The 40657-nt window shown below is 61.8% G+C and carries 37 protein-coding genes and 1 tRNA gene; 9 read left to right on the forward strand and 29 right to left on the reverse strand.

From position 1 onward, the window contains the following. Positions 1-155: 155 nt before the first annotated feature. The 9 genes from ppdK to rpsP all read right to left on the reverse strand — a co-directional run bounded on the left by ppdK (position 156) and on the right by rpsP (position 9675). A complete protein-coding gene (gene ppdK, locus PMX70_RS08990; protein ID WP_271743394.1) occupies positions 156-2906 on the reverse strand; it encodes a pyruvate, phosphate dikinase in 2751 nt (916 codons plus the stop codon). A gap of 297 nt (positions 2907-3203) precedes the next feature. Beyond that, positions 3204-4079, reverse strand: coding sequence for a pyruvate, water dikinase regulatory protein (locus tag PMX70_RS08995; RefSeq protein WP_117803146.1), 876 nt, complete (start codon positions 4077-4079; stop codon positions 3204-3206). A gap of 34 nt (positions 4080-4113) precedes the next feature. Further along, positions 4114-6210 (reverse strand): glycine--tRNA ligase subunit beta, encoded by a 2097-nt coding sequence (glyS, locus tag PMX70_RS09000; RefSeq protein WP_271743395.1) that lies wholly within the window; start codon positions 6208-6210, stop codon positions 4114-4116. 3 nt (positions 6211-6213) lie between these two features. Further along, positions 6214-7125 (reverse strand): glycine--tRNA ligase subunit alpha, encoded by a 912-nt coding sequence (locus PMX70_RS09005; protein WP_006236091.1) that lies wholly within the window; start codon positions 7123-7125, stop codon positions 6214-6216. Between the two features lie 59 nt (positions 7126-7184). After that, positions 7185-7748 (reverse strand): signal peptidase I, encoded by a 564-nt coding sequence (lepB, locus tag PMX70_RS09010; RefSeq protein ID WP_271743396.1) that lies wholly within the window; start codon positions 7746-7748, stop codon positions 7185-7187. A 2-nt stretch (positions 7749-7750) separates the two neighbouring features. Further along, positions 7751-8509: a tRNA (guanosine(37)-N1)-methyltransferase TrmD gene (gene trmD, locus PMX70_RS09015; protein WP_055285126.1), complete on the reverse strand. Its 759-nt coding sequence runs from the start codon at positions 8507-8509 to the stop codon at positions 7751-7753. A 10-nt stretch (positions 8510-8519) separates the two neighbouring features. Beyond that, entirely contained in the window at positions 8520-9041 is a 522-nt protein-coding gene (rimM, locus tag PMX70_RS09020; protein ID WP_118405508.1) for a ribosome maturation factor RimM, read from the reverse strand. Positions 9042-9045: 4 nt separating this feature from the next. Then, positions 9046-9291, reverse strand: a complete 246-nt coding sequence (locus PMX70_RS09025; RefSeq protein ID WP_171021534.1) for a KH domain-containing protein — start codon at positions 9289-9291, stop codon at positions 9046-9048. A 42-nt stretch (positions 9292-9333) separates the two neighbouring features. Continuing rightward, a complete protein-coding gene (gene rpsP, locus PMX70_RS09030) occupies positions 9334-9675 on the reverse strand; it encodes a 30S ribosomal protein S16 (RefSeq protein ID WP_022094749.1) in 342 nt (113 codons plus the stop codon). A 201-nt stretch (positions 9676-9876) separates the two neighbouring features. On the opposite strand from rpsP, the gene dinB reads away from it, so the two are divergent. Then, entirely contained in the window at positions 9877-11130 is a 1254-nt protein-coding gene (dinB, locus tag PMX70_RS09035; protein WP_416378139.1) for a DNA polymerase IV, read from the forward strand. Positions 11131-11228: 98 nt separating this feature from the next. On the opposite strand, the gene rsfS is transcribed toward dinB, so the two are convergent. The 19 genes from rsfS to PMX70_RS09130 form a co-directional block, all read right to left on the reverse strand. After that, positions 11229-11684, reverse strand: coding sequence for a ribosome silencing factor (rsfS, locus tag PMX70_RS09040; protein WP_271743398.1), 456 nt, complete (start codon positions 11682-11684; stop codon positions 11229-11231). 28 nt (positions 11685-11712) lie between these two features. Beyond that, a complete protein-coding gene (yqeK, locus tag PMX70_RS09045; protein ID WP_199410567.1) occupies positions 11713-12246 on the reverse strand; it encodes a bis(5'-nucleosyl)-tetraphosphatase (symmetrical) YqeK in 534 nt (177 codons plus the stop codon). 86 nt (positions 12247-12332) lie between these two features. Continuing rightward, complete coding sequence (gene nadD / locus PMX70_RS09050; protein WP_117637231.1) at positions 12333-13010, reverse strand: nicotinate-nucleotide adenylyltransferase; 678 nt, start codon at positions 13008-13010, stop codon at positions 12333-12335. A 3-nt stretch (positions 13011-13013) separates the two neighbouring features. After that, positions 13014-14480 carry a GTPase ObgE gene (gene obgE / locus PMX70_RS09055; RefSeq protein WP_199410562.1) on the reverse strand — a complete coding sequence of 489 codons (1467 nt, stop codon included), beginning with the start codon at positions 14478-14480 and terminating at the stop codon, positions 13014-13016. Between the two features lie 84 nt (positions 14481-14564). Continuing rightward, positions 14565-14822 carry a 50S ribosomal protein L27 gene (rpmA, locus tag PMX70_RS09060; RefSeq protein ID WP_006236075.1) on the reverse strand — a complete coding sequence of 86 codons (258 nt, stop codon included), beginning with the start codon at positions 14820-14822 and terminating at the stop codon, positions 14565-14567. A 33-nt stretch (positions 14823-14855) separates the two neighbouring features. Beyond that, a complete protein-coding gene (gene rplU / locus PMX70_RS09065) occupies positions 14856-15230 on the reverse strand; it encodes a 50S ribosomal protein L21 (RefSeq protein ID WP_035138585.1) in 375 nt (124 codons plus the stop codon). A gap of 67 nt (positions 15231-15297) precedes the next feature. Continuing rightward, positions 15298-16110, reverse strand: coding sequence for a TIGR03936 family radical SAM-associated protein (locus PMX70_RS09070; protein WP_271743399.1), 813 nt, complete (start codon positions 16108-16110; stop codon positions 15298-15300). Then, the gene (locus PMX70_RS09075) at positions 16107-17984 is read right to left on the reverse strand and encodes a TIGR03960 family B12-binding radical SAM protein (RefSeq protein ID WP_117637229.1); all 1878 of its coding nucleotides are present in this window, start codon (positions 17982-17984) and stop codon (positions 16107-16109) included. The genes PMX70_RS09070 and PMX70_RS09075 overlap by 4 nt, the downstream gene beginning before the upstream one ends. A 10-nt stretch (positions 17985-17994) precedes the next feature. Continuing rightward, a complete protein-coding gene (locus PMX70_RS09080) occupies positions 17995-18924 on the reverse strand; it encodes a YcjF family protein (protein WP_117800147.1) in 930 nt (309 codons plus the stop codon). Between the two features lie 18 nt (positions 18925-18942). Continuing rightward, positions 18943-20169 carry an FtsW/RodA/SpoVE family cell cycle protein gene (locus tag PMX70_RS09085; protein WP_055249988.1) on the reverse strand — a complete coding sequence of 409 codons (1227 nt, stop codon included), beginning with the start codon at positions 20167-20169 and terminating at the stop codon, positions 18943-18945. A 9-nt stretch (positions 20170-20178) separates the two neighbouring features. Further along, the gene (gene mrdA / locus PMX70_RS09090) at positions 20179-22248 is read right to left on the reverse strand and encodes a penicillin-binding protein 2 (protein WP_271743400.1); all 2070 of its coding nucleotides are present in this window, start codon (positions 22246-22248) and stop codon (positions 20179-20181) included. Between the two features lie 13 nt (positions 22249-22261). Beyond that, positions 22262-22828: a rod shape-determining protein MreD gene (locus PMX70_RS09095; protein ID WP_055249984.1), complete on the reverse strand. Its 567-nt coding sequence runs from the start codon at positions 22826-22828 to the stop codon at positions 22262-22264. An 11-nt stretch (positions 22829-22839) separates the two neighbouring features. Then, complete coding sequence (mreC, locus tag PMX70_RS09100; protein WP_118328692.1) at positions 22840-23781, reverse strand: rod shape-determining protein MreC; 942 nt, start codon at positions 23779-23781, stop codon at positions 22840-22842. A 78-nt stretch (positions 23782-23859) separates the two neighbouring features. Beyond that, positions 23860-24891: a rod shape-determining protein gene (gene mreB / locus PMX70_RS09105; protein ID WP_006236061.1), complete on the reverse strand. Its 1032-nt coding sequence runs from the start codon at positions 24889-24891 to the stop codon at positions 23860-23862. Between the two features lie 127 nt (positions 24892-25018). Continuing rightward, positions 25019-26323: a tetratricopeptide repeat protein gene (locus PMX70_RS09110; RefSeq protein ID WP_271743401.1), complete on the reverse strand. Its 1305-nt coding sequence runs from the start codon at positions 26321-26323 to the stop codon at positions 25019-25021. Positions 26324-26334: 11 nt separating this feature from the next. After that, complete coding sequence (locus PMX70_RS09115; RefSeq protein WP_055249980.1) at positions 26335-26877, reverse strand: peptidylprolyl isomerase; 543 nt, start codon at positions 26875-26877, stop codon at positions 26335-26337. A 107-nt stretch (positions 26878-26984) separates the two neighbouring features. Beyond that, positions 26985-28127 carry a zinc ribbon domain-containing protein gene (locus PMX70_RS09120; protein WP_158571743.1) on the reverse strand — a complete coding sequence of 381 codons (1143 nt, stop codon included), beginning with the start codon at positions 28125-28127 and terminating at the stop codon, positions 26985-26987. A 103-nt stretch (positions 28128-28230) separates the two neighbouring features. Then, a complete protein-coding gene (locus PMX70_RS09125) occupies positions 28231-30948 on the reverse strand; it encodes an HAD-IC family P-type ATPase (protein WP_271743402.1) in 2718 nt (905 codons plus the stop codon). A gap of 76 nt (positions 30949-31024) precedes the next feature. Beyond that, positions 31025-31101: transfer RNA gene (locus tag PMX70_RS09130), tRNA-Arg, on the reverse strand. Between the two features lie 204 nt (positions 31102-31305). On the opposite strand from PMX70_RS09130, the gene aroF reads away from it, so the two are divergent. From aroF to aroQ, 8 genes are all read left to right on the forward strand, one after another. Further along, positions 31306-32331, forward strand: a complete 1026-nt coding sequence (gene aroF / locus PMX70_RS09135; protein WP_271743403.1) for a 3-deoxy-7-phosphoheptulonate synthase — start codon at positions 31306-31308, stop codon at positions 32329-32331. A 3-nt stretch (positions 32332-32334) separates the two neighbouring features. Next, the gene (locus PMX70_RS09140; RefSeq protein ID WP_271743404.1) at positions 32335-33249 is read left to right on the forward strand and encodes a prephenate dehydrogenase; all 915 of its coding nucleotides are present in this window, start codon (positions 32335-32337) and stop codon (positions 33247-33249) included. A gap of 36 nt (positions 33250-33285) precedes the next feature. Next, positions 33286-34392 (forward strand): 3-dehydroquinate synthase, encoded by a 1107-nt coding sequence (aroB, locus tag PMX70_RS09145; protein ID WP_271743405.1) that lies wholly within the window; start codon positions 33286-33288, stop codon positions 34390-34392. Continuing rightward, positions 34386-35705: a 3-phosphoshikimate 1-carboxyvinyltransferase gene (aroA, locus tag PMX70_RS09150; RefSeq protein WP_271743406.1), complete on the forward strand. Its 1320-nt coding sequence runs from the start codon at positions 34386-34388 to the stop codon at positions 35703-35705. Before aroB ends, aroA begins: the two co-directional genes overlap by 7 nt. A 1-nt stretch (position 35706) precedes the next feature. After that, complete coding sequence (gene aroC, locus PMX70_RS09155; protein WP_271743407.1) at positions 35707-36804, forward strand: chorismate synthase; 1098 nt, start codon at positions 35707-35709, stop codon at positions 36802-36804. Between the two features lie 54 nt (positions 36805-36858). Continuing rightward, positions 36859-38004 carry a prephenate dehydratase gene (gene pheA / locus PMX70_RS09160; RefSeq protein WP_271743408.1) on the forward strand — a complete coding sequence of 382 codons (1146 nt, stop codon included), beginning with the start codon at positions 36859-36861 and terminating at the stop codon, positions 38002-38004. Continuing rightward, a complete protein-coding gene (locus PMX70_RS09165; protein ID WP_271743409.1) occupies positions 38005-39255 on the forward strand; it encodes a shikimate kinase in 1251 nt (416 codons plus the stop codon). An 85-nt stretch (positions 39256-39340) separates the two neighbouring features. Beyond that, a complete protein-coding gene (gene aroQ / locus PMX70_RS09170; protein WP_271743410.1) occupies positions 39341-39778 on the forward strand; it encodes a type II 3-dehydroquinate dehydratase in 438 nt (145 codons plus the stop codon). A gap of 62 nt (positions 39779-39840) precedes the next feature. On the opposite strand, the gene PMX70_RS09175 is transcribed toward aroQ, so the two are convergent. Continuing rightward, positions 39841-40590 carry an acyltransferase family protein gene (locus tag PMX70_RS09175; RefSeq protein ID WP_271743411.1) on the reverse strand — a complete coding sequence of 250 codons (750 nt, stop codon included), beginning with the start codon at positions 40588-40590 and terminating at the stop codon, positions 39841-39843. Positions 40591-40657: the final 67 nt, after the last annotated feature.

Raw genomic sequence — 40657 nt, forward strand, 5'->3', positions numbered from 1 at the left:
GGAGCTAGTTCCGCGTTGCGCTAGCTGCGGAAACGCGGGGTCCGTTCAAGCTGTTGCGTTGAGATTGAAAATCAACCCGCACATGATAACCGCCCGCCTCACGAATGAGACGGGCGGCATGAAGGGGGCTACACTAGGCGTCTACACCCAAAACGTTAGGCGGAACGCTTGGCCTCGAGCTTGGCCTGAGCGGCAGCCAGGCGTGCGAGGGGCACGCGGTAGGGCGAGCAGGACACGTAGTCCACGTCGGCCACGTTAAACAGGTCCTTGATGGACTTGGGGTCGCCGCCGTGCTCACCGCACACGCCAAAGTGCATGCCGGGATTGGTGGCGCGGCCCTTCTCGACGGCCAAGCGCACGAGCTCCAGCACAGCCGTGTCGATGGTCTCGAAGGGATTGTCCTTCAGGATCTTCTTGTGCAGGTACAGCGGAATGAACTTGGCCTCGGCATCGTCGCGGGAGAAGCCGAAGGTCGTCTGGGTGAGGTCGTTGGTGCCAAAGCAGAAGAAATCTGCGTGATGGGCGATTTCGTCGGCGACCATGCAGGCGCGCGGCAGCTCGAGCATGGTACCCACGGGAATGTTGAGTTCGACGCCCTCCTCGGCGGAAACCTCGGCGATCACGCGCTCGATGACCTCGCGGGTCTGGACATGCTCGGCCGTGATGGAGACGAGCGGCACCATGATCTCGGGGCGTGGGTCGACGCCCTCCTTGATAAGGCGAGCAGCAGCCGTGGCAACGGCGCGAACCTGCATGAGAGGCAGATCGCTAAAGACGACGGACAGGCGCACACCACGCAGGCCCAGCATGGGGTTGGACTCGACCATGCTGTCAATGCGACGCAGGCGGGCGCGCAGGGCAGCGAGCTCCTCCTCGGGAGCGCCGGCGGCCTCCTTCTTGGTGATGGCGACCTCGAGCTCGCGAGGATTATCCAGGAACTCATGAAGCGGCGGATCGAGCAGGCGGACGACCACATCGCGACCGGACATGGTCTTGAACATCGCCAGGAAGTCCTCGGTCTGAACCTTGAGCAGGTCGGCCAGGGCCTGCTGCTTCACGGCCTCATCGTCAGACAGGATAAAGCTCTGGATGATGTTCTTGCGATCGCCCAGGAACATGTGCTCGGTGCGGCACAGACCGATGGCCTCGGCGCCAAACTCGAGCGCGAGTGCAGCATCCTCGGGGTTGTCGGCGTTAACGCGCACGTGGTTGGCGTGGCCGCAGGTCTCGTCCAAACGGATCTCATCAGCCCAAGACAGGATGGTGTCCAGGTCGCCGGTGAGCTCTGCAGAGACCAGGTCGACCGCGCCGTCGACGACGATACCCTGGGTGCCGTCGATGGAGATGACATCGCCCTCGCGCAGCACGCGGTCGCTGCCCTCGATGCGCACGACCTTCTCTGCCGCGTCAATGTGGAAGCGCTCAACGCCGCAAACGCAGGGCGTACCCATGCCGCGGGCGATAACGGCGGCATGGCTCGTCTTGCCACCGTGGCTGGTCAGGATGCCCTCGGCGGCGACCATGCCCTTCAGGTCGTCGGGGTTGGTCTCCCAGCGAACCAGAATGACCTTGTAGCCCTCGTTGGCGCGCGCGACGGCGTCATCACTCGAGAACACGACCTCGCCCACGGCGGCACCAGGGCTGGCGTTAAGGCCGCTGGCCAGGGCCTCGTACTTCTTGGAGGCGTCGAACTGCGGGTGCAGGAGCTGGTCGAGCTGCGCGGGATCGATGCGGCTCACAGCCTCCTCGCGGGTGATGAGGCCCTCCTCGACCATTTCGATAGCAATGCGCAGGGCGGCAGTGGCGGTGCGCTTGCCCACGCGGGTCTGGAGCATCCAGAGCTTGCCCTGCTCGATGGTAAACTCGATATCGCACATATCGCGGTAATGATCCTCGAGCGTCAGGAACACGCGCTCGAGCTCCTCGCCTGCGGACTCGAGGCCCGAGGTGGTCTTGAGGTCGGCGATGGGCTCGGTGTTTCGGATGCCGGCGACGACGTCCTCGCCCTGGGCATTCACCAAAAAGTCGCCATAGAACTCCTTGGTTCCGTCGGCCGGGTTGCGCGTAAAGGCGACGCCGGTCGCCGAGGTCTCGCCCTTGTTGCCAAAGGCCATGGCCTGGACGTTGACGGCGGTGCCGAGCTCATCGGAAATGCCATGCTGCTTGCGGTAGATGCAGGCGCGCTCGTTCATCCAGCTGCCAAAGACGGCCTGGATGGCAAGGCGCAGCTGAAGCTCCGGGTCGTGCGGGAAGACGGGCTTGCCGTCAGCGACCTCGAGCTCGGGATACAGGGCAGCCTCGACGTTCTCGGAGAAGATGCCCTTAAAGGTCTCGACGAGCTCCTGCAGGTCCTCGGCCGAAAGCTCGGAATCGACACGAACGCCGGCGACCAGGCGGGCCTGGGTCAGGGCGTTCTCGAATAGGTCGGCGTCGACGCCCATGACGACGTTGGAGAACATCTGGATAAAGCGACGGTAGCTGTCCCAGGCAAAGCGCGGGTTCTGCGTCTGCGCGATAAGACCCTGGACGGAATCGTCGTTGAGGCCCAGGTTGAGGACCGTGTCCATCATGCCGGGCATGGAGAACGGAGCGCCCGAGCGAACCGACACGAGCAGCGGATCGGAGGCATCGCCGAGTTTCTTGCCGCAACGGGCCTCGAGGTCCGCCTCGGCGGCAACGATCTCATCGAGTGCGCCTTCGGGCCAGACGTTGCCGGCACCGGAGTACTCGACACAGGTCTGGCAGGTAATGGTAAAGCCACCGGGAACCGGCAGGCCGATGCGGCTCATCTCGGCAAGGTTTGCGCCCTTGCCGCCAAGCACGAAGTTCATGGACTTGTCGCCCTCAGTGACACAGGTGCCCTGGGCGTCGGTTCCAAAACGGTAAACCCTCTTGCAATCGCTCACGATACTTCCCCTTCCATGCACTTACGCGCACGACCGTGGTAACGAATCGACCCGCCGAATGCGAGCCGTGAGGGTACTATACGGCGGGTTTTGGGCGGGATTGCGCAGAGGGCGCGGGGGTTGGTAAACGTGGTAAATTTGGCGGTAAACGGTAGGTAAAGTTGGTTACCTTATGAAGATACCAATGCAAGATGCTTGCAGGTCAAATGCTAGTTTATTGCTAAATCGCTTTACCAATATCGTGCATTATTTTTAGGTAGTCTTTTAGAGACGGGCATTTTTAGCTACCCCAATAAGCTAGCTTTGCTGGGCTCGGCGGGCGGCGCGGCGGGCACGGGCATCTTGGATTTCCTCCAAGTGGCTAATGATCTCGGCAGCGCTTTCCTCGATGGCCTTGCCATCGGTACGCACCACAAAGCAGCCTAGGCGCTTCATGAGGGCACGGGCTTCCTCAAGCTCGCTGCGCACACTCTCGGGCTCGGCATAGGAGCCGGCAACGGCACGGGCGTAGTCATCGCCCAAGCGGCTATCGCGAATTTCGGAAATCACATCGACGGTCGAGATCAGACCAAACAACCGCATCGGGTCAACCTCGTAAATCGACTTCGGCGGCTCCATGCCATGCGCCAGTGGGACATTGGCGACCTTGTAGCCCTGATAGGCTAAATACATCGACAGCGGCGTCTTGGATGTACGCGACACACCCAGCAGCACGATATCGGCACCCGACAGATCGTCGCAACCGCGCCCGTCATCGTGCTCAACGAAATACTCCATGGCCTCGATACGATGGAAATAGCGGTCATCGGTCTTGTGAATCACGCCCGCAACGCACTTGGGCGGCACACCGATGAGCGACGACAGCACGGCAAGCGTCGGGCCGATCAGGTCGACCGAACGGATATGCAGCATACCCAGGTAATCGAGCACGCGGGCGCGAAGCGCCGGATCGACAATGGTATGGAACACGGCGACATCGCGATGGTCGGCATCAACGCGCGGCCCCACAAATGACTTGACCTGCTCCACGGAGGTCACCTTGGGCAGGCGCAAAACGCGAAAAGCCCCTTCATCAAATTGCCCGGACGCCGCAAGCACCACCTCACAAGCGGTATCGCCGAGCGAGTCGGAGATAACGATAACGGTGGGACGAGCGGTGACCGGGCAATCCATGCGGGGCTCCTTTTGCGCTTATGCGCAGGCTGGCTTACTTTTTGCGGGCAAGCTCACCGATGTTGGCAATGCCGGAGAAAACGGCCTCGAAGCGGTTGAGCAGCTTAAGGCGATTATCGCGAAGCTGCTCGTCCTTGTCCATGACCATGACCTCATCGAAGAAACGGTCGATGGGCGCGCGCAGGGCGGCGAGGGCGGCAAATGCGGTCGGGTAGTCCTCGGCAGCAAGGGCGGCATCGACGGCGGTCTGAGCAGCCTCGGAGGCGTCGGCGAGCGCAAGCTCGACCTCGCCCATCAGGCTGCGGTCATACTCCGCACCCAGCTCGGGCTTGGAGATATGCGCGGCGCGGGCATAGGCGGTCGCCAGGTTGTCGAACGTCTCAGCGTCGTTCTTGCGGGCCTCGTCGAGGGCGGCGCAGCGGGCGAAGAAGACGGACGGGGCGATGATGTGCACCGCGGAGACGGCGGCGACGGTATCGGCCGGAATCTTTTCGTCGCGGGCCATGCTCACCAGGCGGCCATGGAAGAAGTCACGAACCTGCTGGGCGACCTCGGCGGCGTCGAACTCAATGCCCTGCTCACTGTAGAGTTCGAGGGCAAAGTCGATGAGCGACGTGGGGTCGATCGGCAGACGGTCGCGCTGGATGTTGATAATGCCGATAGCGGCACGACGCAGCGCGTAGGGGTCGGAGGAGCCGGTCGGGGGCTCGCCGATGGCAAAGATACCGGCGATGGTATCGAGCTTGTCGGCGCAGGCCACGATGCAGCCAGCGGTGCCCTCGGGCAGCTCGTCACCGGCAAAACGGGGACGATAGTGATCGCGAATAGCATGGGCGACCTCGTCGTTCTCCCCCATCGCGGTCGCGTAATAACCGCCCATCACGCCCTGCTGGCTCGTGAACTCGACGACGGCGTTGGACACCAGGTCGGCCTTGCACAGGTGTGCGGCGCGAGCAGCGTCGGCGGCAAGATGGGCGCCCAGGTGAGCCTCGCGGGCGATAGCGAGCGCGAGCTGCTCGATGCGCTCGGACTTGGCGAGCACGCTACCGAGCTTCTCCTGGAAGGCAACCTTGGACAGACGCTCACGGAACTCGTCGAGGGAGATCTTCAGGTCCTCCTCGTAGAAGAACTTAGCGTCGTCCAGACGGGCGCGCACGACGCGCTCGTTACCGTCGATCACTCGCTCGGCGTTCTCGGGCTTGCTGTTGGAGACGACCACGAACTCACGCGTCAGCTTGCCCTCGCCGTCATAGATCGGGAAGTAGCGCTGGTTGGTGAGCATGGACTCGCAGATAATCTCGTGCGGGACCTTGAGGAACTCCTCGTCGAAAGTACCGACGAGCACCGTCGGCCACTCGCAGAGGTTAATGACCTCCTCAAAGACCTTCTTGGGCGTATCGACATGGCAGCCGGGGCGAGCGGCCTCGACCTCGGAGATACCGGCAAGGATGGCCTCGCGACGGCGCTCGGTAGAAAGCACGCCGGCGTCCTCGAGTACCTGCTCGTAGGCGGCGGGGCTGGCGACAACGTGGTCACCGGGGCCGAGCACGCGATGGCCGCGCGTGGTGTTGCCGCTCGTCACGTCGGCAAATGACACGGGCACAACATCCTCGCCCAGAAGGCAGCAAATCCAGCGGACCGGGCGCACGAAGGTGGCGTGCTCGTGGCCCCAGCGCTGGGAGCGGTAGTTGGGCCACTGCAGGCCGGCAATGGTCTTCTCGCACAGGGCCGTCAGGATCGGGGTTGCCGGTGCGGAGGGAATGTTCTTCTCAGCAAAGACGTACTCACGGCCGTCGGTGTCCTCGCGACGGACCAGATCCTCGGCAGCCACACCGCACTTGCGAGCGAAGCCCTGGGCGGCCTTGGTGGCGTTACCGTCAGCGTCGAAGGCAATGTTGGCCGCGGGGCCACGCTTGACCTCGTGAACCTCATCGGTCGCGGTGGCGACGTCGGCAACGAGCACAGCCAGGCGACGCGGGCTCGAGATCACACGGACCTCGCCGTGGGCCAGGCCGGCATCGTCCAAACCCTTGACGATCATGGTGCCGAGCTGCTTGACGGCATTGTTCAGCGGCGCGGAGGGCATCTCCTCCGTACCGATCTCAAACAGGAAATCCTTAGCGTCTGCCATGGCTTACGCCACCTCGCCTTCCTGATCGGCATTCTCGTTGACTCCGGCGACCTCGGCCATGTAGGCCTCGCAGCACGCCTTGGCGACGGCGCGGACGCGCAGGATGTAGTTGGCACGCTCGACTGCGGACAGGGCGCCACGGGCATCGAGCAGGTTGAAGGCATGGCTGCACTTCATGACGCAGTCGTACGCCGGCAGCGGCAGTTTGCGCTCCAGGCAGGAGTGGCACTCGGCCTCGTAGTCGTCAAACTTCTGACGCATCATCTCGACGTTGGCGACCTCAAAGTTATAGGCACTGAACTCGCGCTCGTTCTCGAGGAACACGTCACCATAGGTCATGGGCGTGCCGTCGGGCAGATAGCTCCACACCAGGTCGTAGACGGAGTTGACACCCTGGGCGTACATGGCGATACGCTCCAGGCCATAGGTGATCTCGACGGGCACGGGATCGACCTCGATGCCGCCCACCTGCTGGAAGTACGTAAACTGCGTGACCTCCATGCCGTTGAGCCAGACCTCCCAGCCAAGGCCCCAGGCGCCCAGGGTCGGGCTCTCCCAGTCGTCCTCGACAAAACGGACGTCATGGTCGTTGGGGTCCAGACCGATAGCGGCAAGAGACCCCAGGTAGAGCTCCTGGGCGTTGACCGGCGAGGGCTTGATGAGCACCTGGAACTGATAGTAGTGCTGCATGCGGTTGGGGTTCTCGCCGTAGCGGCCGTCGGCGGGACGGCGGCAGGGCTGCGCATAGCAGGTGCGCCACTCGGCGGGACCGAGCGAGCGCAGCGTGGTCGCGGTATGGAAGGTACCGGCACCGACCTCGGAGTCATAGGGCTGCATAATGACGCAGCCCTGCTCGCCCCAGTACTGCTGGAGGCGCAGGATGATGTCTTGGAAGGAAAGCGATGAAGCGTTCATGCCTCTAATATCCCCTCGTCGAAACGATTACACGGTTAGGTACTGTACTATAGCGGTTTTTAGTCGATAGCGCCGATACGGTTGAGCGGCCAGTAGCGCACAAGCGCCACAGCGATCAAATCAGAGCGATCGACGGGACCAAAGTAGCGCGAGTCAGCAGAGTTCTCGCGGTTGTCGCCCATCACCCACACGCACCCGTCGGGAACGGTGTAGGGATAGCTCACCTGAGCGCCAGGGGCCTGGACCGAAAGCGGCCAGCTCATGCCGGTCGTATAGTCCTCATCGAGCGCCTGGCCGTCGACGACGACCTTGCCGTCCTGAAGGTCGACCGTCTGGCCGGCCGTGGCAATAACTCGCTTGACGAGAACATCGTGCTCGGAGGTGCCATCGGGGTTGTGGAATACCACAATATCGCCCTGTTTAACGGGCTGACCGAGCTCGAGGCTCACCTTTTGCGCCAGGATCTGATCGCCAATCTCGATCGTGGACTCCATGGAGCCGGTAGGCACCACAAAGGGTTCAACCACAAATGAGCGAATCAAGAAGGTGGCGACCAGTGCGATCGCGATGACCGCGATCCACTCAAAAGCGCCCCTCAACGCGGACTGTTGCGTAGGAACCATATTCACTCCTCGCTCTGCGAATACGAAGCGTCAAGGATCTCCTGAGCGTAAGCGCGCTCCTCGGGCGTAAGCCGCGCCGTCTCGATCAGGTCGGGGCGCCAGCGGCAGGTACGCTCGATGGCGTTCTTGCGACGCCAGGCATCGACCTTGGCGTGATCGCCGCTCACGAGCACTGGAGGCACGCCCTCGCCGTTGAACTCGGCAGGACGGGTGTACTGCGCGTACTCGAGCAGACCACCGTCCTCGGCAGTCGAGAATGACTCGTCCACGTTGCTCATCTCGTCACCAAGGGCGCCGGGAATGAGGCGTACGACGGCATCGGCAACGACCATAGCGGGAAGCTCGCCGCCCGTGAGCACGTAATCGCCGATCGACAGACGCTCGTCGGCATACGCATAGGCACGCTCGTCGACACCCTCGTAACGGCTGCAAACAAACAGCAGACGCTCACTTTTGAGCAGGCGCTCGGCCACATGCTGCGTAAAGGGTTCGCCGCAGGGAGTGAAGAACACCACCGTGGGCTTGGGGCCCTCCGCGCTAATGGCCTCGATGGCCTCGGCGATAGGCTCGACCTTCATGAGCATGCCCTGCCCGCCGCCGTACGGCTCGTCATCGACGGTACGATGGCGGTCGTGCGTCCAGTCACGCAGGTTATACGCCTTAAAATCAAAAAGACCGGCCTTGCGGGCGCGGCCCAAGATCGACGTGGACATAACGGGCTCAAACATCTCGGGAAAGACCGAAAGGGTCTCAATCAGCATGTTGTCCTCCCTACTTGTCCATATCGATCAAGCCATCCATCACGTGGACGGAAATTGTTCCTGCATCGGGAAGATCGAGCACGACCTGCTCGATCACGGGAATCAGTACCTCGCCGTACCGATCGCCTTCGACAACCCAAACATCGTTGGCAGGCGTCGACATGATCTCGACAATCGTGCCGAGCGAACCGAAGCGCTCGTCGACCACCTCGCGACCCATCAGGTCGGTATAGGCGGCGTCGAGCGAATCGAGCTCAAAGTCGTCACGATTTGCCAGCACATAGCATCCCGTGATGCCCTCGGCGGCCGTCAAGTCGTCAATGCCCTCAAACGAGACCAGATCGCCATCGCCCGTATCGGTGACGGACACGACCGTGCAAAAGCGGTCGCGCTTGAGCGCCGGCGGCGTCAGGGCGACGCGCATACCCGGCTCTAATACAGAAGGAAGCCCCCGCAGCGGCTGCGCGAGGACCTCCCCCTTCCTTCCGTGCGGCTTGACCACACGGGCGATGTTTTTGTACTGGGACCTCAAGGTCCTAGCCCAGAACCTCTACCTCGACAGCAGTGTCGAGGCGAGCGGCCAGTGCACGGGCGAGCGTGCGAATGGCCTTGATGGTACGGCCACGACGGCCGATGACCTTAGCGACGTCATCCTCGGCGACAGAAACCTCAATCGTAGAGGCGTCATCACCATCAATGACCTCAAGGCTCACGGAATCCGGGTCGTCGACGATCTGAACAACGAGATATTCGACGAGATCGGCGATGCGATCTGAGAGCATTGCCTCACCCTCGAGCTGTGCAGCGTCAACCTCAGGCACGATTTACTCCTCGGCGCCCTCAGCGGCCTCAGCGGCAGCCTTAGCGGCCTCGGCCTCTTTGGCGAGCTGCTTCTTGGACTTCTTGACGACGGTCTCGGTCTTCTCGCCCTCGTTGGCGGCCTTGACCAGAGCGGCGACGGCGTCGGTGAGCTGAGCGCCCTTGGACTGCCAGTCGGCGATCTTCTCGAGGTCGAGGTTGATGGTCTTGGGGGCGGTCATCGGGTTGTAGCGGCCAACCTCCTCGATGATACGACCGTCACGCGGGGCGCGGGAATCGGCGACGACGACACGGTAGTACGGACGCTTCTTAGCGCCGTGACGAGCAAGGCGAATCTTGACTGCCAAAGGAAACTCCTCCAACCAAGCAGCTTTAGGCTGCAACTACAAACAAACAGTTGAACATAATACGCCATCGACGCGGGCAGGTGAAGTCCGTGAGACCAACTTCTTCGGTGTAGTCGAGGGCAAATCCATATCTTAGACAAGAATTCGGGATTTGCAAGCACATACACGCACCCCACATGAGCTGCGCGGTATACTCATGACATGGAAAGACGCGAACATACATACGGTTATGAGGATGCCATGGGCGTCACGCCGCCGCCCTGGACGGGTCCGGCGGTGGGCCTCATGGACCTCGATGCGTTTTTTGCGAGCGTGGAGATGCTCGATCATCCCGAATGGCTCGGAAAGCCGCTCATCGTGGGCGGAGACGCCGATTCGCGTGGCGTCGTGTCCACGTGTTCGTATGAGGCACGTCGCTTTGGCGTGCACTCTGCCATGGCCTCGGCCGAGGCGCGGCGCTTGTGCCCGCAAGCCATTTGGACGCACGGGCACTTTGATCGCTACCGCGAGGTGAGCGCGCAGGTCATGGCGATTCTTGCCGAGGAGACGCCGCGCGTTGAGCGCGTATCCATCGACGAAGCCTTTATCGATATCACACCGGGTCGCTTTGCGCCCGAAGACCCGCTACTGGTTGCGCGGCGTATAAGCGACCGCGTGGCAGCGCTGGGAGTGACCTGCTCCATTGGCGTGGGCTGCAACAAGACGGTCGCAAAGATCGCAAGCGAGCGGGATAAGCCGTTTGGGCTGACCATCGTGCGCCCCGGAACCGAGCAGCGCTTTTTGGCCGCGCTGCCGGTATCTGCCATGAGCGGCATCGGGCGCTCGGCCGAGGAGCGACTGCGCCGCATGCGCATCTACACGCTCGGCGAGCTGTCACGTTCACCGGAATCAACCTTGGCCTCTATTTTTGGCGTCAACGGCGAACGCATGCGCCAGCGTGCGCTGGGACTCGAAATATCCGAAGTAACAAGCCTCGATGAGGAACGCGAGGTTAAATCCGTGAGCAATGAGCGCACCTTTGCGAAAGATTTGACTGAGCGTGGGGACATCGAAGCGGCGATTGCGCTGTTGGGAGAGTCGGTTGGACGCCGCCTGCGCCGTCAGGGACTGACGGGCGGCACGGTAACGCTCAAGCTTAAGTATTCGTATGGCAGCGGACGCACGGCGCAGCGGCGGCTTCCCCACCCCACCGACGATGAGAACATCTTTGTGGCGGTTGCGCTCGAACTGCTCGACAACATCTGGCAGGAAGGCATGCATGTGCGTCTGGCGGGTATCGGGATGAGCGACTTTGACCATCAGGGCGGCATCCAGACCGACCTGTTCTGCGAAGTCGACGACCGCGGAGCCCAATCAAGCGACCGTCGCGACCTCTCAGTCGCGATCGATGCCGTCCGAGACAAGTTCGGCGACACCGCCCTATCTTTCGGCCGCCAATCCCGCTTCAATGATTAACCGCCTTTGTAAAAATAGAAAGCCGGGCAGGTGCGGAAAACCGCAACTGCCCGGCGAAATGCGCGAGGCTAGCTAAAAGCCCCATATCAAATGAGCCACTAGAGGAGGTCGAGGGGGAGCTGGGGGGCGTCACCCCAGAGCTTTTCTAGGCGGTAAAAGTCGCGGGCTTCGGGAGTGAAGACGTGGACGACAACCGAGCCGTAGTCCATGAGCATCCAGGTCTTCTGCTCGCGGCCCTCGATGGAGAACGGATGCTCGCCGCAAGCCTCGGCAACCTTCTCCTCGATCTCTTCGACAATCGAATCGACCTGGCGGTTGTTGGTACCGGTGGCAAGCACAAAGTAGTCGCACACGTCGGAAAGCTCGGTCAGGTCGAGCACCTGCACGTCCTCGCCCTTCTTGTCGTAGGCGGCCTGCGCGGCGGCGCGGGCGACATCCTCGGCGGCGACACCGCTCGCGGACAGCGAGGCGGCGGTGCGGTCGGACGTGGCAACGAAACTCTTGTGCTCCACACCTTCAAGAATCTGCTCGTCAGTCATGGTCTCGTCGGCCATGGAATACCTCTTTCTAGACACACCCGAGCTAGCGCAGCTGGGCGTAATGGTTGTAAATCGTAATAGCCGTGGGATAAAGATAGCGCCCGGACTGGATCACAAAGACCAGACCCTGCGCAAAACAGGAGAAGAACAACTCATCGAGCGAGGACTTCCCCACCATCTTGCGCAGCGCATGGGCATAGTCGCCGTGACGGTTGGGCTCGATGGCATCTGCCACAAAGACCACCATATCGAGCGGCGTCATGTCGCAGGCACCCACGGTGTGACGGTCGACAGCCTGGAAAACGGCCGGTGACAGCTCGGGAAAAAGCTGCGGAAGCTCATAGGCGGCAACAGGGCCATGCAAAAGCGGCGTCGCAGCGGAAGGAGAGCCGGCAACCTTGATGCCATAGTGAAGCGCGCGGGCCACGAGCTCGTCATCGGAAAGAACCTTGTCCCAATCGTGAATTAAGCCGGCGGCAGCCGCATCAAAGCGGTCAACGCCGTAGACCTCGGCCAGATGAAGTGCGGTCTCGGCAACACCCAGCGAATGCACATAGCGCTTGCGCTTATCTTTCATGCGAACATCGAGCAGTTCTTGAATGCGCTTGAGCAGCGCGCGCTCATCGCCCTCAAACTGATCCTCTACCGACAACGTAGCCCCCATCACTCAAAATCTTCTTGGCCCAAATCGGCATATAGCCTGCGCTTGCGAATGTAGCCGAGCACGGACTCGCTCGTAAGATAGCGCACGCTCATGCCGCGGGCAACTCGCTTACGAATGTTCGTCGAGCTGATCGCCAGCGCCGGAATCTGAATATAGCGCACGTCGAACGGCAGCCCCGACTCTTTGATTCGGGCACGCGCCGTATCGATATCAAAGCCCGGTCGCGTCGCCGCAATAAAGGTAGCAAGCTCAGCGATTCGTTCGGCATCATGCCAGGTCACAATATCGATAATCGCATCGGCGCCCGTAATAAAGTAGAGCTTTACCTGCGGCGGGTAAAAATCGCGAAGGGCATGAAGCGTATCGGCCGTATAGGTTACACCCGGACGGTCAATCTCGAACCGGCTCGCCAAAAAGGCCGGGTTCGCGGCGGTGGCGAGGACCGTCATGGCATAACGGTCCTCGGCAGGCGTAACCGGCTTGTCAAGCTTAAAGGCGGGAGAGCCCGCCGGCATAAAGAGCACAGCGTCCAAGTCGAGCGACTCGCGCGCCTGCTCGGCAGTCACCAGGTGCCCGTAATGAATCGGGTCGAATGTGCCGCCCATAATGCCAAGCCGAAACTCCTTGCCCTCTTTTATGGGCAGCTCGGGCAAACCGATTCCACCGCGCAGCGACATGGCTTACTCGCCCTCCGAGGTCTCGGCATCGTCCGCGGCATCCGCCGCATCGACAACCTCGACGCCCTCATCCGCAGCATCGGCCACGTCAATGGCCTCAACGGCAACGTCCTCGCCAGCGTCCTCGAGCTCCTCGTACTCCGAGAAGTCCTCAGCGCCCTCAAAGTCAAAGGCACGCTGGCAAATGCGGACCTCGTCGCCCGCACGGCAACCGGCCTTCTCGAGCGCGTCGTCAACACCCATACGTGCAAACTTATGCTGCAGGTAAATGACGGCTTCCTCGTTTTCCCAGTCGGTCTGGATGACCATGCGCTCGATGGCACGACCAACCACACGGAAGGCACCGGGCTCCTCCTGGACAATGCGGAACCGCTTCTCGCGCTGCAGACGGCGGCGCTCCCACTCCTCGTCGCGAAGATCGACCGGCTCATCGGAAACCGCCAGCTCGGCGCGAAGCTTAGCCACCTGCTCGCCCACGGCAAGCATCAGCGTATTGAGCCCGGCGCCCGTCACGGCGGACACGGCAAAGAACATATGTCCATCGTCGAGCGCGGCGCGCTTGAGGTCGGCAATCTTGTCGGCCGTGCCCGGCGCATCGCACTTGTTGGCGACAACGATCTGCGGGCGCTCCGAGAGCTCTGCGCCATACTGCTCGAGCTCACGGTTGATGATACGGTAATCCTCAACCGGGTCGCGATCCTCAAAACCGCCCGTCATGTCGACGACATGCATGATAAGGGCCGTACGCTCAATGTGGCGCAGGAACTGGTGGCCTAGGCCCTTGCCCTCGCTCGCGCCCTCGATCAAACCAGGAACGTCGGCAACGACGTAAGAATACTCACCGGCACGCACCATGCCGAGGTTCGGCACGAGCGTTGTAAACGGATAGTCGGCGATCTTGGGACGGGCGGCACTCATGCGCGCGATAAGCGAGGACTTGCCCACCGAGGGGAAGCCCACGAGTGCGGCATCGGCCATAAGCTTCATCTCAAGCTCAATCCAGTGCTCCTCGGCCGGTTCGCCCAGCTGAGCGAACGCGGGCGCGCGGCGCACCGACGTCACAAAGTGCGTGTTGCCCAGGCCACCGGCACCGCCGGGCGCCACGACAACGCGCTCGCCATCGTGCACCAGATCGGCAATCTCGAACATCGGGGTCTGCGTCTCGGGGTCGAGCTCGCGCACCACGGTGCCCATGGGAACCTTCAGGATCAGGTCCTCGCCGCTCTTGCCGTTACGACGGGCACCCTGCCCGTGCGTGCCGCGTTCGGCGCGGAAGTGATGCTTAAAGCGGTAATCGATCAGCGAAGACAGCTGAGCATCAGCCTGGATGACGACATTGCCGCCACGACCGCCGTCGCCGCCATCGGGGCCGCCCTTGGGGACAAATGCCTCGCGCCTAAACGACATGCATCCGGCTCCGCCGTCGCCGCCGCACACGTTAATGCGGCTGATATCGGTGAACTGTGACAACAGAATCGCCTCCTACAAAAAGAGGGAGACCCTTGAATCCTAAAACTCAAGTGCCTCCCACATATGTGCTCTATGAAGGGTGAATTACGCGTTCGCGAGCGGGCGTACGCTGACCCTGTGCTTGATACCCTTGTGGAACTCAACGGTACCGTCGACCAGCGCGAACAGCGTATCGTCCTTGCCACGGCCAACGTTCTCACCCGGGTGGATGTGAGTGCCGTGCTGACGGACGAGAATCGTGCCCGTGGTTACCGTCTGGCCGGCATAGCGCTTCGTGCCAAGGCGCTGACCGCGGGAGTCACGGCCATTACGGGAGGAACCGAGTCCTTTTTTGTGTGCCATTGTGTATACCTACTCTTTCGTTACGAGTGTAATCTACTCGGCGACGGGAGCCTCGGCAACAGCCTCGGCCTCTGCCTTGACAGCCTTCTTGGCGCGGGACGTAGCCTGGACCTTCACGATCTTCAGCTTGGTGAGCTGCTGACGGTGACCCTTCAGACGACGATAGCGCTTACGCTTGTGGAACTTGAAGACCAGCTGCTTCTCGCCCTTGAACTGCTCAACGATCTGAGCGGTAACCTTGGCCTTGGCCAGCTTGTCGGGATCGGTGACGATCTTCTTACCATCGTTGAGGAAGATGACCGGCAGGGTGACCTTGTCGCCCTCATTGCCCTCGATCTTCTCGACGGTGATGACATCGTCGGTGGCGACCTTGTACTGCTTGCCGCCCGTGTTAACGATTGCGTACATGTTTACTTGCCCTTCATGCATCAGTTAGTGCAACAGCCGAATATAGTAGCAGGCGAAAATACCCCCGTCAACGAGTATGTGGAGCAAATCCACAAGTTCGCACAGGTATGGGGCTGACGAGTCGGCCCTCGTCGTCCTCGCATGCTTGATTCTGACGCTCGACATCGTAGGAGCAGATGGTCACGAGGTCTTGCATACCGGTGGAAACAATAGGTGCATCCACGCCCGGGGTCAAGCCCTGCAACAAAACATCAGCAGCGGAAAGCAAAATTTCCGGACGCATGGAGCCCTCGTTGTCGGCATGGGTGTCGAGCATGAGCACCAGATGGTCCGGACGCTCCCCAGCCGTGAGCTCATAGCCCACGAGCGTGTGATCCAAATCCAAGCGCTTGCTCTTTTTGCCGCGCGCGTAGTCGATGCCATGGTCGGCGCGCAGCGTGTCGATCGCACGACGCACCTCGTCGGCGCTTACGGGCGCCTCGGGATCCAAGTGCAGGTCGATGCGATACGACAGACGCGTGAGCTGCGCCGTCAACGCCGGCGTGCGCACGTCGATATACGCCGCCTCGATGGGCGCCAGATCGGCCGGTGACGCCGCAGCCAGGCGCCCAAACACCTCGTCGAGCGCCACGAACTCGGTCATAAACAGGTCATACCACTCGCAGGTCGACGACGTACCCACCGGTAGCGCCGAAGAGAAGCCCACGCGCATGTGCGGAGAGAAGCCCTGCGTGACGGCATAGGGAAGTCCCGCACGGCGCACGATGCGCTCAATGGTATGGATTACTTCGAGATGGCCCAGGTACTTAAGGCGATCGCGCTTGCCATAGCGAACACGAAGCCTAAAGAGCGTGGGGTTGTCGGTCAGGCGCTCACTCATGCGCGATCACCCATCAATACATTCTTGACGTGGAGCGTGGGGCAGATTCCGCAGCCGGTGCACGACGTGCGGGTGCAGTCGGGAGTCGTGACACCCTCGAGCGAGCGACGGTACTCGCGCTCGAGGAAGCCACGCGTGCAGCCGGGGCTCACATGCTCCCACGGCAGGCGCCAGTCCAACTCGTAGGGCAGGTGCACGAGCTCATTGAGGTCGATGCCGTTTTTGGCAGCAGCCTCCTTCCAGTTATCGAGCGAGAAATGCTCTACCCAGGCGTCAAAGCGAGAGCCCGAGCGCCAAGCGTCGATGATGACGGGCGTCATGTCACGACCGGCGCGGGACAGCGCGGCCTCGATGAGCGAGGTCTCGGCATCGTGGTAATGAACGCGGACGGCACGGTTGCGAACGCTCGTGATGAGCAGCTTCTGGCGACGCTTGACGTCGTCGTAGTCGAGCTGCGGGCACCACTGGAACGGCGTGGCAGCCTTGGGGATAAAGACCGAAACCGAGATCGACACCGAGATCGAGCCGCGACGAGCCTTGGGCACCACGGAACGACCGAGCTCCAGCACGTGATCGGCCAGATTGGCGATGGCCACGATGTCCTCGTCGCGCTCGCCGGGAAGGCCCATCATAAAGTAGAGCTTCATGCGGTTCCAGCCGGCCTCGAAGGCCGCCTTGGCCGCACGGTCCAGGTCCTCCTCGGTCACGTTCTTGTTAATGATGTCGCGCATGCGCTGGCTGCCGGCCTCGGGCGCGAACGTCAGGCCGCCCTTCTTTTCGCCGGCGACCGACTCGGCCATATCCACGCCAAACGAATCCAAGCGCTGCGACGGAATAGACACGCGAATACCCGTATCTTCCAGGCGACGGTTGAGCCTGTCAAGCACGTCACGAATGCAGGAGTGGTCGGTCGTGGAGAGCGAGGTCAGCGACACCTCGTCATAGCCGGTCTTTTCCAGACCCTGAATCACCGACGAGACGATCTGGTCGGCCGAACGCTCACGCACCGGGCGATACGTCATGCCGGCCTGGCAAAAACGACAGCCGCGAGCGCAGCCGCGCAGAATCTCGATAGACAGGCGGTCGTGAACCAGCTGCGCATAGGGCACGCACGACTGCGACAGCGGATTCGTGGCGCCGAAATCCTCGACGACGCGTTTGTAGACCACGGTCGGCGCATCCTTGCCCTCGCGCGGCACGGTGTAGCCGTGCGGCGAGCAGGGCTCGTCGTGACGAACCTCATAGAGCGACGGCACGTAGTTGCCGGCAATGGATGCAAGCTGCTCAACAATCTGCGCGCGCGGGACTCCTTCGTCGCGCAGGCGGCGATGCAGCTGGCAGGTCTCGAGCAGCGATTCCTCGCCCTCGCCGATGAGGATGGCATCGAAGAAGGCCGCGTACGGCTCGGGGTTGTACACCGAGGGGCCGCCGGCGATGATGATGGGGTCGTCTTCACCTCGGTCGGCCGCTAACAGCGGAATGCCAGCGAGATCGAGTGCCTCAAGGAAGTTCGTCACCGCCATCTCGTGCGGCACATGCAGGCCGACGATATCAAACGAAGCGACCGGCGCTGCACCCTCGAGCGAGAGCAGCGGAATGCCTGCCTCGCGCATAGCGTCACCCATATCGGGCCACGGCACATAGCCACGCTCGCAGGAGATGCCCTCGGCCTGGTTAAGGATGTTGTAGAGGATGGCGATACCCTGGTTGGGCAGACCAACCTCGTACACATCCGGGTAGATCAGGCAGCAACGGTAGTCGGCATCGGCCTTGGAAAGCGTGCCCCACTCGTGATCGATATAGCGGCTCGGCTTTTCGACCTTGGCGAGCAACGGCTCAATTAAATGAAAACAGTCTTGATACGGAACGCGCAACGGAAAACCCCTAAGCAGCGAGATCGGATGCGTCCTGATAGGACGCCATAGGACGGGTAGCGCCCGCGACCGTGGTCACCAGATCGCGAACGCGGGAGAACGTGGCAGTAACCACCTCGTTGGCACGGCTGTAGTCGACATCGCGCTCGTAGAGCGAAACGAGCGCACGGCCCATGCCATAGGTGCCCGCGGCAGCAGTGAGCGCCTTGACGGCAAACCCAATATGCGGCGTCTGCTTGACGAGCGCGCGGGTGACCGCGCGGATCACAAGACCGCCGACAAGCACGCCCGCGACCTCGTAGCCGCGCTCAGGCTTAATGCCGCGTCCAAAGACGGCAGCGAGCTCAAAGAGCATGCCCACCTGCGCCAGCGCCATAACGGGATAATCGGCGCCCGGCAAAAACACCAGCGCACCGGTCGCCATATTGGTGAGCGCGCACGAGGTGATGATACGATTGGCCGCCGCGATGCGCATGAAGGCAAAGTTCGCCGCAAAAGCCGTTTCCTTTTCGGTGCGATCGAGAATCCAGCGGGCAAGCGTCTCGAGCAGATACGTCTTATCGGTTGCCGCTACCACGCCGAGCACAGGCGTGGACTCCTCGATAAACGGCACCTCCACAGCAGACTCGGCAAGCACGCACACGGGGGCGCCGGCGATCACGAGCTCCTGCACGGCACTCTCCAAGCGGTCGGAGCCGCACGAGAGCACCAGCACCACATCGGTATCGGTCTTTGGAGCAATTCGCTCCTCCCCCAGACGCTCGACGCGCACAATGCCCGAGGTCGTCTGCGGTACAAAGGCGTCACGCACCGTCTCGGCCAGAAAGCGCGAGGCGGACGAATCCAAATAGACCGAGACGCGCACCGGCGTATCGGAATCCTTTTTAACGGACGCGCCCATCTTAAAAGCGCGCGTCAGCTTATCTACGGGAATTTTCATAGCAAACCCCTCCAGCGGTTACGCGGCGCCCGAACGATGCCGCCATATGGATTGTACGATACCCACCGTCAGCAGCTGAATCATCATCGAAGACGAACCGAAGCTAATAAACGGTAGCGGAATACCGGTAATCGGCATCATGCCGATGCACATGCCGATGTTTTCGAAGGTCTGGAACGCCCACATGCCAACGATGCCCACACACGATAGGCGCAAGAACAGCGACTCACACTTAAAGGCGACGCGAATCGTCGAAAAGATCAGCAGCACGTAGAGGCACAGGAGCAAAAAGGAACCGCAAAAGCCAAAGGTCTCGGACAGGAAGGCGAAGACGAAGTCGGTGTGGAACTCAGGCAGAAAGCCGCCGGCCGACTGCGTCGCATGGCCCAAACCCTTACCAAAGAAGCCACCCGAGCCAACGGCGATAAGCGACTGCTGCAGGTTGTAGGCATCGTCCGAATCGGCATTATCGGGGTCGATAAAGACCGTCAGGCGGTTCATCTGATACTGCTTGATGAGCACATCGTGGCCGAGCAACGAATCAAAGACCGAATCGAGCGCCAGGACGAGGGCCACCAGGCCCACGAGCAGGGCCAGGGTCGACAGCACCCATTCGCGGCGTGCACCGCTCATGCAGATGACGATGGCGCCCGAGACCAGCACGACCAGGCCCGAGCCCAGGTCGCCCATGGCGACGACGGCCAAAAACGGAATGGACAGCATGCCGCAGAGCTTGACGTAGTCGCGAACGGTATCGATGCGGCCGTTATACTGCGAGCCAAGCGTGGCGATAAAGAAGATGGTGATGAGCTTGGCAAGCTCAACCGGCTGGAATGTCAAGCCGATACCGGGAATCTTGATCCAGCCCGTCATGCCCAGACCGCCCGTATAGGACAGGCCCGGAATCTTGGGCGAGAAGATCACGATCAGGTCGATGACGAGCAGCGCCGTCGAGAAGTTAGAGATGCCGCGCAGATCGGTACGCCAGACGAGCACCGCAAGCACCGCGCCAATGCCAATGCCCAGCAGGTGGCGCGAGAATGAGGCGTCGGCCTTAAACTGTGACGCCGACCAAATAATGATGGCGCCATAGGCAACGAGCGCGACGGTAGCCAGCAGCACACCGATATGCACCTTTTGGCGAAACGTACCGCGCGAGGCCGAAAGTTGCTTGTTGACGCGGTCCAGGCTGCTGCGAGAGCCGGTCTTGGTTGAACGGAACAGATCCGCCGGAGAAAAATCCATCGCAACCTCCTATCGAACCGAAGAATCGCCCGAGGCCGAAGAGGTATCGGGCTCGTCATAAATCGCGCCGAGCACGTCGCGCACGACATGCATCGCGGTATCTGAGCCACCGCCGCCCTGCTCCAGGACAGTAGCGATGACATACTTGGGATCATCGGCCGGCGCATAGGCGCAGAACCACGCGTATTCGTCCTCGCCGCTTTTCTCGCCCGTGCCCGACTTGCCGTATACCTGCGGCGTCAGGGTGCCAAAGTGAGCCGCCAGGGACGTCGATGCCGTGTAAATCACGTCGTGCATGCCGTTGCGAACAAGAGCCAAATCCGAATCGCTGTTGATCTTGGCCTCCAAGCGCTTCTTCTTGCCTTTGCCGTTGTACTTATAGGCATCGCCGTCGCCATCGCGCGACACGGCAGACAAAAACACGTGAGGCACGTACTGCTTACCGCCGTTGGCAAGGCCCATGTAGGCGCATGCCATCTGCAGAGGCGTCACCAAAATGTCGCCCTGGCCGATGGCAATGTTGGTCATATCGCCGGCATTCCACTTGCGGTCCTCGGCAGAGGCGTCGGTAAAGTACGACTCTTTCCACTCGGCATCGGGAATACGGCCCGCCCCCTCACTCGGCAAATCGATACCGCAGGTCTTGCCTAGGCCCCAGCGACGAAAGACCTCCTGCAGGCCCTCGGAATGTTGCTCGTCATAAAAGAACGCCTTGCCCATATCGTAGAAGACGGGGTCGCACGAGTTGGCAATACCCGACTGCAGCGTCATGGTGCCGTGTCCAGACGTCAGCCAGCAGCGCTTGCCCCAAGCCTTGCCCAAGCCCGTCCAATAGCCCGTGCAGTTGGTTGTCTGCGTTGAAGTGTAGGTTCCAAACTCAAGACCGGCCAGTGCCGAGAGCGGCTTGATGGTCGAGGCCGACATGTACTGTCCGCTAATGGCGCGGTTGAGCAGCGGGTGCGAACCCTTGTCATCATTGAGCTCGGTCCACACGTCATTTGAGACGCCGCCGATAAAGACGGACGGATCGAACTTGGGCTCGCTCGCCATGCCCAGGATCTCGCCGTTGTTGGGATCGAGACACACCACAGCGCCGTTGCCGGCATTGCTGTAGCCAGTGGTCTTGGCAAGCTCGATGGCGCTCGCCAGCGCCGTCTCACAGGCCTGTTGGATCTTGAGGTCGAGCGTGAGCTTAATGTCGGAGCCGGCCTTGGCGGGCACGGCGCCGGCCTGACCGGTCACATTGCCCGAGGCATCGACCTTGACGGTCTGCTCGCCACGAATACCCTGCAGCAGGTTTTCGTAGTAGCTCTCAACACCCGCCTGGCCCACGATATCGCCCGACTGGTACGTAATCCGGCCAGCAGAAGCATCATCATCGCCAGAGGTTTTCTTATTCTGGGCCTCGAGCTGCTCGGAGGTAATGGTGCCGGTATAGCCCAAGATATGGCATGCCGTCTCGCCATATGGATACTGGCGCTCGGTACGCTCGGCAATCTTGACGCCCGGGAACTCGCCGGCGTGCTCCTGAATATAGGCAACCGTGGAGCGACGGACGTCCGTCGCGATGGTATGCAGGCTCTGGGCGCCCTCGGAATTGTCCTGAATATTGCGCAGAACCGCCACGTAGGGCATACCGAGCACGTTGGCAAGATGGCGAACCAGAACCTCATCCTCGGCAAGGTCGCGGTAGGCCACGACAGCAAGTGAGGGACGGTTCTGGACAAGCGCCACGCCATTGCGGTCGAGGATGCGGCCACGCACAGCGGGTGTGGTAACGGTGCGCGTCTGATTGCTATTAGCCTGCTTTTCGTAATAGTCCGACGAGACCATCTGCATGCCCCACAGCTTGACGGCAAGCGCCGCGAACATCGCGCCCACACCCGTGGTGAGGATGGAGAAGCGGCCCTTAAAGGCGGTCGCCGCGGTATTGCCCTCGCCCTCGGTGGCGCGCGGGGCCGTTCCATGCTGCGTATCGTAGGTAAAACGAGAATCGCCGCGACGCATGATGACCAGTGCGACCACGATGGCCACAACCAGCACGATACCGGCGATAATAACCGTCATCTGGGAAGACATCTACAGGCCTCCCCTATTTGAGCTTGCGGGTCTTGGGCTTAAAGCGCATGCCCGTCTGGCGTCCGCCACGTGCGGAGAATCCATAACCGGACTGCGGCACGACGCCGGACATCAAAAACGGAATGGCAACCAGACCCGTCAGGATCGAAGACGGCAGCGCATGGCCAAAGATCGCCACGACAAAGCTCGTCTCCAAACCCATAAACAGCAAGATGATGCTGTAGATCACATTAATAACGAGCGCGAAGGCGCCCACAGTGATGCCGCGCGCACTCGGGGTACCGCCCGTCTGACCGGCAGCGCTATGCACCAGGGCAAAAGAACCCACGGTCAGCAGGAGCGACATAACGCCCACCGGCACGGCAGCGGAAAGGTCATAGAACAAGCCGCTGCAAAAACCGCACACGACGGCACGGGTCGGGTCGCCCGAGAACACGCTTAGGCACACCAGGATAATCATAAAGTTGACGCGACCGCCCGCAATGGAGATCTGCGGTGCCAGGCCTGCCTGCAGCAGCACGCACACAATGGCGGCGATTACAAACGTGCGGGAGCTCATCCCCTGCTCGTGTAGATCCATGGACATGCCCCCTATTCGCTCGAGCCGGAATCGGTCGTCTCGGACGTGTCGGAACTGTCATCCGGGCTCTCGTCCTTCGTCTTGGTCGCAGCATCGCGCGACGTTCCCTGCGGCGTGCTGTTGGCCGTGTTCACGTCCTCATCCGAGGCCGACTGTTCGTCGGTCAGCGAGGTAATGACCAGCACTTCCTCGTTGTTCTCGGCCGTGGTCTGAGCGCGCACCACAATGGTGTAGTACACGTCGTTTGCCGATTTCTCAACCGACGAGACGGTGCCGAGCGGAAGGCCCTTGGGGAACACACCGCCAATGCCCGAGGTCACGATGATGTCGCCAACCTTAACGTCGGAGTCGACGCTCACGTACTCAAGACGCAGCGTGCCGTCAGCCTGACCCTGCAGCATGCCCTGGGCGCGCGTGTCCTGCACCATAGCGGACACGCCCGAGTTCTCGTCGCCAATCAGGCGCACGGTGGACGTCTTGGCCGAAACCTCAATAATCTGGCCTATGACACCGGCAGAACTCGTCACAGGCATGTTGATGGTAAGACCGTCGGCAGAACCCTTATCGATGGTGACGGTCGAGGTCCAGGCATCGCCGGAGGCACCAACGATACGAGCAGCGGTCGATTTGAGGTTATAGGTCGACTGCAGGCCGACCAGACCCTCCAGTCGCTCGGCGGTCTTTTGAGCCTCGGAGAGCTCGGCGACCTTAGAGGTCAGTTCCTCGTTTTGCTTCTTAAGCTCGTCAAGCGTGTCCTGCGACGCCGTAAGGTTAGAGAACACGTTGCCGATCGCATTGAAGGGAGCCGCCACAGCCGAGCCCACAAAACGTACCGGCGAGGTAATCGTCGTCACGCCCGAACGCACGGCATGAATCGGCCCCGTCTCGCCCTCACGAATATAAAACGTGAGCAGCAACACCGAAATCAGGCTGAAAACAATCAACGGGCGCATACCCGTTGATTGTCGCTTGGTATTCAGATTTGTGGAGAAACCCGAAGATCGTGCCAAATGGAATCCACCTTTTGGAAATTAAGCATTGGTCTGGACGAAGCCGCCATCAAACGCATTGGCCTCGAGCACGCGGGCACAGCCGTTAACAACGTTATCGAGCGCCGTGGGGCTGACGTTGACCGAAACGCCGGTCTCATCGCGCAGGCGCACGTCGAGACCACGCAGCAGCGCGCCGCCACCGGTCAGCAAAATGCCGTAGTACATAAGGTCCGAGGCAAGATCGGGAGGCGTAGCGTCGAGTGCGTCCTTGACGGCCTTGGCCATCTCGTCGAGCGGCTTGTTGAGCGCGCGACGAATCTCCTCGCTCTCGATGCGCACGGTCTTGGGCAGACCGGTAATCACGTCGCGGCCGTTGACCTCGACGTCGAGCTCGTCCTTAAGCGGCACGGCGGAGCCGACCTTGATCTTGATGTCCTCTGCCGTACGCTCGCCGATGGCCAGGTTGTAGGCATCACGAACGTGCGTGAGGATGGCCTGATCGAACTCGTCGCCGGCAATACGGATGGACTGCGAGACGACGATGCCGCCCATAGCGATAACGGCAACCTCGGTGGTACCGCCGCCGATGTCGATGACCATGGAGCCGGTGGGTTCCTCGACGGGCAGGTCGGCGCCGATAGCGGCTGCCATAGGCTCTTCGATCAGATAGGCCTGGCGGGCACCGGCCTGGATCGTGGCCTCAAAGACAGCGCGCTTCTCGACCGACGTGACACCGGAGGGAACGCAGACGACGACACGCGGACGCGGAGTCCACGGATAGCGCTTCTCGGACGCCTTGTCGATAAAGTAGCGAAGCATGGCCTCGGTAACATCGAAGTCGGCGATGACGCCGTCCTTCAGGGGACGAACGGCCACGATGTTGCCGGGCGTACGGCCGAGCATGCGCTTTGCCTCGATACCGACCGCCAGGATGCGCTCGTCGTTCTTGTCGATGGCGACAACAGAGGGCTCGCGAATGACGATGCCCTTACCGCGCACGGAGACAAGCGTATTTGCGGTGCCGAGGTCGATGGCAAGATCGCCCGCATAGCTACCGAAGAACATATCCATCAAAGAAAACAACGCAACTCCTGATGTGTTGGATGATTGCTGGAAAACTACTAGCTCATCATACTAGCGCAAGCCCGGCACCTCACTTGCGGTGAAGCGCCGGGCAAAGCTAAATCCCATAAGGTCACTACTGGTTGTCAGCAGCCGAGAAATCCATATCGAGCGAAGAAACGGCCCAGCCGATATGGTTGTCGGAGCGCACGAATTTGACGGTGTACTCCTGCTCGCCGCCCTTGGACAGCGATGCCTTCACCTTGGCGGTCGTCTCGGTCATGGACTGATCCATGCCCTCGACGGACACGGTGGCACCCTGCGGAATCGAGGAGATGATCATCGACTTAGCGTCCTCGGACAGGCTCGAGGCCAGGCAAGACTCGGCCTTTGCGGCGTCACCGTCGCCGGCAGCCTGGAACAGATCGGTAACGACAGACTCCTGAGACGGGAAGCCAAAGCCGCGCGTGTAGGCAAAGCCCAGACCGCCCGCGGCGATCAAAATAAGCAGAAGCAGCACGATGAAGACTTTGAGACCCATATGGCGATGGCGACGACGGACCTTGGCCTGCTTACGATCCTGACGGTCCTGCTGGACCATCTCAGACTCGGACAGCGTAAAGAAGCCGGTGTCCGAGGGATCAGGCATAAACTGACCGGTCGCGCCCGTAGGATCGAGCGGATCGACGGCAGGAGCGTCCATCGCGGGCGCCGGAGCCGTGGCCATAGCCGTCTGGGCAGACAGCGCGGCAAGCGAATCCTGCACGCGGGCAAGCTCATCGGCCTGCTCGGAGGTGAGCTGGTAGATGCCATCGGCAGTAGCGGCATTAAAGGCGTCGAGTGCGTCGGAGGGACGGCCGGCGGCAGAAAGCGCCTGACCCATGCCGGCGTTGAGCGCACGCGTGTCGTCGCGGGGGCCGGCAAAGTCGATAGCCGTGCGGTAAGTCTCCACGGCATCCGCCGGACGGCCGAGCTTAATGAAGCAACGACCGAGCTCGCCGAGTGCGGCGGCAGGAGCCGGATTGGCGCCGTCGATGGCAGCCTGACGGAAGGCGGTTCCCGCGTTGGCATAGTCGCCCGACTGGAACAGCGCATTGCCCAGGCCCAGATAGGCCTTGAACGGCGTGGCATAGGAAGCATCCTGCGTAGCGGCAGAGAAAGCCTGAGCGGCCGTCGTGTAGTCGCCCACGGCGGCGAGCGCCTTGCCGCGGTTGGTGAGCAGCGCGCCGCGCTTGCCGTAGGTACCGTCGTTGAGGGCGGCGGCATAGGCCTCGGCGGCCTCGGCATACATGCCCAGGTGCATCAAGGCGTTGCCACGAAGGTGATCGGCCTCGCCCATAATCTCATCGGGAGTCTTTGCCGCCCCAAGCATCTGGGCTGCAGCAGAAAAATCACCCGCGCGGTAAGCGGCGCGGCCCTGTTGGATCAGCTGGCTATTCAAGGAAGTCCCCTTTACTCGTGAACGATCTCGACATGGACGATCTCGTCGCCGGCACGCAGCTGCGAAATCACATCGAGACCCTCGACCGTGGTACCAAAGACGGTGTAACCGGAATCGAGGTTATGCTGGGCACCCAGACAGAAGTAGAACTGCGAACCCGCGGAATCGGGGTCCATGGAGCGTGCCATGGCAAGGGCGCCATCGACATGGCTGTTGCGCGGATTGGTGGCAAACTCGCCCTTGATGCAGTAGCCGGGGCCACCGGTACCGGGCATACCGTCGGGGCCCTCAAGACCGGCAGCGACGTCGGCGCCGGACATGTCGCGGGTATTGGGGTCGCCGCCCTGGATAACAAAACCGGGCACATAGCGATGGAACTTAAGGCCATCATAGAAGCCCATCGTGGAAAGCTCGCAGAAGTTCGCGACATGAATGGGAGCGCCCTCGCCGTCAAACTTGACCTTGATGGTACCCTTCGACGTCTCGATTACGGCGCACTCGTCGCCGACAAGCTGATACTCGGGCGTGTAGAGCTCTTTCTTAAAACCAAACATGTGGTTCCTTCCTCGTGCGTTTAAAGCATATTTGTACGAATTGTAGCAATAAGCACGGGCTTACATCAATTGCGCACGTAGGTTATGCCGACTATGGCGAACTAATTTTAGGAACGCTGCTGCGGCTTCCAGGAACCCACATTGGCGTCGTACTGGTTCAGCGCGCTGTTGCCGCCCTGCGCGATGGGCGCCAGGATCTCGCTTTGGTGGGAACTCATCGACTCGCCATCGGGAATGGCCAGCGAGATATCCCAGCTCTGGCAGATCACGTCGACGCGCTCATACATCCACTCGGCAAGCTGCTTTAAGTGGGCGATGTCATCCGCATAGACCGTATCGTCCTGTACTTTCAGGTTGTTAAGCTCATCTTGCGTCTTTTTTATCTGGTCACGCAGGGCGTAGGCACTCTGCGACAGCTCCTGACGAGTGGACAGCGGCGTTCGGAGATAGCCGTTGTTAAAGGAATCGATGACCTCGCCGATCTGATCCTCGTCAGCATAGGACACGATGGTCTGATACAGACCGTCGAGCCTGGTATAGAGCTGATCATCGGTGAGCACGGTTTCTTCCTGGACCACCTCGGCAGAATCGTCCTGCTTGGTATCGTCCTCAGTGGCCTCGCCCTTTTGACGCGTGGGGAAGGTCGTCTGCGCGGCCTGGCCAAACTGGTCGTAGAAGCCAGGCATGACACCCATAGGATCGGCCGTCACGAACCAATAGGCACCGCCGCAAACGACGGCAAGGACCGCGATGATAATGAGCGGCTTGGGGATATGACGCTTGTGCTTGTGATAGGCGTCCTCGTCGGGATGCACCTTGCGCTTGGGTTTTTGAGCATCGTCATGCAGGGAAACGGGCGTGGGAATATCGACCTTGGGGATACCGAAATCCTTATCGAAAGCCGGCAGCACGCAGGTCTCATTGGGGTCGGCGGCGTCCGAAAGCACCGCAGCGGCAGAGGCCGGCGCATGCGGCACCTCGGTATCGATCTGCTCTTGCGTTAGGCGCGGAAAGCCCGCCGTGCGGCCCGCTGCCAGGTCGGATGCGGCCGCGTCCTCGGAGAGGATACCCGGAGCGGGGCGTCCGCATTTGGGGCACGTGCGATCATGCGGAGAAAGACGGGCACCGCAGCCCTCACAGAACACGAACTCGGTGTGCTCCGGACCATCGCCCGGACCCACATAGGCGTTGCAGTAGGGACAGAACGAGGCGCCGTCCTCGATAGTCTTAAGGCAATGCGGGCAGATCACGGCATCCTCTTTTCGAAGCAATTCAAACAATCGAGGTTAGAGCATAACATCGCCACGGCCCCACAGGAGCAAGGCACCAATTCAACATCGCCAGGGCGCGTAGTTACTTCTTCTTTTTGCTTGGCATCGAGACTTTGATGCCTTGGGCGGACTTGGTCACGCGGGAGCGCTTGACTCCGGTACCCTTCTTTTTCTTGGGCTGGGCCTGGGCCACGCCCTCGAGTGCGCGGGCCTCGGCCTCACGAACGGTGCGAGCTTCGCGGCGCTGCGCCATGTCGGCGGCGACGCGCTTGGCAAAACGCTCGGCCGTCGAACCCGTCGAGCTCACCTTGCCGCCACCGCGACCCAAGCGGACGCGCACACCGCGGCCAAAACCAGTTGCGGCATGACGACGACGCGGCTTGAGCGAATCCATCATCGTGGCGAGCTTAAAGAACACCGAGCAGGTGATGACCACGATGACAGCCAAGATAACCATCTGGCCCATCGACAGGTTGGCAATAGACAGCAGCTTCGGGAATCCGATAACGCCCGTCAGGATGCCGGCAACTACAAACACAAAGAGCGCCACACGTAAGGGCGTGAGGGGCTGCGAGATACGCCAGATCAGGCTGACACTCGCCGCGCACGACGTAAGTAGGCACATCGTAGACAGCGTGAGCTGGTTAAAGCCAAACACGCGCGCCACAAAGATATCGAGCGCCGCGGCCAAAATGACCGCAAGCGACGCCGGCAGTGTCCGCTTGAGCACGTTCGTCAGGAACGACCCCTTCACGCGAGCATTGTTGGGCTCCAGGCCCAACACAAAGCCCGGCGCGCCAATGCAGAAGAAGTTGATGAGCGTCATCTGAATCGGCTCGAAAGGGTACGGCGGCAGTGCGATGCACAGCGCCGCCAGGCCCATCGAGAACAGCGTCTTGGTCAAGAACAGCGAAGCCGAACGCTGCAGGTTGTTGATGGAGCGACGGCCCTCGGCCACCACAGCAGGCATCGAGGCAAAGTCGTTGTCGACGAGCACGATCTCGGCCACGTTGCGCGCGGCATCGGAGCCGGCCGCCATGGCGACGGAGCAGTCGGCCTCCTTGAGCGCCAGCACGTCGTTGACGCCGTCGCCCGTCATGGCCACGGTGTGCTCGCGGCGCTTGAGTGCCTGCACGAGCTCGCGCTTCTGCTGCGGGGTCACACGACCAAAAACATGGTAGCGGTCCACTGCGGCATCGAGCTTGGCCGGCGTATCGAGCGTCGTGGCGTCCACATAAGCGTCCGCCCCCGGCACGCCCACCACGCGCGCGATCGACGACACCGTACGCGGGTCGTCGCCACTGATCACGTTAAGGGTCACGCCCTGCTCGTTAAAGTAGCCGATGGTCTCGGCCGCCGAGGTACGAATCTCGTCGCGGATGGTCACAAAGCCCACGGGCTCGGCCTCGCCCACCATATCGCCATCGGGCGTAAAGCCGTCCACGCGCGCCACCACGAGCACGCGGCAGGTATCGGCAAGCTCGGCGACACGGTTCTCGACCTGGGCAAACGCACGATCAGAGAGCACAAACTGCGCCGCACCCATCACATAGGAGCCCTGCGCAAACGAGGCACCACTCCACTTTTTGGAGGACGAGAACGGAATGACCGACAGCGGCTCAGACACCTCGACCGGGCGATCGGCGTAATAGTTGAGCAGCGCCTGGCAGGTCTCGTTGGCATCGGCCGAGGTCGCACGCGCCACGTTAGCCAGCGCAAAATCGAGCACCGTGCTATCGACGGGAACGGCGGCGTCGCTCTCCCCCACACCCATACCCTCGACCGGTAGCGGATAGGTACCCTCGACCTCCATGCGACCCGACGTGATGGTGCCCGTCTTGTCCAGGCACAGCACGTCGACGCGAGCGAGCGTCTCGATGCAGTAAAGCTGCTGCGCCAGCACCTTGCGGCGGGCCAGGCGCACCGTGGCGATGGCGAGCACCGACGAGGTCAGCAGCACCAGGCCTTGCGGGATCATGCCCAGCAGGGCGCCCACCGTGGACAGCAGCGCCGACGAAGGCACATGACCAGCCAACAGCTCGGAGAAGCACCACGAAAGCGCGCTATCGCCCGGGGTTCCCGCGGCATCCCACAGCTCGCTCACACTCGAGGCAAACAACGCCAAACCGAGCGGGATCATGATGATGCTCGCAAAGCGCACGATGGCGTTAAGCGCGTTCATGATCTCGGAATTGACCTTTTTGACGTACTTCGCCTCGTTATTAATTTTGGCCACGTAGTTGTCGGCGCCGACATGGATCACGCGGGCGCGCAGCAAGCCCGAGTCGATAAAGCTGCCGCTCATGAGCTCGGAACCGGGCTGTTTCTTAATGAGGTCGCTCTCACCCGTCAGCAGGCTCTCGTTCACGAGCGCCTCGCCCGAAACCACCACGGCGTCAGCGGGAATCTGGTCGCCGCGCCCCAGGCGGATGATATCGTCGAGCACGATCTGGTCCAGGTCGAGCTCCACCTCGGCGCCGTCGCGCACCGCAATGGCCTTCTTGGAGGTCAGCAGCGTGAGCTTATCGACCATCTTCTTGGAACGCATGGACTGGATGACGCCAATAGCAGTATTGAGGAACACTACGAACAGGAACGTCAGATTCTTAAACGAACCGGTCAAAATGACTAGGAACGCCAAAATCACGTTGATCAAATTGAACAGCGTGCAGAGGTTCTCGATGATGAGCTCTTTGACCGACTTGGTCTTGAGCTCCATGTTGCGGTTGATCTTACCGGCGGCGATGCGCTCCTCGACCTCGGCGGTCGAGAGTCCGCGCTCGATATCCGTTGCTGCCATACCACGTCCCATCACGTCGCGTCGGTATAAGAAAAACCGCCCGGACCATGCGAGGTTCGGACGGTCTCACGTTCGATGGTGCCCCATGTTGGATTCGAACCAACGGCCTTCTGCTCCGGAGGCAGACGCTCTAATCCCCTGAGCTAATAGGGCCAACGTTTGGCATTATACCCAAGTGCACCACGGGCTATCAAAATAAAAGAAAAAGCTTTGCAATTCCGGGGAAGACGCGGCGCAACGGCTCACTTTAGAAGGCAAAAGCGAATCAGATAGTATAAACTCTCATGCACCATATATACACGGCTCGCGATGCGGGCCGTTTTTGCAAGGGTTATCCATCGAGGTGAGAGGCACACCATGATTGCAATTTTAAAGCAGAGCGCCAGCGACGAGGCCGTCAGCCATATCGTCAGCTGGATTGAGAAAAAGGGCCTGAAGACCGACGTCTCGCGCGGCGAGAACGAGACGATCATCGGCCTGGTGGGCGATACGACCAAGATCGACCCATTCCTGCTCGAGTCCATGGACGTCGTCGAGCGCGTGCAGCGCGTCTCCGAGCCGTTCAAGCGCGCCAACCGCAAGTTCCACCCCGAGGACTCCGTCATCGACTGCGGCCACGGCGTCAAGATCGGCGGCGACCAGTTCCAGGTCATCGCCGGCCCGTGCTCCGTCGAGGGCGAGAACCTCATCCGCATCGCCCGCCGCGTGAAGGCAGCCGGCGCCACGATGCTGCGCGGCGGCGCCTACAAGCCCCGCACTTCCCCGTACGCCTACCAGGGCATGGGCCCCGCCGGTCTGGACCTGCTGTGCGAGGCATCCGCCGAGCTCGACATGCCGATCGTCACCGAGATCATGGACCCGCGCGACGTGCAGGTCTTCCTCGACAAGAAGATTGACGTCATGCAGATTGGCGCTCGCAACGCCCAGAATTTCCCCCTGCTCAAGGAGGTCGGCAAGACGCAGACCCCGGTTCTGCTCAAGCGCGGCATGTCCGGCACCGTCGACGAGCTGCTCATGGCCGCCGAGTACATCATGAGCGAGGGCAACGACAACGTCATCCTGTGCGAGCGCGGCATCCGCACCTTCGAGACCCGCACCCGCAACACATTCGACCTCAACGCCGTGCCGGTGCTGCACCACCTGTCGCACCTGCCCGTCGTCGCCGACCCCAGCCACGCCACCGGCTACACCCGCTACGTTGAGCCCATGGCGCTCGCGGCGACCGCCTGCGGCGCCAACGGCCTGGAGATCGAGGTCCACGACGACCCGAGCCACGCTTGGTCCGACGGCGCCCAGGCCCTCACGCCCGACCAGTTCGACGACACCATGCGCCGCATCCGCGCCATCCGCGAGGTCGTCTGCCAAGAACCCGTTCAGGAGTAGCCCATGGGTACGGTGAGAAACGCACGCGTTAACCAGGGTGGCCCCAAGTGCGCCGGCATCGTGGGCCTGGGCCTCATCGGCGGCAGCTTTGCCCGCGGCTATGCGCAGGCGGGCGTTCGCGTGCTGGCCTGGGACCCCGACGATGACGTGATGACGGCCGCCAGCATGGGCACCGTTGCCGGCGAGCTCAACGACGAGACGCTCGGCGAGTGCGACATCATCGTCCTTGCCTGCTATCCCGAGGCCTGCATCGAGTGGCTCGAAGCGCACGCTCAGGCACTCGCCGACGCCACCGACACCGAGGCCATCATGGGCCCCGTGGTGATCGACACCGTGGGCGTCAAGAACATCGTGTGCGAGCGCGCCTTTAAGCTTGCCCGCGAGCACGGTTTTTACTTTGTGGGCGCGCACCCCATGGCGGGCACGCAGTTCTCGGGCTACGCGCATTCCCGCTCCGACCTGTTCCAGGGCGCACCGCTCGTGCTTGTACCGCCCGCAGTGGACGACGCCCTTAAGCTGGAGCTTTTGGGCCAGGTGCGCGAGATGGTACGTCCCTTGGGCTTTGGCAAGTTCAGCGTAACGAGCGCCACCGAGCACGACCGCGTCATCGCCTTTACGAGCCAGCTCGCGCACGTCGTCTCCAACGCCTATGTTAAGAGCCCGACCGCTCAGGTCCACCACGGCTTTTCGGCCGGCAGCTACCGCGACCTCACCCGCGTGGCGCACCTCAACCCGCAAATGTGGTCAGAGCTCATGATCGATGACGCCGATGCGCTCGCCTTCGAGATCGACCATCTGATCGAATCGCTCGGCGCATACAGCCGCGCCCTTAAGGACCGCGACCAGCGCTATCTGGAGAATCTCCTTGCCGAGGGCGACCGCATTAAGCGCGCACTCGACGACGAGGCCTCCCACTAGACCACCTATCACGCCAGGTCGAAAGGACCGAAGCTTATGGCGATTACCATCGATATCGACACCGCACGCCCCTACCAGGTGCATGTTGGCACGTTTTTGCTGGAGCAGGCGGGGCCGCTCGTGCGCGCCACTGCCGGCGGCACCAAGGCCGTCATCGTGACGGACACCAACGTGGGCCCGCTCTACCAGATGCCCGTTAAGCAGAGCCTGGAGGCGTCAGGCTACGAGGTGAGCATCTGCACCTTCGAAGCCGGCGAGGCACACAAGCGCGCCGAGACCTACATCAGCATCCTGGAGTTTGTAGCCGAGCATGAGCTTTCGCGCTCCGATGTGATCGTGGCACTCGGCGGCGGCGTCGTGGGCGACGTGGCGGGCTTTGTGGCCGCCACCTACATGCGCGGCTGCAAGTTTGTGCAGATCCCCACGAGTCTGCTCGCCATGGTAGATTCGTCGGTGGGCGGCAAGACCGCCATCGACCTAGCCGCCGGCAAGAACCTGGCTGGCGCCTTTTGGCAGCCGAATGTGGTTATCGCCGACGTGGGGTGCCTGGCCACCCTTACGCCCGAGCAGTTCGCCGACGGCTGCGGCGAGGTCGTCAAGCACGCCGTGATCGCCGACCCAGAGCTCTTCGCCGAGCTAGAGAAGACCCCGCTCACGCTTGAGCTGCTGAACCGCGACGTGGCCCGTGTGGCGCTCATCATCGCCCGCAATATCGACATCAAGCGCGCCGTGGTCGTCGCCGACGAGTGCGAAACCAACCAGCGCAAGCTCCTCAACTTTGGACACAGCGCCGGACACGCCGTCGAGGCCTGCGAGCACTTTGAGCTGGGACACGGCAACTGCGTGTCGATCGGCATGGGTATCATCACGCGCGCCGCGGCCCTGCACGGCGTCTGCGATACTGCGCTGCCCGGTCGTATTGAGGAGCTCTGCGCCCGCCATGGCCTCAAGACCCGCTGCGACCTAGATGCCGATGCCGTCTTTGCCGAGGCGCTCCACGACAAGAAGCGCGCGGGCGACACCATCGATCTAGTGATTCCGCACGGCATTGGCCGCTGCAGCATCGACCGCACGCCGCTTTCCACTTTCCACGAACTCATTGCCGAGGGCCTCGGCCAGAAGGGAGACGCATCCGCATGCTAGCCCGCATCACCCCGTCCCCGCTCAAGGGCACCGTTCCCGCCATCGCGTCCAAGTCGATGGCGCATCGCCTCATCATCTGCGCCGCGCTCGCCAACGGCGAGACACACGTCACCTGCAACACCACCTGCGCCGACATCGAGGCTACGGTGCGTTGCCTTACGGCCCTGGGTGCTCGCATCGAGACCGTCGAGGACGGCTTCCAGGTCCACCCCACCATGAAGAGTATTGAGTTTGGCCTGCTCAAGGCGCTTGCCGGCGGTACGCTCGACTGCGGCGAGAGCGGCTCCACGCTGCGCTTTATGTTGCCCGTCGCCTGCGCGCTGGGCGCAGAAGCAACTTTTGTGGGCCAGGGACGCTTGGGCGCTCGCCCGCTCTCCCCGCTCTCGGACGAGATCATCGCCGCCGGCTGCGACCTGCAGGGTCTGGGCGATTTTCCGCTCAAGACGAGCGGACGCATGCGCCCGGGCACCTTTGTGCTTCCGGGCAACGTGAGCTCGCAGTATATCTCCGGCCTGCTGCTGGCAGCCCCGCTGCTGGCCCAGCCCTCCTGCGTGCAGGTATGCGGCCTTATCGAGAGCCGCCCCTACATCAACCTGACGATCCAGGCCATGAAGGCCTTTGGCGTCGAGGTCAACGTCGAGCGTATTCCGGCCAAGGACGGCCAGCCCGAGGTCACGAACTTCCGCGTAAACAGTGGCTCGTACCGCACGCCCGGCAGCGTAGCCGTCGAGGGCGACTGGTCCAACGCCGCCTTTTGGCTGTGCGCCGGTGCCATCGGCAACGACCCCATCACCGTCGAGGGCGTGTCGCTGAGCTCCGCACAGGGCGACCGCAACGTGCTTGCCGCGCTCTCGCGCTTTGGCGCCCGCATCGTGCGCTCCACCAACGCCGCCACGGTGCAGTCCGACAAGCTCGCCGGCTTTGAGATGAGTGCCCACGACATTCCCGACCTGGTGCCCGTTATCTCTGCCGTGGCCTCGCTGGCGCAGGGCCGCACCTTTATCCGCGATTGCGCACGCCTACGCATCAAGGAATCCGATCGCTTGGTCACCACCACCCGTGAGCTCACTGCGCTGGGCGCGCAGGTGCGCATTGCCGGTGACGACCTCATCATCAAGGGTGTCGATGCCTTCACCGGCGGCGAGGTCGATTCGCACAACGACCACCGTATCGCCATGATGGCCGCCATTGCCGCGAGCCGTGCCACCGGCGAGGTCGTGATTCACGGCGCCGAGGCGGTCAACAAGTCCTATCCCGATTTCTTTGACCACTACCGCCTGCTGGGCGGCAAGGTCACGCTCGAGGAGGAATAGCATGTCCTCGACCTTTGGCAACGTTTTGCACGTAAGCATCTTTGGCCAGTCACATTCCCCCGCCATCGGCTGCTCGCTCGACGGCATCCCCGCCGGTATCGCTGTTGACCAGGAGCAACTGCAGGCCTTTTTGGACCGTCGTGCACCCGGCCGCGACGAGACCGCGACCAAGCGCCGCGAGGCCGATACTGCGCATATCATTGCCGGTGTGGTCGATGGACACACCACCGGCGCACCCATCGCCGCGATTATCGAGAACACCAACACGCGCTCCAAGGACTATTCCGAGCTGCGCCGCAAACCCCGTCCGGGACATGCGGACTTCCCTGCGCGCGTGAAGTATCACAACATGCACGATGTCGCCGGTGGGGGGCATTTCTCCGGCCGCCTGACGGCCCCCTTGTGCATCGCCGGCGGCATCGCGCTGCAGGCACTAGAGGCCCGCGGCATTAAGGTCATGGCGCACGTGGCGCAGATCGGCGGCATCTCCGACCTGCCCATGGACGACATGGTCTACCGCGAGGCCGACCGCAAGGCGATCCTTACGAACGATCTGCCGTGCATTGACGCCGCCGCAGCCGGCCGCATGCGCGAGGAAATCCTAGCCGCGCGCGACGAACTCGACAGCATCGGCGGCATCGTGGAGTGCGGCATTTACGGGCTTCCCACGGGCATCGGCGACCCCATGTTCGATGGCATCGAGAACCGCATCGCGCAGATCGCGTTTGGCATTCCCGCCGTAAAGGGCGTGGAGTTTGGCATGGGCTTTGCCGTGGCCGCCATGCGCGGCAGCGAGAACAACGATCCGTATCGCATCGATGTCGAGACCGGCGAGATCGAGGTCGAGTCCAATAACGCCGGCGGCATCCTAGGCGGTATTTCGACCGGCGCGCCCGTCATGTGGCGCATGGCCGTAAAGCCGACTCCCTCCATTGGCCGCGAGCAGCAGACCGTGGACATGGACGTCATGGAAAATGCCGAGCTCTCGGTCCACGGCCGTCACGATCCCTGCATCGTCCCGCGCGCCGTCCCCGTAGCCGAGGCAGCCGCCGCCCTCGCGATTTGGGACTCCCTCCTCGAAGACGCAGGCCAGCGCTAAAAATCTCCGGGGGCCAACTCCGGCCCCCACGCCCACCCAGTGAAAGGGGTCCCAATGGACCTTGCTGACATCCGCCAGACCATCGATGGCATCGACACCACGCTCCTCAACAGTTTTGTCGAACGCATGGACATTGCCACCGAGGTCGCCAAGTCAAAAATCGAGATGGGCAAGACCGTCTTCGACCCCGCCCGCGAGCGCTCCAAACTCAACAACCTTGCCGGCCGCGCGCCCGAGCGCTACGAGGCGCAGACCATCACGCTGTTCCGCCTCCTCATGAGCATGAGCAAGGCCGAGCAGCAGCGCTATATCAACGAACTCAAGGGCATCACGGTCTCGCAAAAGGCCCATGCCACTGCCGAAGCCTTCGATACGCCCTTCCCCCAGACTGCCAGCGTCGCCTGCCAGGGCGTTGAGGGCGCCTACAGCCAGATCGCCGCGTGCAAGCTCTTCGACGTGCCCGATATCGCATTCTTCGAGACCTTCGAAGGTGTCATGCGCGCTGTGCGCGACGGATTCTGCGAGTTTGGCGTACTGCCCATCGAAAACTCCACCGCAGGCTCGGTCAACGCCGTCTACGACCTGCTCGCGCAGTTCGACTTCCACATCGTGCGCTCGCTGCGCCTCAAGATCGATCACAACCTGCTCGTCAAACCCGGCACCAAGCTGCAGGATGTTCGTGAGGTCTACAGCCACGGTCAGGCCATCGCGCAATGCGCCGGCTTTATCGATGCGCACGGCCTGCACGCCACCAAGTATCTCAACACGGCTATGTCGGCCGAGATGGTCGCCAACTCCGAGCGCACCGACGTCGCCGCCATCGCCTCGCGCAGTTGCGCGACGCTCTACGGCCTGGAGGTGCTGGAGCCCAACATTCAGGACTCGGACAACAACTACACGCGCTTCGTCGTCATCAGTCGCGAGCCCCGTGTCTACCCCGGCGCCAACCGTACCTCGCTCATGATCACCACGGCCAACGAGCCGGGCGCCCTCTACCGCGTGCTCGAGCGCTTCTACGCACTCAACATCAATCTCATCAAGCTCGAGAGCCGCCCCATCCCCAGCCGCGACTTTGAGTTTATGTTCTACTTTGATCTGGACTGCCCCTTTGGCAGCAAGGCCCTCGACGACCTGCTCGATTCTATCGACGACGTGTGCGAGAGCTTCACCTACTTTGGCAGCTACACGGAGGTGCTCTAGATGACCGATACCGCCGCAACCCGCCCCTACGGAGTGCTGGGCCGCGTGCTGGGCCACAGCTACACCCCGACCATCTACAAAGAGGTCGCTGGGCTCGATTACGTGCGATTTGAGCGCGAGCCCGAGGATCTTGAGGCTTTTATGACGGGTAACGAATGGGAAGGCACCAACGTGACCATCCCCTACAAACGCGCCGTCATGGAATACCTGGACGAGCTGAGCCCGCTCGCCGAGCGCATGGGCAACGTCAACACCATCACGCGCCTGCCCGACGGCCGCCTACGCGGCGACAACACCGACTACTTCGGTTTTCAGTGCCTTGTCGAGGAGCTGGGCGTAGAGGTTGCCGGCAAGAAGGTCCTCGTGCTCGGTGCCACCGGTGGCGCCGGCACCACGGCGAGCATGGTACTCGGTGACCTGGGCGCCGTCGTCGTACCCGTGGGTCGTACGAGCGAGGTCAATTACGACAACATCGCGCAGCAATCTTATGCGGCACTGCTCGTCAACTGCACACCCGCCGGCATGTTCCCCCACTGCCCCGACGCGCCTTGTACGCTCGAAGGGCTAGATGCGCTCGAAGGCGTTATCGACATTGTCTACAACCCCGCTCGCACGGGCCTGATGCTCGAGGCCGAGCGCCGCGGCATCCCCTGCATCGGTGGTCTGCTCATGCTTGTGGCACAGGCGGCGCAGGCCGTTGAGCGCTATACCGGCCAGGTCACCCCACGCAAGCGCATCTTGGACATAACGGAGCGTCTGTCCCGCCGCGAGCAAAACATTGCCCTGATCGGCATGCCGGGTTCGGGCAAGACCCGCGTGGGCGAGCAGATCGCCCTGCTCACGGGTCGCGAGCACATCGACTTGGATCACGCGCTCGAGGAGCGTCTGGGCATGCCCTGTGCCGACTTTATCGTCGAGCGCGGCGAGGTGGCCTTCCGCAAGCAGGAGACGGCGGCTCTGTCCGACATCTCCAAGCGCAGCGGCCTGGTGCTCTCCACCGGCGGCGGCGTGGTAACGCGCGACGAGAACTACCCGCTGCTGCACCAGAACAGCCAGATCGTGATGCTCAACCGTAAGCTCGATGAGCTCGCACACAAGGGCCGCCCCATCACCGCACGCGACGGCATCGATAAGCTGGCTGAACAGCGCATGCCACACTACCGCGCCTGGGCCGACTACATCATCGACTCACGCGACTGCGCCGCCAACACCGCGGCCGCCGTCCTCGACGCCCTTCCACCAGCCCTCTAGCAAAAACCACCACAAAGGGGACAGGTACCTTTGTGGTGGTTTTCCGTTCCGCCTCTCCGCCCGCCCAACCGCAAAGGAAGCAACCATGAAAGTACTCGTCATCAACGGCCCCAACCTCAACATGCTCGGCATTCGCGAGCCGGGCATCTATGGTAGTGACAACTACGACCGCTTAGTGCAGATCTGCCAGGAAGCGGGCACCGCACAGGGCTTCGACGAGGTCGAGGTTTTCCAGTCCAACCACGAGGGCAGCATCGTTGACAAGATCCAGGAGGCCTACGGCAAGGTCGACGGTATCGTCATCAACCCGGCGGCTTACACGCACACGAGCGTCGCGATCCTCGACGCCCTCAAGGCCGTCGCCATCCCTGCCGTCGAGGTCCACATCAGTGCCGTCGAGACACGCGAGGACTTCCGCCAGGTGAGCTATGCACGCCTAGCCTGCTTCGCCACCATCACCGGCGAAGGCCTCCAAGGCTACGCCCACGCGTTGGAGCTGCTGAAAAAGCATCTCGAAAAGTAAGCCTGCAACACTACCGAATAAATGACAGCGGGGAGAACCAACTTGGTCCTCCCCGCTTTTAATTACGCCTTCTTGATCACGTACGCCAACCCTATGTCGCACCCGCAGCGCACAATCGACGCAAAGAGCCATGGCACTGGCAGCGTCATAAGCAGCGGCATCGTCTGCCAAGGAATAAACCAATCGACCGCATGGATTGCAAAGATGGCAAGACTGGCCTGTCCGCAGAACACGAGCGCTTGTTCAAAGGACCCCAAAACCGGCACGTCTTTCAACTTCTCCAGCGCCATGGAAACCCAGCACACGAAATAGCTGCCGGCAAGAGCGGCAACTGTCGCAACCACAAACCCATCCACGCGGCGGCTCGAAAGCTCAAGCCCACTCAGCGCGGCAAGGACAAGCCAAGCGACACCGGCTCCAATAAACAGCAGGGGCTTGCTCACGCTCGGCTCGAGCCCCCTTTGGCGCGCCGTATAGCCAATCCACATCAGCAAGACGATGTAGCAGCTCAGATCCAAATCGAGTGGCAGGTAAACACCAAAATAGCGAGACACGCTCAAACCGCAAAAGGCAATCGCGGCACAGACAACGCCCTGCCAAACAACCCCAATCCCGCCGCGATCAAACAGCCGCACAAGCGCATTAAACAACAGGCGCGACGTAAACAGCGCCGCCAAAAACCATGCCATGCCAACGGCGGTAACGCCAAGCCCAGGCACATCAACGCCCGAGGCAAACACAAGCGTCTTAAGCCCCGCAACCAGCGTACCGCTCGTCAAAGGAGCGCCGCTCATCAAGAACGGGTGACGCATAATTTCTTTCGCAAATTGACAACCGCATAGCGGAACACGGCCCGCGCCCCGTCATATGATTTCTAGC

Origin of the sequence: Collinsella aerofaciens (genome assembly GCF_028206795.1) — a bacterium.
Lineage (GTDB): Bacteria > Actinomycetota > Coriobacteriia > Coriobacteriales > Coriobacteriaceae > Collinsella > Collinsella aerofaciens_AX.

Excerpts from the sequence above, each read along its gene's own strand:
- PMX70_RS08995 (WP_117803146.1), bottom strand. The coding sequence starts at position 4,079 with ATGGATTGCCCGGTCACCGCTCGTCCCACCGTTATCGTTATCTCCGAC.
- glyS (WP_271743395.1), bottom strand. The coding sequence starts at position 6,210 with ATGGCAGACGCTAAGGATTTCCTGTTTGAGATCGGTACGGAGGAGATG.
- PMX70_RS09005 (WP_006236091.1), bottom strand. The coding sequence starts at position 7,125 with ATGAACGCTTCATCGCTTTCCTTCCAAGACATCATCCTGCGCCTCCAG.
- lepB (WP_271743396.1), bottom strand. The coding sequence starts at position 7,748 with ATGGTTCCTACGCAACAGTCCGCGTTGAGGGGCGCTTTTGAGTGGATC.
- trmD (WP_055285126.1), bottom strand. The coding sequence starts at position 8,509 with ATGCTGATTGAGACCCTTTCGGTCTTTCCCGAGATGTTTGAGCCCGTT.
- PMX70_RS09025 (WP_171021534.1), bottom strand. The coding sequence starts at position 9,291 with ATGCTCTCAGATCGCATCGCCGATCTCGTCGAATATCTCGTTGTTCAG.
- dinB (WP_416378139.1), top strand. The coding sequence starts at position 9,877 with ATGGAAAGACGCGAACATACATACGGTTATGAGGATGCCATGGGCGTC.
- rsfS (WP_271743398.1), bottom strand. The coding sequence starts at position 11,684 with ATGGCCGACGAGACCATGACTGACGAGCAGATTCTTGAAGGTGTGGAG.
- yqeK (WP_199410567.1), bottom strand. The coding sequence starts at position 12,246 with ATGAAAGATAAGCGCAAGCGCTATGTGCATTCGCTGGGTGTTGCCGAG.
- nadD (WP_117637231.1), bottom strand. The coding sequence starts at position 13,010 with ATGTCGCTGCGCGGTGGAATCGGTTTGCCCGAGCTGCCCATAAAAGAG.
- rpmA (WP_006236075.1), bottom strand. The coding sequence starts at position 14,822 with ATGGCACACAAAAAAGGACTCGGTTCCTCCCGTAATGGCCGTGACTCC.
- rplU (WP_035138585.1), bottom strand. The coding sequence starts at position 15,230 with ATGTACGCAATCGTTAACACGGGCGGCAAGCAGTACAAGGTCGCCACC.
- PMX70_RS09070 (WP_271743399.1), bottom strand. The coding sequence starts at position 16,110 with ATGAGTGAGCGCCTGACCGACAACCCCACGCTCTTTAGGCTTCGTGTT.
- PMX70_RS09080 (WP_117800147.1), bottom strand. The coding sequence starts at position 18,924 with ATGAAAATTCCCGTAGATAAGCTGACGCGCGCTTTTAAGATGGGCGCG.
- PMX70_RS09085 (WP_055249988.1), bottom strand. The coding sequence starts at position 20,169 with ATGGATTTTTCTCCGGCGGATCTGTTCCGTTCAACCAAGACCGGCTCT.
- mrdA (WP_271743400.1), bottom strand. The coding sequence starts at position 22,248 with ATGTCTTCCCAGATGACGGTTATTATCGCCGGTATCGTGCTGGTTGTG.
- PMX70_RS09095 (WP_055249984.1), bottom strand. The coding sequence starts at position 22,828 with ATGGATCTACACGAGCAGGGGATGAGCTCCCGCACGTTTGTAATCGCC.
- mreC (WP_118328692.1), bottom strand. The coding sequence starts at position 23,781 with ATGCGCCCGTTGATTGTTTTCAGCCTGATTTCGGTGTTGCTGCTCACG.
- mreB (WP_006236061.1), bottom strand. The coding sequence starts at position 24,891 with ATGGATATGTTCTTCGGTAGCTATGCGGGCGATCTTGCCATCGACCTC.
- PMX70_RS09115 (WP_055249980.1), bottom strand. The coding sequence starts at position 26,877 with ATGTTTGGTTTTAAGAAAGAGCTCTACACGCCCGAGTATCAGCTTGTC.
- PMX70_RS09125 (WP_271743402.1), bottom strand. The coding sequence starts at position 30,948 with ATGGCAGCAACGGATATCGAGCGCGGACTCTCGACCGCCGAGGTCGAG.
- aroF (WP_271743403.1), top strand. The coding sequence starts at position 31,306 with ATGATTGCAATTTTAAAGCAGAGCGCCAGCGACGAGGCCGTCAGCCAT.
- PMX70_RS09140 (WP_271743404.1), top strand. The coding sequence starts at position 32,335 with ATGGGTACGGTGAGAAACGCACGCGTTAACCAGGGTGGCCCCAAGTGC.
- aroB (WP_271743405.1), top strand. The coding sequence starts at position 33,286 with ATGGCGATTACCATCGATATCGACACCGCACGCCCCTACCAGGTGCAT.
- aroA (WP_271743406.1), top strand. The coding sequence starts at position 34,386 with ATGCTAGCCCGCATCACCCCGTCCCCGCTCAAGGGCACCGTTCCCGCC.
- aroC (WP_271743407.1), top strand. The coding sequence starts at position 35,707 with ATGTCCTCGACCTTTGGCAACGTTTTGCACGTAAGCATCTTTGGCCAG.
- pheA (WP_271743408.1), top strand. The coding sequence starts at position 36,859 with ATGGACCTTGCTGACATCCGCCAGACCATCGATGGCATCGACACCACG.
- PMX70_RS09165 (WP_271743409.1), top strand. The coding sequence starts at position 38,005 with ATGACCGATACCGCCGCAACCCGCCCCTACGGAGTGCTGGGCCGCGTG.
- aroQ (WP_271743410.1), top strand. The coding sequence starts at position 39,341 with ATGAAAGTACTCGTCATCAACGGCCCCAACCTCAACATGCTCGGCATT.
- PMX70_RS09175 (WP_271743411.1), bottom strand. The coding sequence starts at position 40,590 with ATGCGTCACCCGTTCTTGATGAGCGGCGCTCCTTTGACGAGCGGTACG.